Consider the following 56,379-nt stretch of genomic DNA (forward strand, 5'->3'; position numbering starts at 1 on the left):
AAGGGGCTTCGCAGCGCTGGAAGCGAAACCTGACCTCGGACGAAAGCCACATGGCCACCCTGTAGGAGCAAGCCGCGACCACGCCATAACGCCGACATCGCAACTCGACGCAGTCGTAAACTCACGGCTGGAGATCGAACAAACTTCTTCATGGGACACCTGCCCAGGCGCCAGCGCATGAGATGCCCCGGTCGCCTGATCATGGCAAGATCCACAGCGCCGCTTAAGACAAAATCGAGCACGCGGCCCGAAGCTGCGTAATCCGCCAAGCGCGCGTGTTCCGCTACCGACACCATCGCAACGACACAACGAATACCCACGTGGTCATGGAGACAACGATGCGATTTAAATCATGGATGCTCAGCGGCTGCGTGGTGATGTTGAGCGCCTGCGCCAGCGCGCCGCCGCACAGCGCGGCGCAGGACGATCCGCACACCGGCGCGGTCGGCGTGCGCTCGATCGACAAGCTACTGACCGCGCCCGAGCGCATGCAACTGGGCGACAACGAAACCTTCCAGATGCCGTTGGCCGAACGCGACAACGCCGCGCCGGCCTATCCGCGGGAATTGCTGGCGCAGCGACTGGCGCCGCAGACGGTTTGCCTCAATGTAGCGATCGGCGCGGACGGGCGGGTCAGCGGCAGCCGTCCGGTCGGGGTGGAGCAGGGTTGTCCGGCGTCGACGGCCGCGGCGCCGCAGTTCGTCGAAGCCGCGCAGGCGGCGGTGCTGCAGTGGCGGTTCGATCCGGCGTTCCGCTGCGTTTATCCGGGCGCCAAGCCGCAGGAGGAAGGCTGCGTGACCGGCAAGGAAGAAGCGGTCGCGGTGAGCCTGGCTTTCAGCTTCGTGTTCGAACAGAAGGAAGGCAAGGGCACGGTGCGTGTCGGTGGTTGAATGCACCGGCATGGCGGTCGCCGGCAACAACGATGCAGCGGCGATGGTGCGTCTGCGCGCGTGACTGCGCCGGAGCGCGCCGGCCGCCCAGGCGCTTTACCCGTGTCGGGTTTTTGCTGAAAGCACTGGATGCTGCTGGACACACGGAGGTACGAGCATGGTGGCGCGCACGACAATGGTGGCGATGACGCAGGACGAGCGCGGCAGGCTCGAGCTGATAGTGCCCAGGGCGGACGAGTTGATGGCGTCGACGGACCAATCGCCCGACCAGGTGCCCGCCCACATACGCCACTGGCGAAGGGAGTGGCTGAAGAGCTGCGCCGCGGTCACCGGTTTTTTTCTGGTCGTGCTGACGATTTCGGTGCTGAGCCTACGTAGCGGGAGCGCGCTGGCCGGCTGGGTCGCGGCCTATTGGCCGTACCTGCTCGCGGCCTGCCTGTTGCTGGGCATGGTGCATGCCTCGGTCAATGCCTGGACCTTCGCGCGACAATGGCGCGCGATCAAGCGCAGCACGCTTGGCGCCTTTCAGATCGATGCCCGGGCCGGAGTGGTGCGCGAGGAGCGCCATGCGCTGCGCGATTGCCGCGCCGTGCATGAGCCCGAACAGGGCGGGCGCATTTATCTGCTGCGCACTGAGGACTCGCGCTGCCTGGTGGTGTTCGACTCGCAAAGCTTCGATCTGGCGCAGAGCGGTGGCGATCCGGCGCAAAGCCCGCTACGGCCGGCGCGCGAGGCGATCCTGCGTTGGGCGCCGGTATCGGGAATATTGTTGAACCTGGAATTTCGCGGCCCGATATTCCCGCACGGGCCGGCCGAACGCGTGAGCGGTTCGCTGCCGGACTGGGCCTGCCATGGCCGTATCTGGGAATTGGACTGGGGCGAGGTCGAACGGCTTTTATCGAAAGGGTAAAGCGGGCTTGCCGTTGTTCCGACTCGCCGCGTCGATAGGCGAGTTCCGACTCCAGCAAGTCCCCAGCTCAGCCGCTCAAACCCGCGAATACTTCCACGACACCATCCGCCCGTCGCGGTACGGCATCACGCCGTGGAACGCGCGCGGGTCGGCGTCGAACACCAGCGGCAGGAACTCGCGGTCGCCTTCCCACATCGGCAGTTCGTGCAGGCGGTCGAGATCGACCCACTCCAGCGAACCCTCGGGATTGCTCGCGAACGGCATGCCTTCGAACGCGGTGATGGTGAACACGAACCCGAGCCAGTCCTCGCCGCGCTTGCCGAACCCCGGCCAGCTGATGGTGCCGCGCAGCTGCAGCGCGGTGCAGTCGATGCCGGCTTCCTCGAAGATCTCGCGGCGCATGCCGGCGACCACGTCCTCGTCGGCCTCGAGCTTGCCGCCCAGGCCGTTGTACTTGCCGAGCTGATGATCGTCGGGACGGGCGTTGCGATGCACCATCAACACTTGGCGGCCATCGGGCGAAAGCACGTAGCCCAGGGTGGCCACGATAGGCGTGTACGGCATCGGCGGGTCGGTGGGGCAAGGACGCGGGGCGCACAGTGTCGGCGATTCGCGCGGCGACGGCCAGCGCCGGGCCGTGCGCGCCATCCCCCTACGTGACTTTCGACCCGCATGCGCGGCCCGCCCGGGCAGGTTAAGGTGCGCGGGCCCGGGGCGCGTCGAGGGGCTCGACGCCATTCGCGATACCCGCACCAGAAGCATCATCCGACTCATCTCGACACAACATCTCGACAAAGACAGGGAGCCACCCATGCGCACGCGTCATCTGAGCGTACTGCTGGCCGGACTGACCACGATCACGACCGCCGCGTTCGCTCCTGCGTCCGCGGCCGAGAGCGATCGCTGGCAGGTGCCGGTGGCGGTCAAGAAACTCGACAACGGACTGACCGTGGTCGTGTCCGAGGATCACAGCTCGCCGACCGTCGGCGTCAGCGTGGTCTATCACGTCGGCATGCGGCTGGAGCCCAAGAACCGCACCGGCTTCGCCCATCTGTTCGAACACCTGATGTTCCAGGGCACGCCGACCGCGCCCAAGGGTGTGTTCGACCAGGTCATCAGCGGCGGCGGCGGCCGCAACAACGGTTCGACCCGCGCCGACTTCACCAACTACATCGAGGTCGCGCCGGTGTCGGCGCTCGACCGCATCCTGTGGCTCGAAGCCGATCGCATGAAGACGCTCGACTTCAATCCGACCACGCTGAAAAACCAGCAGGACGTGGTCAAGGAGGAAATCCGCGTCAACGTGAAGAACCAGCCCTACGGCGGCTTCATGTGGATCGACATCGGCCAGCACGCGTTCCAGAAGTGGGAGAACAACCACGACGGCTACGGCAGTTTCCAGGATCTGGAAAACGCCAGCCTGGCCGACGTGCAGTCGTTCCATCGCGACTACTACGGCCCCAACAACGCCGTGCTCGGCATCGCCGGCGACATTACGCCGGCCGAGGCTTTCAAACTGGCCGACAAGTACTTCGGCGCGATTCCCGGCCGTTCCACTCCGCCGCCGCCGGATTACAGCGAAGGCCTCAACACCCAGGAAAAACGCGTCAACCAGACCGACGCATTGGCGCAGGTGCCGGCGATCGCCGCGGCCTGGAAGATGCCCGCGCGCGGCAGCCGCGATCACGCGCCGATGGCGGTGCTCGGCAGCGTGCTGGCCGGCGACGAGGCTTCGCGTCTGTACCAGAGCCTGGTCAAGCGCAAGCAGCTCGCGCTCAGCGTCGAGGCGCTGTACGGCCTGACCGATCCGTGGACCTACAACGGCCCGACCCTGTACACCCTGTTCGCGCTGTACAAGCCCGACAGCAGCGCCGACGCGGTGCTCGCGGCGATCGACGAGGAAGTGGCGAAGATCGCCCAGGGCGGGGTGGATGCGGCCACGCTCAAGCGGGTCAAGACCAAGATGCTGGCCGATTGGTACAACGGCCTGGAAAGCTATATCGACCGCGCCGACACCGTCGCGCGCATGCAGACCTTGTGGGGCGACGCCAACGTGGTCAACAAGATTCCCGGCTGGATCGAAGCGGTGACCTCCGCCGATCTGCAGCGCGCGGCCAAGACCTATCTGACCCGCGCCAACCGCACCGTGATCGACCGCCGCCCGACCGCGATGGCCGCGCCCGCCGCCGCCGCGCCGTCCGGCCAGAACTGAGCGAGGAGACGACATGAACATGCATAAGAATCTGCTCGCCGTGGCGACCTCGCTGGCCATCATCGCGATCAGCGGTGCCGCGCTCGCCGGCCCGGCCGCCAAACTGCCTTCGCAACTGCCGCCGTTGGCCGCCGACAAGGCGTTGCCGGTGCCGCAGATCGCGCAGAAGACGCTCGCCAATGGTCTGGAAGTTTGGGTCGTGCCGCGCAAGGGTCTGCCGCGGGTCGACTACGTGCTGGCGGTGCGCAATGCCGGCTACGCCGCCGATGCGGCCGACGCCTCGGGTTTCGCCTCGCTGTATGCGCAATTGCTGACCCAGGGCACGCCCAAGCGCGACGCCAAGGCGATCGCCGAGGCCGCGCAGGGCTACGGCGGCACGCTCGCCGCCAATGCGCTCAACGACGGCGTGATCCTCAGCGGTTACGCGCTGCCGACCCAGTCCGAGGCGATGCTGCGGCTGCTGGCCGAAGTCGCCCAGCAGGCGAACTTCCCCGACGCCGAGGTCAAGCTCGCGCAGGCGAACGCACTGCAGGAATTGAAGGTCTCGCAGGCGCAGCCGGGCTTCAAGGCCACCCGCGCCTTGCTCGCGGCGACCTACGGCGATCATCCTTACGGCCACACCCAGCCGACCGAGGCCGCGATCAATGCGGTCAGCGCCGACAAGGTTCGCGCCGAACACGCGCGCCGGTTCCGTCCCGAACGCGCGTTGTTGATCGTCACCGGCCGGATCAGCGCCGACGAGGGCTTCAAGTACGCCGAAGCCGCGTTCGGTGGCTGGAAGGGCAGCGGCGAGCCGATCGCCGACACCGCGCCGGCGCGGCGCGAGGCCAAACCGCAACGCCTGTTCGTGCAGCGCGACGGCAGCGTGCAGTCGGCGGTGCGATTTGGCCGTCCGGCGATCGCCGCCACCGATGCCGACTACATTCCGGCGCAACTCGCCGGCATCGTGCTCGGCGGCGGTTTCAGCAGCCGGCTGATGCAGAACCTGCGCGAGGACAAGGGCTACACCTACGGCGCGCGCGGCGGACTCAACGCCTTGCGCGCCGGCGGCATCGTCCAGGCCTCGGCGGATGTGCGCAACGAAGTCACCGGCGCGGCGATCGGCGAATTCATTTACGAATTCGGCAAGCTCAACGACTACCCGGTACCGGCGCAGGAACTGGAAGACACCAAGCGCTATGTGGCCGGCGGTTATCTGATCGGCAACCAGATGCAGGCATCGGTGGCGGCGTCGCTGGCGAGCAACTGGCTGTACGGCCTGCCGCCGCAGTTCCTCGGCGAGTACGTGCCGAAGGTGCGCGCGGTCGGCGCCGAGCAGGTCCAGGCGGCGGCGAAGAAGTACTACGCGACCAAGGACCAGTCGATCATCGTGGTCGGCGACTACAAGGCCGTGCAGAGCCAGCTCAAGGAGTACGGCGAGTTCAAGCTGGAGAAGTGAGCGCCGTTTGAACTTGCGCGCGGCCGCGCAGGCCGCCGCATTGCCTGAAAACGACAACGCCCCGGCTTCGGCCGGGGCGTTTGCTTTGGGGCATGCGCTCACCCGGCTGCCGGGCGGCTCGCGCATAATCGGGCGATTCGCCACGGAGCACCGCATGTCCGCCAGCCCGATCGACCCGTCCCCGCGCCTGCTCGCCTTCGCCGGCAGCCTGCGCGCGGGGTCCTACAACCGCCGCCTGATCCCGGTGCTGGCCGAGGGCGCGCGCGCCGCCGGCGCGCAGGTGACCCTGGTCGAACTGCGCGATTACCCGCTGCCGATCTACGACGGCGACATCGAGGCCGAAGGCCTGCCCGAGAACGCGCTACGCCTGCAGGCCCTGCTCGGCGAACACGACGGCCTGTTGATCAGCACGCCCGAATACAACGGCTCGATGCCGGCGCTGGTCAAGAACACCCTCGACTGGATCTCGCGGCCGATGCCCGGCGGCCGGTCCGGCACCACGCTGTTCGCCGACAAGGTCGCCGGCATCGTTTCGGCCTCGCCCGGGCCGCTCGGCGGACTGCGTTCGCTGCTGGTGCTGCGCGACGCGCTGGCCAAGCTCGGCCTGATCGTGGTGCCGCAGCAGGTCGCGGTCGGCCAGGCCGCCGAAAAGCTGCACGACTACGGCCAACTCGACGACGAACGCGCGCGCGAAGCGGTGCATCGGGTCGGCGCGGCGGTGGTGCGGCATCTCAAGGTTTACACGCCGATCGGAGCCAGCGCATGAAAGGCCAGCAACGCGAATTGAACCTGCGCTTCCTCGCCCAGCCCACCGACGTCAACTACGGCGGCAAGGTGCACGGCGGCATGGTGATGAAATGGATCGATCAGGCCGGTTACGCCGCCGCGGTCGGCTGGAGCGGCAAGTACAGCGTGACCGTCGCGGTCGGCGGCATCCGCTTCGTCGCCCCGATCCGGATCAGCGATCTGGTCACCGTGCACACCAAGCTGATCCTGACCGGCAACAGCAGCATGCATTTCGCGGTCGACGTGAAAGCGCGCGACCCGGGCCTGGACGACGGCGAGCCGGACGAGCGGCTGTGCACGCACTGCGTGATCGTGTTCGTGGCGATGGACCAGGTCGAAGGCAAACCGACCGCGGTGCCTTCATGGACGCCGGAAACCGAGGACGACAAGCGCCTGGCCGAATACGCGCTCAAGGTGATGGAACTGAGCAAGGGCATCGAGGCGACGGTGGAGCGGTATGTGCATGAGGGCGATGCGGGGAAGTGAGTCCGCGGATTGAGGTTTGCTTGGCTCAGGCGCAGGTCATTTCCGGCGCGCGTTACTCAGACGCAGGTAGCAGGTGGCAGGTAGCAGGTAGCAGGTAGCAGGTAGCACCACCCGCGCACCCTACGTTTACTCCCGCCCCAGCTTTTGCATTTCCCCCCTTTGGAAAAGGGGGGCAGGGGGGATTCGCTTTTGATCTTGTTCTTGCACTTGCTCTTGCTTCACTCCACCTCCGGCCGCCTGAAAGCGAATCCCCCGCGCACCGACCGCCACCCAGGATCGAGCCACGCCGGGCGCTCGCCCCCTTTTCCAAAGTGGGCGCTGATTTCAGCCGCGGCTTCATGCGAAAAACGGTTGGCTTCGTTATCCATCCGGAGCGACCTGCTTTTCGGCAAACACGATCTGCTTGTTCGCAGCAGCTCATCAGCACCAGTACCGGCATCAGTAACCGCACCCGCCCCGCACCCCGTCCCCGGCACCCGCACCCGCACGAGCACCCGCATGAGCACGAGCAGGCGCACGAGCAGAGGTGCTCGCGCGGGTGTACGAGCAGACGCACGAGCAAAAGCAGGCGCAGGCATGCGTGTGCTCTCGCCTTTGCTTTTGCATTTCCCCCCTTTGGAAAAGGGGGGCAGGGGGGATTCGCTTTTGCTCTCGCTTAAACACATTGGCGACCGCCTCAAAGCGAATCCCCCGCGCACCGACCGCCACCCAGGATCGAACCAAGCCGGGCGCTCGCCCCCTTTTCCAAAGTGGGCGCCGATTTCAGCCGCGGTTTCGTGCGAAAAACGGCCGGCTTCGTAATCCATAAGGAGCGAGCTGCGTCTCGGCAACCGCAGTCTCCTTCCAGACACGCCACCCTCGACGCGCGGCAAGCCAAACCGCAAAACCCATCCCCACAACGCAACAGGCCGCCCGAAGGCGGCCTGTTGCGCTTGAATCTTGAACCGCGACCTTAGATCCCGTCGACCCGGCGCGCTTCCATGAACTTGCCGCTCCAGTAGCCGCTGTCCAGGCTGGACACGGTCACGTCCTTGCCGGTGCGCGGGGCATGCACGAAGCGGCCTTCGCCGAGGTAGATGCCGACGTGGTCGACCCGGCCGCGACGGCCGAAGAACACCAGGTCGCCTTCGGTCATCGAATCGCGGGCGATCACTTCGCCGGTCTTGGCCATCTCGCGCGAGACGCGCGGCAGTTCGATGCCCAGGGCGTTGCGGAACACGTAGCCGACCAGGCCGCTGCAATCGAAGCCCTGGTCCGGCGAGGTGCCGCCCCAGCGGTACGGCGTGCCCAGCAGGGCCAGCGCGCGCTGCAGCATGCCCTTGATGCGGCCTTGTTCGGCCACCGGCATGTCGGTCTTGCTCAGGGCCACGTCCTGGCCCTGGCCCAGCAGGCGGTTCAGGTCGGTCGCCAGCAGCAGGGCGCGATCGGACAGGGTCATCGCTTCCGGCAGCATGTTGCTGGCCGACGGTTGCGGCGCGTCGGCCGAATCGTTGCGCAGCGAGGTCGCGGACGGGAGGGCGCCGGCGGTCGCGGCCAGCGCGGAAGACTGCTGGGCGAAGGCGGGCAGAGCGCAAACCGCCAGCGAGGCGGTCAGCAGAAGTCGTTGAGTAGCCCGGGCCGAGAGGCCTTGGGCGGTAGCGCGCGGTGCTTGGGGGGTGGCAGCCTTGCGGTTGTGGCGATTGGTTTGGGTCGTCACTTAGTCATCACGAAGTCGTCACCGGTAGGGGATCATGCCCGTGAAGCGCGAGAGGTTGGTTCAAATTTCGTTAGAGGCTCGTTAACAGGTATGTGATTTTTCTCACATTTCTGACGAGTATGAGAGGCTTCCCGCATTCAGGAAGTGATCTCAGTTCTTCCTGAGAACCCGTTTGGCGCCGCTGTAGTGGTCGCGCCAGTAGGGGCCGTCGAGCCGGTCCAGGCGAACCGTGCCGCCGCTGCTGGGGGCGTGGACGAAGCGGCCTTCGCCGACATAGATGCCGACATGGCTGACGTTGCCCGAGCTGCCGAAGAACACCAGATCGCCCGAGGCCAGCCGGGTCGGCTCGATCTTCGGGCCCTGGTAGCCGGCCAGGTCGCGCGAGGTGCGCGGCAGGTTGAGCGCCAGCATGTCGCGGTAGACGTAGTTGACCAGGCCGCTGCAGTCGAAGCCGCTGTCAGGGGTGTTGCCGCCGTAGCGGTACGGCGTGCCGACCAAGCTGATCGCCCGCATCAGCACCGCGTTGGAGGCGCCAGGGTTTTCCGGCTCGACGTGCGGCCAGACCCGCGCGGGCGGCTGCGGGACCGGGCCGCGACGGACGACCTGCTTGCCGCCGCCGCAGGCCGCGAGCAGCAGGCACAGGCTCAGCCCCATGGCCAGCGCCGGCCACGGCAGTGGCCCGCGTGCTGGCGCGGGAGCGGTGTTGCCGGGATAATGCGCGGCCTTCGTCACGGCCGATAGCTTGGCGGCTAACGGCAGCGGCGACAAGACAATCGATGTCACCTTTTGTGGCGGCCCGCTCATTGCGGCACCGCCGTTCCTTTCCTGATCGCCACGGGGCGGTCTTCCCAGCCGGATTTGCCATGAAAATCGAGAAAGATCGCGTCGTTCAATTCCACTACACCGTTTCCGAGCAGGGCAGCGAACCGCTCGAGAGCTCGGAAGGCCGCGATCCGCTGGCGATCCTGATCGGCCACAACAACATCATCCCGGGCCTGGAAAAGGCGATGGAAGGCCACGAGGCCGGCGACAAGTTCGAAGTCGACGTGGTCGCGGCCGACGCCTACGGCGTGCGCCAGGACGGCCTGACCCAGCGCGTGCCGAAGAAGTATTTCAAGGACACCAAGCTGGAAGTCGGCATGCAAGCGGTGCTGCAGACCAATTTCGGCCCGCGCGCGGTGACCATCCAGAAGATCGGCATGAGCGTGGTCGACGTCGACCTCAACCACCCGATGGCCGGCAAGGACCTGCATTTCGCGGTCGAGATCGTCGAAGTGCGCGAAGCGGCCAAGGAAGAGATCGAGCACGGCCACGTCCACGGCGACGGCGGTCACGCCCACTGATCCATGCGCGGCGGTCGCTGACCACGCCCAGACCGGACGGCCCGCGCGAGCGGGCCGTTCGTTTTTTCGCGGTCGCGATGGCGCGTCGGACGGAGCGCGACCGCCGCGCGGTATCTTCTGGAGACGGGCTTCAGCCTCGATCTCTTCGATCCGCGCACGCCAGGCCCGGATTTCCTGATCGCTGGCACGATCCGAAAACAAGGCGCCGGGACTGAAGTTCCGCCCCCCAATAGCTGCCCGTTATAGAGAAGCTGTCGTTTCACAGCGCATGGGTTTGGCGGTCACCGCGCAGACCGATGCCGATCCCCGTTTACCCGAGAAGCCGCGCGAACCGATGCGTCCCGTCCCGACCGAACTCGCGCCCATCCCCGAACGCGACCGCCTGCAAGCGCTCGACGCGCTGCGCGGGATCGCGCTGCTCGGCATTCTGCTGAGCAATGTGTCGGGCTTCGCCGGGCCGTTGAACGAATTGCGCGAAGGCATCGATCCGGCCTTGCGCGGTTCGGATCGCGTGCTGTCGGCGTTCGTGTATGTGGTGGTGCGCGACAAGTTCTGGACCTTGTTCGCGCTGCTGTTCGGCATGGGCTTCGCGGTCATGCTCGAACGCGCGCGCAGCGCCGGACGCGGTTTCGGCGCGGTCTATCTGCGTCGCAGTTTCGGCCTGTTGGCGCTCGGCCTGATTCACGCCTGGCTGATCTGGGGCGGCGACATTCTGGTCACCTATGCCTTGAGCGCGTTCGCGTTGCTGGCGCTGCGTTCGTTGTCGCTGGATTTCTGGCTGAAGTTGGGCCTGACTCTGTACCTGGGCACGATCGGCTACATGCTGATCATCGCCGCGGCGCTGACCCTGCCGGGCGTGGCCGAGGGCGATGCGGCCGATCTGGCCCAGGCGCAGGCGCTGCGCGCGGCCGAGGTGGCCGCGTACGCGCATGGCGATTACGCCGCGGTCACCGCGCAGCGGCTGCAGTTCTTTTTCGAGAGCACGATCGCCGGCTGGAGCATGATGCTGCCGCTGTCGCTGGGCCTGTTCCTGATCGGCGCCTCGCTGGTGCGCGGCGGCGTGATCGCCGATCCGGCGCGGTATCGCTGGGTCCTGCGCGCATTGATCGTGCACGGCCTGCCGAGCGGCATCGTGCTGACCGCGATCAGCGTGGCGATCGACAGCGCGCCGTCGCTGGCGTTGTTCAGCGCGTCGTCGATCTTCGCCCAGGCCCTGCACATGCTCGCCGGCCTGCCGGTGGCGCTGGCGCTGATCGCGGCGGTGGTGCTGCTGTTGCACGACGGCGCGCGCTGGCCGCGCGCATTCGCGCCGGCCGGGCGGATGGCGCTGAGCAATTACTTGGGGCAGTCGTTGATCGCGACCTGGGTGTTGTATCACCACGGTTTGAATCAATGGGGACGCTGGTCGTATACGACGCTGATCGTGGCGGCGCTGGTCTTGTTCGCGGCGCAGCTCGCGGCGAGTGCGTGGTGGCTGCGGCGGTTTCGTTTCGGACCGGTGGAATGGCTGTGGCGCGCGTTCGCGTACGGCCGCTGGCCGCCGTTGCGGGTGCGCGATCAAGCTTGATGTGCGCCGATGCGGCGCCGATGCGGCGCGCGCGGATGGAGCAAAAAAACGGCCCGCAATGCGGGCCGTTTTCGTATCGCGTGACGATGGATCAGTTGACGCCGGCCGCCGACCAGGCGCGAGCCACGGTCTGGTACTCGGTCGAGTTGGCGCCGTACAGGTCGGTCGCGGCCTGCAAGGTGCCGGCACGCGCCTGCGGATAGGTGGTGCTGGAAACGAAGTAACGGGTCAGCGCGCGATACCAGATCGCGCCGGCCTTGGCCCGGCCGATGCCGACGATGGTGGTGTCGCTGTTGCAGACCAGTTGCGCCTTGGTGTAGTTGAAGCCGGTCTGCGGGGTGACGCCTTCGGCGAACAGGAAGAACGCGCGGTTGCCGACGCCGGAGGTGAAGTGCGGGTCGTACTTGCCGCCGCGGCCGGTCTGCGAGGCGGTGAAGCCGCCGGTGGGGTAGCACGAGATCGAACGGCCGTCGGCGTCCTGCTTGAACATCAGGCGCAGCGCCTTGGTCGCGCCCTGCGACGCCGGATAGACCTCCTCGCCGATCAGATAATCGCCCTTGTCGATGGCGTTGCCGACGCTGTATTCGACCAGGGTGCCGAGGATGTCGGAGTTGGCTTCGTTGATGCCGCCGGAATCCTTGATGTTGTAGTAACCCAGGTTCGCGGTGGCGCTGTTGACGCCGTGCGACATCTCATGGCCCGCCACGTCCAGCGCGACCAGCGGCGTGTTGCCGTTGCTGGAGTCGCCGTCGCCGTAGACCATGTAGCTGCCGTTCCAGCCGGCATTGAAGTAGTTGCTGCCGTAGTGGACGTAGCTCTTGACGCCCCGGCCGTCGTTGAAGATGCCGTTGCGGGCATGCACGGTCTTGAAATAATCCCAGGTCGCGGCGACGCCGTAGTGCGCGTCGGCCGCGGCGGTGGCGCGGTCGCTGATGGTGTTGTTGCCCCAGATGTTGTCGGTGTCGTTGAACGCCACGGCGCCGGAGGTGCTGGTGCCGTTGCGCGCATCCAGGGTCTGGCCGCTGCCGCGGCTGGGGTCGGTGAGCTGGAAACCGCCGCTGACCGAGTTGGAGACGATGCCGACGTTGCCCAGGGTCAGGGTCTTTCCGGTGCCGTTGGCGGCCGCGGTCTGGAAGTGGTCTTCGGCTTCCAGCAGCGCGCCGGTGCGCGCGTCGAGGAAGTACGACATCACCCCCGGCGCCTGATCGCCGTTGCGCGCGCCCTGCACACCGACCTGATAGGCCAGGGTCGGTTCGGCGCCGCCGCGTGCGTACACCACGAGCTTGGCCGGATCGAGCGAAGCGACGGTGCCGTCGAACTTGGCGCCGGCTTCGACCTGCGCCTGCTCGGCGCTGATGCCGGGCTTGAGCGACGGGCGCATGGTGGTGCGCATGTTCTCGCCCTGGGTGATCGAGGTGAGCTGACCGTTGTGCGAATGCACGACCATGTCGCCGCCGATCACCGGCAGGCCTTCATAGGTGCGTTCCATGCGCACGTGTTCGGTACCGTCGCGGTCGATCATCACGTCGCGCGCGACGAAGCCGTCGGCCGCGGCCAGGTTGACGTCCTTGGCCGCGGTGTTACGCAGCAATTGGCGGGCGCGTTCGGCCGCCGAAGTGGTATCGGCCTGTGCCGGCGAGGTGCTGGAGAACGCCAATTCGCTGCCTGCGCGCGCGCCGGTGTCGCCGAGCGCCGCCATATGCGAACTGACATGCTTCGTGCTTGTGTTGACGTGTGCGTTTTGCGCGACGACGGATGCGCTGCCGGCGACGGACGCGGCGGTCGCGAGATGGCCGGCCGGAACGTCGGAGCGAGCGGAGTGGAACGCCACGCCGGCCAGAGCGGCGGCGACGGCGGTGCTCAACAGAGCGGTCTTCAACTGCATATGTGATCCCCTTCAAGAAAGAGCGAGCAATGAGTGATGACGGACGCCGCGAGGCAGATGCAGGCGCGATGGATCGCGCTCGTTGCGCACGCAGCGGACGAATCGTCATGCGCTCTTCATGGTGGAGCGCGCGCGATGCGTCGACACAACCTTAGGTCGTCGTCCAGGCCGGAAGTCGTTCATACGAAGGCGATAGCGGGACGTTAATGCGGGGCTTATCACAGAACCGGATATTGCCGTTTCGCCCGCGCAATTCGCTGCTTTCCGGCACCGCGCGGCGTCGCGATAGAGCATCAACACAAGCGGTGCTGACACGGTGAGATGGAGGTGTCTGTCGGTGTTGTGACGAGAATCCGATTGCGTAGGGTGGCCTGGCGCGGTTGTGATAAGTGGACACCGCTGTGCGTGCAAGGCATGCAGTGCGGTGGTGTTCCGCGCGGCGGCGCGGGTGTGAGCCGAGGCGGCCAGCACGGTGAGCGAGCGACCTTGCATGGTCGCGGGGCGAGGGTGGAGTTCGAATGCGTGCGATACACCGCCAAACCGGCGAGTCCGGCGATCGCGGCGGTGCTGAGTAATGCGGTCTTCTACTGCATCGAGGCGATTCCCCCGGGACCATTGCAGACGACACTCTCGCGGTCGGCCTGGGACGCGGCGTTGAGATGTCGGTGTGACCGGCTCGGTTTTCTCGGTGGCGTCGGCGCGCCGGGATCAACGTTAGAGACCTGCGCCACCGTGGCGGTGGGAGAGGTCAATTTTTCCGAAATAGAAAATTCGGACAAAGTCACAAAACATCGGATTCGAGACAGTCTTAGGACCCATAGACCGCGGCGCAGGAACCGCCATCGTTCGCGCGCGAGACGCCGATGCCCTGATGGCTTTGCCGATTGCGGCGTCGGATTGCTGGGCTGGCGCCTGTGAGCCTCGCGCGATCGTTGCCTGGCCGCCGGTTCGCGATACGGGCCGGCGGACCGGTTTCGCTCGCCGTCGATCCGGTGGGATTGCGTTGCGGCACCGGGCGGGAGCTTCGCCGCCGCGCTCCGTCTCAGCGTAACCCCACGTCGCCGAAACCCTGTATCCGATCCACATCGCGATCACATCCGCGCATGCTCGTTACTATGTCGGCGGCGCCGCACGAAACGGCCCATGCAGTGCCGCGCCGCCGCGCGCGGATCGGTTCGAACCAGGCGACGGAGCACAATGGGCGCAGTGCAGGTGGGTGAGGATTCGGCGGCCGCCGTCGCGGGCCGCCGCGAGGACGTGATCGTGGTCGGCGCCGGCGTGATCGGGCTGACCTGCGCGCTGGCGCTGCTCGACAGCGGCCGCCCGGTGCGGGTGATCGATGCGCGCGCGGCCGGCGCCGGCAGCTCGCACGGCAACTGCGGGACCATCACCCCGAGCCACGCCACGCCGCTGGCCGCGCCCGGGGTGATCGCGCAGGCGCTGCGCTGGATGCTGACCCCCGACGCGCCGCTGTACGTGCATCCCAAGCTCGATCCGCAGCTGTGGCGCTGGCTGCTGGGCTTCGCCGCGCGCTGCAATCCGCGCGACTGGCGGGCCAGCGCGCAGGCCAAGGCGGCGTTGTTGAACGACTCGCGCGCGCGCCTGGAAGACTGGGTGACGCGGTATGGCCTGCTCTGCGAGTTCGACAGCTCCGGTGTGGACTACGTCTTCCGCGATGCCGCCGCGTTCGCCGCCGGCCAGCACGAACTCGATCTGCTGCGCGAATTCGGCGTGGGCATCGAACTGATCGACGGCGCCGCGTACAACGCCCAAGACCCGGCGTTCAGGCCCGGCCTCGCCGGTGCGATCCGCTTCGACCACGACGCGGTGCTGCGCCCGGACAAATACGTCGACGAACTCGCGCGCAGCGTGCGCGAGCGCGGCGGCGAGATCGTCGAGCAATGCGGCCTGCGCGGCGTGCAGCGCCGCGACAACGCGCTCGAACTGGACACCACCCGCGGGCCGATGCGCGCGCGCGACGCGGTGATCGCGCTGGGCGCGTGGTCGCCGCAATTGTCCGACGCGATCGGTCTGCCCTCGCTCAAGCGGGTGATGCAACCGGGCAAGGGCTATTCGATCACCTACGACCGGCCCGCGCTGACCCCGCGCCGGCCGGTGGTGCTGCGCGAGCGCAAGGTCTGCGTGACCATGTGGGACAGCGGTTTCCGCCTGGGCAGCACGATGGAATTTTCCGGCTTCGACGACAGCCTCAACCCGCGCCGGCTGGCCGCGCTGGAGCGCGGCGCGGCCGAATACTTGCATCAACCCGTCGGCCCGGTCGAGCGCGAGCGCTGGCAGGGCTGGCGGCCGATGAGTCTGGACGACGTGCCGCTGATCGGCCGCGTGCCCGGCCGCGACGGCCTGTGGCTGGCGACCGGCCACGGCATGATGGGCGTGAGCATGAGCGCCGGCACCGGCCAGCTAATCGCCGACCTGATCGCCGGGCGTACGCCAGCGATCGACCCGCATCCCTATCGACCGGAGCGTTTCGCTTGAACGCAGACCAATCACAACTCAAGGCAGACCCCGCCCACTTCGACCTGATCGTGATCGGCGGCGGCTCCGGCGGCCTGGCCGGCGCGTTCCGCGCCGCCGAATACGGCGCGCGCGTGGCCTTACTGGAACCGCATCTGCTCGGCGGCACCTGCGTCAACGTCGGCTGCGTGCCGAAGAAGGCGATGTGGCTGGCCGCCGACATCGCGGGCAAATTGCGCATGGCGCAGTCGCTGGGCTTCGCTATCGACAGCCCGCCGAACAAACCCTGCGAACTGGACTGGCCGACCTTCATCGTCCATCGCCAGCGCTATATCGCCAACATCCACGACAGTTACCGGCGGCGCCTGGATGCGGCCGGGATCGTGGTCCAGCCGATGCGCGCGCACCTGATCGACGCCAACACGATCGAATGCGAGAACGGCGTACGCCTGCAGGCCGCGCGTTTGTTGATCGCGACCGGCGGGCATGCGGTCAAACCGTCGATTCCCGGCGCCGAACTCGGCGACACCTCGGATGATTTCTTCAACTGGCGCGCCGCGCCCGAACGCGTGGCGATCGTCGGCGCGGGCTATATCGCGGTCGAACTGGCCGGGGTGTTGCAGGCGCTCGGCAGCCGGGTCGAGGTGTTCGCGCGCGGCCAGCGTTTTCTCGAAGGCTTCGATGAAGAACTGACCAAGCAACTGGCCGACGATTACACCCAAAGCGGCGTGCATCTGCATTTCGGTCATGCCGTCGCCGCGCTGGAAGCCGATGGCGGGCGAGTGCGGCTGCGCGGCGTCGACGGTTCGCTCAGCGAGGCCTTCGACAAGGTGCTGTTCGCGACCGGGCGGCGGCCGAACACGGCGAACATCGGCCTGGAACGGGTCGGCATGGCGCTCGATCCGCTCGGCCACATCCTCGTCGACGGCCTGCACGCGACCAATGTCGACGGCGTCAACGCGATAGGCGATGTCACCACCGATCTGCCGCTGACGCCGGTCGCTATCGCCGCCGCGCGCCGGTTGATGGATCGTGTCTACGGGAAGCGCGAGGGCCGGCTCGATCCCAACGATATTCCGACCGTGGTGTTCTCGCATCCGCCGATCGGCAAGGTCGGCCTGACCGAAGACGAGGCGCGGGCACGACATGGTGACAATCTGCACATCTATCACGCCGGGTTTCGGCCGATGCTGTACGCCCTGGCCGAATCGCCGCAGCGCAGCCTGTTCAAGCTGATCTGCGTCGGCGAGGAACGCCGCGTGGTCGGCATCCATCTGCTCGGCGACGCCGCCGACGAGATGCTGCAGGGCTTCGCGGTCGCGCTCAAGCGCGGCATCACCCTGGACGACCTGCGCGATACGGTCGCCATCCATCCGACCAGCGCCGAAGAAGTCGTGCTGATGCGCTGAACACACGAAGCGACAGGAGCAGGCGGCATGAAGGGTAGGGATCGCGGGAACACACGGCCGTGGCGCTTGCGCGGCGCGGTTCACGCGGCGCTGGCGTTGGCGTTGGCCTTTGCCTGCGCGGGTCTCGCGCAGGCCGCCGATACGCATGCCGCCAAGCCCGGCGCGGGCGAGTTCGATATCGCCGACCTGCTCAGCGCGCCGCAACCCGAACAGCTCGTGGGCGCCGGCGATGCGCCGGTGATCGCATGGGTGTCGAACGAACGCGGCGTGCGCAACCTGTGGTCGGCGCGCGCGCCGCAATTCGCGCCGCGTCAGTTGACCGCGTTCGATGAGGACGACGGGCAGTTGCTCAGTGCGCTGCGACTCAGCCGCGACGGCCGTTGGCTGGCCTATGTGCGCGGCGGCGGGCCCGACGCGGCCGGCAACAACAGCAATCCCACCGGCGATCCGGACGGGCAGGAGCAGGCGGTGTGGCTGGTGGCCAGCGACGGCTCGTCCAAGCCGCAGCGCATCGCCGCCGGGCGCTCGGTGCAGTTCGCGCCGCAGGGCGATGGCTTGATCGTGCAGGGCCGCGGCGTCGGCTGTTATCCGTTGCCGGGCGCGACCGCGCCGGCGTGGTGCAAGGAAGCGCTGATCAAGACCCGCGGCGCCAATGCCGCGGCCGGGTTCTCGCCCGACGGCAAACTGCTCGCGTTCGCCAGCAACCGCGGCGATCACGGCTTCATCGGCGTGCTCGACCTGGGCAAGCGCGAAGTGCGGTGGCTCGGCGCGGATTTCTACAACGACAGCAACCCGGTGTTCTCGCCCGACGGTCGCCGGGTCGCGTTCCTGCGCAGCGCCGCCAATCGCCCGGGCGAGCAGTTCGACCTGACCAAAGCCAATCCATTCGAAATCTGGACCGCCGACGTCGCCACTGGGCGTGCGCAGAAAGTTTTTCGCTCCAGCGACACCGCCGGCGGCTACGCCCAGTTCAACGGCGCCGTGCCCTTGCTGTGGAGCCGCGACAACCGCCTGATCTTCGCCTCCGAACAAAGCGGCTGGCTGCATTGGTACGCGATCGTGCCCGAAGGCGGCGAGCCCACATCGCTGAGCCGCGGCGAATGCGAGGCCGAAACCGTCGCCCTGGCCGACGACGGCGCGTTCGTGTTCAGCGGCAACTGCGCGCAGATCGATCACCGGCAGCTCTTCAGCGTCGACGCGAAGGGCGCGGGGCAGACCCTGCTCAGCGCGAAAGACGAAATTTCCACCGAACCGGTGCTGCTCGGCGGCCAGTGGATCGCGTTCCGCCACGCCGATGCGCGCCGGCCGACCGCGATCGCGGTGATGCCGCGCGGCGGTGGCGAGCCCAAGCGGATTTTTCCGGCGAGCTTGCCCGCGCAGTTCCCGATCGATCGTCTGGTCGTGCCCAAGACACTGAGCCTGCGCGCCAGCGACGGCGTGACCTCGCATGCGACCGTGTTCGAGCCGCCGGCGAGTTTCAAGGGCAAGCGCGCGGCGCTGATCTATGTGCATGGCGGCCCGATCCGGCAGATGCTGCCGGGCTGGCACTACAGCAGCTACTACTACAACGACTACGCCAGCAACCAATGGCTGGCCAGCCGCGGTTACGTGGTGCTGGCCTTGAACTACCGCGACGGCACCGGTTACGGCCAGCGCTTCCGGCTGGCCGCCAAACAAGGCCCACGCGGCGCCAGCGAATACCAGGACGTGCTCGCCGCGCAGGCCTATCTGGCCAAGCGCGACGACGTCGACGCGCGCCGCATCGGCATCTATGGCGGCTCCTACGGCGGGTTCCTGACCGCGTCGGCGCTGTCGCGCAATTCCGATCTGTTCGCGGCCGGGGTCGATCGCCACGGCGTCCACGACTGGCGCGAGAGCGCCAAGGGCGGCGACAACAGCGGCCTGTGGGGGCTGGGGCCGGACGAGTTGGACCTGGCGTTCAAATCCTCGCCGGTCGCCTTCGTCGACGGCTGGCGCTCGCCGGTGCTGTTCGTGCATGGCGACGACGACCGCGCGGTCAAGTTCTCGCAGAGCATCGATCTGGTCGAACGCCTGCGCGCGCGCAAGGCGCCGGTGGAAACCCTGGTGATTCCGGACGAAGACCACTTCTTCCTGCGCCACGCGACCTGGCTTGCGGTGCATCGCAGTACCATGGACTTCTTCCGCCGGCACTTGCAGTCCGGCGCCGACTGAGTCGCCTTCATGACCATTGCGCACCCGACCGAGCCCGTATTCCAGTTGCATCGCGGCATCGCGCCGCTGCTGATCAGCCTGCCGCACGACGGCGAGTTGATTCCCGAGGCGCTCAAGGCGCGCATGGTTGAGTCGGCGCGACGCGCGCCCGATACCGACTGGCACGTCTCGCGCTTGTACGATTTCGCGCGCGAACTCGGCGCATCGATCCTGGTGCCGCGCTACTCGCGTTACGTGGTCGATCTGAACCGGCCGCCCGACGACACCTCGCTGTATCCCGGCCAGAACACCACCGGCCTGTGTCCGGCGGTGCAGTTCAGCGGCGAGGCGGTGTATCTGGACGGCCAGTCGCCGGATGAGGCCGAAGTCGCCGAACGCGTCGAGCTGTATTGGCGCCCGTACCACCAGACCCTGGTCGCCGAACTCGACCGCATCCGCGGCGAACACGGTCGCGCGGTGTTGTGGGAAGGCCATTCGATCCGCGGCGAAGTGCCGTTCCTGTTCGACGGCCGCTTGCCTGATCTTAACCTCGGCACCTCCGGCGGCAAGACCTGCCTGCCCGAGTTGCAGGCCGCGCTGGAAGGCCTGCTGGCCGCGCAGACCGACTACGACTGGATCGCCAACGGCCGCTTCAAGGGCGGTTACATCACCCGTCATTACGGCGACCCGGAGATCGGCGTGCAGGCGGTGCAGTTGGAGCTGAGCCAGCGCAACTACATGGACGAAGACTCCTTCGCCTACGACGAAGCCAAGGCCGCGCGTCTGCAGCCGTTGCTGCGCAAGCTGCTGAGCGCGACCCTGGCCTCGCAGGACGCATGAGCCTGAAGCGCGTGGCCGCTGCCGGCGTCGCGCGCGCAACCGCGGACGCTGCGGTGGACGCGACGGCGTCCGGCGATCCGGCGTCGCAAACGATCGCGCCGGCTTCGCCCATTTCACCGCTCTCGCTGACCCAGGCGCGCGCCCTGCACCTGCACGCGCAGGGCCTGCTGACGCGGCCGCGCAAGCGCGCGACCCGCGCCGACGCGCTGGCCGCGATCGCGCGCATGCAGTTGCTGCAGATCGACACCATCCACGTCGTCGCGCGCAGCCCGTATCTGGTGCTGTTCTCGCGACTGGGCGACTACCCGGCGCCGTGGCTGGAGGAGTTGCTGGCGCAGCGCGCGATCTTCGAGATCTGGGCGCACGAAGCCTGCTTCGCGCCGATGGACGATTACCTGTTGCATCGCAACGCGCTGGAGCAGCGCGCGCACCACTGGGCGATCCGCAACGCACGCCAGCATCGTCAGGACAACGGCGAGCAGATCGATCGCCTGCTGGCGCATATCCGCGACCTGGGTCCGGTCAAGTCATCGGACTTCGAACGCGAAGAGCGCGGCGGCGGCGGTGGCTGGTGGGGCTGGAAAGACGAAAAACGCTGGCTGGAAACCGGGTTCGCGCTCGGCGAGCTGATGGTCGCGCGGCGCGAGAATTTCCATCGCGTCTACGACCTGAGCGAACGCGTGGCCGGCGTCGCCGTGCCGGGCTGGGACACGGATGTGCTTGACGCCACACAGGTGCGGCGCGAAACCGTGCTCAAGTCGGTCAAGGCGCTGGGCATCACTCAGGCGCGCTGGGTCGCGGACTACTACCGCACCAAGCCGCGCCTGCGCGATGCCGACCTAGATGGCTTGGTCGACGAAGGCGTGTTGCTGCGAGTCGCGGTCAAAGGCTGGAACGCGCCCGGTTACGTGCATGTCGATCATGCCGCCGCGCTGGCCCAGGCCGCCGCCGGCCGTTTGCGCGCCAGTCATTCGACTCTGCTGTCGCCATTCGACCCGGTGGTCTGGGATCGCGAACGCGCCAGCGAATTGTTCGACTTCGATTACACCCTGGAGTGCTACACGCCCGAGCCCAAGCGCCGCTACGGCTATTTCGTGTTGCCGATCCTGGTGCGCGGCCGGCTGGTCGGACGCCTGGACGCGAAAGCGCATCGCGCTCAGGGCGTGTTCGAGGTCAAGGCGCTGTATCTGCAAGAAGGCCTCGACGGCGACGAAGCGCTGGCCGCCGACATCGCCCGCGCGATCGACGACTGCGCGCGCTGGCATCAGACCCCAACGGTAAAGCTGACGCGTTGCCGGCCGGCGGCGTTCGCCAGGCCGCTGCGAGCGGCGTTGGCGGCGCTGGGCTGAGCGATCGGCGCGCAAGCTGCGTCGCGGCGGGCGACGATCAGCGCGGCCGCGGCCCGCGGACCGGCGTCATGCGCGACTCAACACGCCATGAAGGCCATCAGCACGACCACATCGTCGTCCTGCAGCGGCAGGTCGCGATCCTGGCGCGCGCAGAATTCGTCGTCGCCGCGCCGCACGTGGATGTCGATCAGATGCTCGTTGCCGCTGTCGAGTTCGAGATAGAGAAAATAACGTCCGTCGTAACCGACCGCCGGAGCGATCCGCGTCCGGAACGCATGTTGATACGCGTCCAGCGCTTCGCCCAAGCTCGCGGCTCGTACCCGTAGGCTCTGATCGGGTGAGCCGAGGAATTCATCCAGATGATAGGGGCCGTGTACGACGGGCATGGCGATCGTCTTGGAAAGTGGCGCTGGCGCCGACTCGCGGCGGTCGTCGGCGCGTTGGGATGCGCGGTAAGCCCCAAGAAACCTGGCTTATATGCCCTTGGCGATCAGCACATACGCAGCGACCAGCCCCATCAGCGGAATCATGTTGAGCACCAGCGCCGGCACCGCGATGCCGCGCTGCTCGCCGCGGAACAGCGCGGTGATCGCCAACAAGCTGCCGAACAGCCAACTGGCCGCGCTGTACATGATCGCCTTGCCGCTGCAGTGCAGACTCCAGTCGCCGCACTGGTTCTGCGGGGTCAACCCGAACACGATCGCCCACGCCAGCAACGGCCCGAGCAGCAGGGCGAACCAGGCGAGCACGCCGAACAGGCGGCCGGCGGTGTCGACCGGCGGTTTGCGTCGGATCGCGTCGCTGTCAGTGACCATGGCGGCGGACCTCGCGAGGGGCTGGGCTTGCGGCCCACGAGTGGGCGGGGTGGCGTCCTGTCATGTCGATCTCCTTTGAAGCCGAATCGATGCGGGAACATTGCCGCATCGCCACGCTGGGCCGCGTGATTATGCGCCGCGCGGCGCGACGGCGCGAATCGCGGCGGCGCGGGTCGATACAAGGTCGATCCATGCGCCGCGAATCGAGGCGAAAACGCCGCCCGGAGGCGGCGCTTCGTGAGCCGAGGCGGCGATGCCCGAGATCAGACTTCCAACGTCGCCAGATCGCCCTTGGTTTCCAGCCAGGCCTTGCGGTCGCTGGCGCGCTTCTTGGCCAGCAGCATGTCCATCAGCGAGTGGGTCTGGGCGTTGTCGTCGATGGTCAGCTGGACCAGGCGGCGGGTGTCGGGGTGGATGGTCGACTCGCGTAGCTGCGAGGCGTTCATCTCGCCCAGGCCCTTGAAGCGGGTGACGTTGACCGCGCCGCTCAGGCCCTTCTTGCGATCGCCTTTCTCGCGCTCGATCTTTTCCAGCAGGATGCGCTTTTCCTCTTCGTCGAGCGCGTAGAACACGGTCTTGCCCACGTCGACGCGGAACAGCGGCGGCATCGCCACGAAGATGTGGCCGGCCGCGACCAGCGCCGGGAAGTGGCGCAGGAACAAGGCGCTGAGCAAGGTCGCGATGTGCAGACCGTCGGAGTCGGCGTCGGCCAGGATCACCACCTTGCCGTAGCGCAGGCCGCCGATGTCTTCCTTGCCCGGATCGCAGCCGATCGCGACCGCGAGGTCGTGCACTTCCTGCGAACCCAGCACGCTGCCCGAGGCGACTTCCCAAGTGTTGAGGATCTTGCCGCGCAGCGGCAGGATCGCCTGGAAGTCCTTGTCGCGCGCCTGCCGCGCGCTGCCGCCGGCCGAGTCGCCCTCGACCAGGAACAGCTCGGTGCGCGACAGGTCCTGCGAGGAACAGTCGGCGAGCTTGCCGGGCAGGGCCGGGCCCTGGGTGATCTTCTTGCGGGTGATCTGCTTTTCGGTCTTCAGGCGCGCGGCGGCGCGCTCGATCGCGAGCTGGGCGATTTTTTCGCCGAGTTCGGTGTGCTGGTTGAGCCACAGCGAGAACGCATCGTGCGCGGCGCCTTCGACGAAGCCGGCGGCTTGGCGCGAGGACAGGCGTTCCTTGGTCTGACCGCTGAACTGCGGGTCGGTCATCTTGATGCTGAGCACGAACGCGACCCGGTCCCACACGTCTTCCGGCGCCAGCTTGACCCCGCGCGGCAGCAGGTTGCGGAAGTCGCAGAACTCGCGCAGCGCGTCGGTGAAACCGGTGCGCAGGCCGTTGACGTGGGTGCCGTGCTGCGCGGTCGGGATCAGGTTGACGTAGCTTTCCTGGGTCAGCTCGCCGTCCGGCGCCCAGGCCACGGCCCAGTCGGCGACTTCGTTTTCTTTCTTGAGCTGACCGACGAACAGGTCCGGCGGCAGCAGCTCGCGCTGCGGCTGGCCGTCGCGCAGTTCGCTGGACAGGTAATCGCGCAGGCCGTCCTCGTAATACCACTCGGTGCGTTCGCCAGTGGCTTCGTCGAACAGCTTGACGTTGAGGCCCGGGCAGAGCACCGCCTTGGCGCGCAGGATGTGCTTGATCGAGCGCAGGTTGAACTTGGGCGTGTCGAAGTACTTGGCGTCGGGCCAGAAGCGCACGCGGGTGCCGGTGTTCTTCTTGCCGACATTGCCGACCACTTCCAACGGGGTGGCGCGGTCGCCGTTGTTGAAGGTCATGCGGTATTCGTTGCCGTCGCGCTTGATGTGCACTTCGACCAGCTTGGACAGCGCGTTGACCACGCTGACGCCGACGCCATGCAGGCCGCCGGAGAAGGTGTAGTTCTTGTTGCTGAACTTACCACCGGCGTGCAGGCGGGTCAGGATCAGCTCCACGCCGGGGACTTTCTCCTCCGGGTGGATGTCGACCGGCATGCCGCGGCCGTCGTCGGAGACCTCGCAACTGCCGTCGGCGTGCAGGACCACCTCGATGCTGCGGGCGTGGCCGGCCAGGGCCTCGTCGACCGAGTTGTCGATGACTTCCTGGGCCAAGTGGTTCGGCCGGCTGGTGTCGGTGTACATGCCCGGGCGGCGTTTGACCGGGTCCAGGCCGGAAAGGACTTCGATGTCGGCGGCGTTATAGCGACTGCTCATTAACTGTTGGGTCTGGCCGTGGGGTTCGGAGCGGCGAGGATGAAGACGGCGGGCGGGGTGGTCAAGCCGGCCGGGGCGATGGGCGAATGAAAAGCTTGGCGGGCCGGCGTCTCGCCGGCTGCGACGCTCGCGCTGGCGGGTGTCGGCGGTGGCGCGGCGCGCGGTGGCGGGTCGCGCTGAGGGCCGCTCAGCGGCCTGGGCGGACTGCGTCCGATCGTCGCAGCGGTGGCGGCGACGCGGCCGGGTTCGCGTGGCGATCGTCGGTCATGCACACCGAAATCGGCGGTCTAGGCCGCGAACGTGGCGCCAACGCGCCGCCGAACCGGCCGCGCGGCAACCCGCGCGCGCAATTCAACGGCGGTTTTCGGCACGCCCGGAACTGATCTGGCGCTAGGTGGGCCGGGTCGGACGCTGCCATCCTGCGCGCCGTTTTCACCCATGCAGGAGGCACCGTGTCGGTCCAGAATTCCTACGACGATTTGCAGCAAAGCTACGGACGCTGTCTGGTCCGCAAGGGCTTCATCGAACGGTTCTACGAGATTTTCATGGCCAGCCACCCGGACGTGGCGCCGCTGTTCGAACGCACCGATTTCCAGAAACAGCGGCTGGCGCTGCGTCGCGGCATCAGCGTGGCGATCTGCCACGCCGCCGGCAGCGCTGTGGTGCGGCGGACCTGCGAGGAAATGGCCGACGCGCACTGCCGGCGTGGCCGCACCCCGGTCGCGCCGGGTCTGTATCCGTACTGGATCAACAGCCTGCTGCTGGCGGTGCGCGAATACGACGAGCAGGCCGACGACGCCCTGCTGGGGCGCTGGCGCACGGCGATGCAGTCGGTCACGGGGATGTTCAGCGCGCGCTATTGATGCCTGGCCCGTTGCGATGTCGGTATCGTTGAAGTCGCGCGCATCCAGCCTTATATCCATACAGGTCCGCGACGCCCCGGCCGACCGGACCCCTCATTCAGGCCGCAGCGAGGGTAGCGGGGCTAGGGTTCGCGGCGTCGACGCATGCGTTGCACGCCCCGACCGCCCCGCAACGGGCCAGGCGCGTCCCGCGCCGGCCCGGCGCCGGTTTCACTTGTCAGGAGTCCACCATGAAGATCCGCTCGCTGTTGCTGCCCGCCGTCATCGCCGCCGCCCTGACCGTACTGATCGCGCCCGCCGCGTTCGCCCAGCAGGACCCGCAGGCCGACAAGAAGGCCGAAGACGCCAAGAAGGCCGAGGACGCGAAGAAGGCCGAGGCTAAGAAGAAGGCCGACGCCGAGAAGAAGAAGTCCGGCGACCGCGGCGTGGAGCCGGAGGAAGAGGGCGACAAGTAAGTCGGCTGCGCCGGTTTATCATTCGTGTGCCAAAAGCCCCGGTCCGCCGGGGCTTTTTTGTGCCTATCGATCAAAGTCTCGCCAGGATGCATTTAGATCATCAGCTGGTAAGGCCGCGGAAAGCGGAGGCCAGGTAGCCGATAACACCGCTTCGGGTGGATTCATGCGCTACTTTGCGCGCGTAGTCTCGATCCTTGGTCCACGGCAATGGGGCCGGACTAATATCGTCGCTGCCGGTGCCTGAGCCGGACATCGATTCAAGGGGCGATGAATGAAACGGATATTGTTCGCGGCGATGCGCGTCGTTGGCGGTTTGTGCCTGCAGATGGTTGGACTGCTGTGCGCGTTTCAGGTTTTGACGTTGGGTGGAGAGTTCGATCAGGTTGAGTTTGGCTTTGTGCTGCTGTTTTTCGTGATCGTAAGTCTGGCCGGCGTAATCGGTGGAGTCATCGGTCGCTTATACGTCCTGCCGCCGACGCTGCTGCTGTTCTGGTTAGTCTGGGCCGCTTTCATCAGTCTCGATCAATGGCCTGAAATAAAGCTGGGTGAAGAAACCTACATGGATGGCGTGGTCGAACGTCTGCTGCAAATCGTGATTTCCAGCGCCGCCCTGGTTGGCGGCATCTTCGCTGGCGAGCGATGGGCGCGGCGCTTGTGGCCCGCCTCTCGCGTCGAAGCAAAGCTTGAGTGAGGGGCATCGTGGGGCAGACAGGTCGCGGGTGTGCCGATCGATCGGTTTCGCCACGCCGGCCAGTCGCGACGGTTGATGGAAATCGCGATGGCGCCGAATTCTCCGGTCAGCGCTCTTCCTGCGGCCTAATGATCGTATGCGGCGACGGTTGATACTGGAGTTATCAAGACAGACGTAATGTCCTTCGGCGCTGCGCAAACCGAACATCTCATCGTGATTGGAGCGGGCGCGATCGAAGCCGTTTTCGCGACGAGCTGCAATCCCGCGACGCCTTGTACCTGGACGGCACGGTGTCAGTCTGTATGCGCCGCAGTTGCGCAGGGAGGACGCGCGCGCCAGGCTGGGTCCGATGTTCGGCGTGATCGAATAGCGCGATCGGGTAGATAATCGCTTCAGTCGATTCCGAAGCGAATGGAGGCGTCATGGATCCGTACAACGCGAACGCAGTGAGGAACGCGGCGAAATCAGCCGTGGTATTGGACAGAACCATGGTGACCACGGCGATGGAACTGCCCGGATACCGGGTCGTGCGCAGTCTCGGCATGGTCCGCGGCATCGTCGTGCGTTCGCGCTCGATCGTGGGCAATTTTCTCGGCGGCATCCAGACCCTGTTCGGCGGCAACATCACCATTTATACCGAGCTGTGCGAACAGGCTCGGTCCGACACCTATCGCGACATGGTCAAGCACGCCGGCGAGATGGGCGCCAATGCCATCGTCTGCGTTCGTTACGACGCCACCGAGCTGATGGCCGGGCTCACCGAGGTGCTGTGCTACGGCACGGCGGTGGTCGTCGAGCGCGGTGGCGGCGATTGAGCCGATGCGCGCCATCGCTGGTTTCGATGGCGATCCCGGGTTGCCGCTTTGGGCGCAGGGCAATGCGCCTGCGCATCGTTATATTCGGTAACCCGTGCGGCACTTAGCGCCAGACTTGTCCGAGGGCAGCGGTCGATGAGAAGCCAGATCCGCTTCGTGATGAACGCCGAGGACGAGCGCGCGTTCGCCGCGCAGATATTGTCCGATCCAGGCATCGAGTTGATCGACGGGCCGCGTTGGTCCTCGTCCGAGCCTGTCGCGCATCGGACGTTCGAGTCGCTGACCGACTACTACTGCATCGTCTGGCCACGCTCGCAGGTCCCCACCTTGAGCGCCCGTCCGCTCGACAACGGCGAGTGGTATTGCGATTCGCAGGCGCAGACCCTGCAGTGGCTGCGTTCGCGTTCGCTGCCGGGGCTGCTGACCGAAGGCAGGCTGGCGATTGGGTCTTCGCCGGAACTGGCGGGCGCGGCGCAATTGGAGCGGCGTTACCGGGCCTGGTCGCGCTGGCTCAAGGCGGCTTATCGCAATCGCCAGTTGTGTTGGCGAAACCCGACGCTGCCGATGCTGCCGGCCGCTCCCGGGCGTTCGGCCAATCCCGGCGAGCCCGACCCGCAGATCTGGGTAGGCCCCGGAGCGCTGGATTGGCTGCGGGCGGACCTCAGCCGCCGGGTCAAGGCGTTTCCCGCGGCCGCGGTCGAAGGGGTGCTGGTCGAATAAGCCGCCGTTCCCGCGAGCGGTTTTCGCCGCGCTCGGGCCAAATTCGCGCAAATCCTCGCCGTTGAAGGCTTTGCCGGGGTCTTGGGGTTGAAGCGCCGCTGTCAAGCAGTCGCGGCTTCACGAGCGAGCCTGTAAACTACGGCTTTCCAGCGGCAGCAAAATCCATGACTCCCCTGATTTTCGTCACCGGCGGCGTGGTGTCCTCCTTGGGCAAGGGCATCGCAGCGGCCTCGTTGGCGGCCATCCTCGAAGCGCGCGGCCTGCGCGTGACGATGATGAAGCTCGACCCCTACATCAACGTCGATCCGGGCACCATGAGCCCGTTCCAGCACGGCGAGGTCTACGTCACCGACGACGGCGCCGAGACCGACCTGGACCTGGGCCACTACGAGCGCTACCTGCGCACGCGCCTGAGCCGCAAGAATTCGATCACCACCGGCCGGATCTACGAGAACGTGATCCGCAAGGAGCGCCGCGGCGATTACCTCGGCGGCACCGTGCAGGTGATTCCGCACATCACCGACGAGATCAAGCGTCTGATCGTCGAGGCCACCGAAGGCTTCGACGTGGCCCTGGTCGAGGTCGGCGGCACGGTCGGCGACATCGAGTCGCTGCCGTTCCTCGAAGCGATCCGCCAGCTGCGCACCGAGCGCGGCCCCGAGTTCGCCTTGTTCATGCACCTCACCCTGGTGCCGTACATCGCCGCGGCCGGCGAGCTCAAGACCAAGCCGACCCAGCACTCGGTCAAGGAACTGCGCTCCATCGGTATCCAACCCGATGTGCTGCTGTGCCGCAGCGAGCAACCGCTGCCCGACAGCGACCGCCGCAAGATCGCCTTGTTCACCAACGTGCCGGAAAAAGCCGTCATTTCGGCGGTCGATCTGGACAATATCTACAAGCTGCCGCAGTGGTTCCACGAGCAGGGCCTCGACGCCATCGTGCTCGACCGCCTGCGTATCCAGTGCGGCCCGGCCGAACTGTCGGAGTGGAACGAAGTCGTCGACGCCAGCGAGCATCCGGTCGACGAAGTCACCATCGCCGTGGTCGGCAAGTACATCGACCATCAGGACGCGTATAAGTCGCTGTCCGAGGCGCTCAAGCACGGCGGCCTGCGCCAGCGCACCAAGGTCAAGCTTAAGTGGCTCGAATCCAGCGAGATCGAGCGCGACGGCGTGGAATCGCTCAAGGGCGTCGACGGCATCCTGGTGCCGGGCGGCTTCGGCGATCGCGGCTTCGAAGGCAAGGTCAGCACGGCGAAATACGCGCGCGAAAACAAGATCCCGTACTTCGGCATCTGCTACGGCATGCAGGCGGCGGTGGTCGATTACGCGCGCCATGTGGTCGGGCTGGACAACGCCAACAGCTCCGAGAACGACAAGCACAGCCCGCACCCGGTGATCGGCCTGATCACCGAATGGCGCACCGCCACCGGCGAAGTCGAGCGCCGCACCGAAACCAGCGACCTCGGCGGCACCATGCGCCTGGGCCTGCAGGACCAGCGGATCAAGCCCGGCACCCTGGCCCGCGAGCTGTACGGCAAGGACGTGGTCGGCGAGCGTCATCGTCACCGCTACGAATTCAACAACCGCTACCGCACCCAGCTGGAAGACGCCGGCCTGATCATCTCGGCCAAGTCGATGGACGATCTGCTGGTGGAAATGGTCGAACTGCCGCGCACCGCGCATCCGTGGTACCTGGCCTGCCAGGCGCATCCGGAATTCCTGTCGACCCCGCGCGATGGCCACCCGTTGTTCATCGGCTTCGTGCGCGCCGCGCGCGAGGCCAAGGCCGGCGGCAAGCTGCTCAAGGAAGTCCGGGGATGACCCCGGCCGCGCAGGCCGCGCCCGCCCGCTCCACGGCGCTGAAGCTCGGCGCCTGGCTGGCGGCGGCCTGCCTGGCGCTGCCGCTGTTGAGCGCGGTGCTGTATCACCAGTGGCAGCAAACCACCGGAGCGGGCGATGCCTACGCGATGATGGCGATGTGGTTCCTGATCGGCACTGTGGTGATCGAAGTGCCTCTGTTGCTGATCACCGTGGTCGTGCTGGTGATCGCAGCGGTAAACCATCGACGCAGTCGCCGCAGCGCCATGTTGGCGCCCGGATCGGCAGCGTGATCCAGCCCCCTGAGCGGCCCCCTGTTCAATTGGAAACACACCATGAAACTCTGCGGTTTTGACGTCGGCCTGGATCAACCGTTCTTCCTGATCGCCGGCCCGTGCGTGATCGAATCGATGCAGTTGCAGCTCGATGTCGCCGGCCAGCTCAAGGAGATCACCTCCGCGCTCGGCATCCCTTTCATCTTCAAGTCCAGCTTCGACAAGGCCAACCGCACCTCGGCGACGAGTTTTCGCGGTCCCGGCGTGGAGGAGGGGCTCAAGGTGCTGGCCGAGGTCAAGCGCCAGATCGGCGTGCCGGTGCTGACCGACGTGCATGAATACACGCCGCTGGCCGAGGTTGCCTCGGTGGTGGATGTGCTGCAGACCCCGGCGTTCCTGTGCCGGCAGACCGATTTCATCCAGAACGTGGCGCGCGCCGGCAAGCCGGTCAACATCAAGAAGGGCCAGTTCCTGTCGCCCTGGGAGATGAAGCACGTCACCGCTAAGGCGCAAGCCGTCGGCAACGAGCAGATCATGGCCTGCGAACGCGGCGCCAGCTTCGGCTACAACAATCTGGTTTCCGACATGCGTTCGCTGTCGGTGATGCGCGACACCGGCTGCCCGGTGGTGTTCGACGCGACCCATTCGGTGCAGTTGCCCGGCGGCATGGACGGCAAGTCCGGCGGCCAGCGCGAGTTCGTGCCGGTGCTGGCGCGCGCGGCGATCGCGGTCGGCGTCTCGGGCGTGTTCATGGAAACCCATCCGCGCCCCGAGGAAGCCCTGTCCGACGGCCCTAACGCGGTGCCGCTGCCGAAGATGCGCGGCCTGCTGGAGACCCTGGTCGAACTGGACCGGATCACCAAGAAGAACGGGTTCCTGGAACAGGATTTCTGATGACGCGCGGCTGGGGAGTCGGGGTGTCGCGGGCACTCGCGCTTTTTGCGGGCCTGAGTCTGAGCTGCGGCGCGGCCATGGCCTGCAGTACGACGTATCGGCAGCCGGCTGCGGTCGAGGTGGCCAATACCGCCGCATGGATCCTCATCGCCCATGTCGAAACGGTCCACCCGCTGACCCAGGAGCAGGACGAGTTGGCGTTGCGCATCATGACCGGCAACGTGCCCATGAACGTGAGCTTCGCCTTGCCGACGCAATTGGCCGATGCCACCTTGACGCGCGCCCTCAAGGGCGCGGGATCCGGCGCGAACGCGGCCGCCGCGCCTCTCGTATTGCACAGCGGCGTCAGCAACTGCGACTTCCCGCTCAGCGCCGGCGCCGACTACCTGATCCTGGCCAACCCGCCGAAAACTGCGAACGACGGCATACGCCCCTTGGCCGGTTCGTTCAAACTCGACGACACTGCGGCCAGCCGGGCCAAGCTCGCCGACCTGCAAACCCATCTTTCCACTCAGACCTCCTCGACCCCATGACCTCGATCACCCAGATCCACGCCCGCGAAATCCTCGACAGCCGAGGCAACCCGACCCTGGAAGCCGAGGTCACCCTGGCCGACGGCAGCTTCGGCCGGGCCCTGGTCCCGTCCGGCGCGTCCACCGGCAGCAAGGAAGCCGTGGAACTGCGCGACGGCGACAAGACCCGCTACCTCGGCAAGGGCGTGCGCAAGGCGGTGGAGAACGTCAACACCACCATCGCCCAGGCGCTCAAGGGCCTGGACGCGACCGATCAGGCCGGCCTCGACCGCCGCATGATCGATCTGGACGGCACCGAGAACAAAGGCCGCCTGGGCGCGAACGCGCTGCTGGGGGTTTCGCTGGCCAACGCCCACGCCGTGGCCGCGTCGAAGAAGCTGCCGCTGTGGAAGTACCTGGCCGGCGACCGCCAGGCAGTGCTGCCGGTGCCGATGATGAACATCATCAACGGCGGCGCGCATGCCGATAACAATGTCGACCTGCAGGAATTCATGATCCTGCCGGTCGGCGTGCCGAACTTCGCCGAAGCGCTGCGCGCCGGCGCCGAGGTGTTCCACGCGCTCAAGTCGGTGCTCAAGGGCCGCGGCCTGAGCACCGCGGTCGGCGACGAGGGCGGCTTCGCGCCGGACTTGCGCAGTAATGAAGAAGCGCTGGAAACCATTCTCGAGGCGATCGGCAAGGCCGGTTACAAGGCCGGCGAAGACATCCTGCTGGGCCTGGACGTGGCCTCCACCGAGTTCTTCGATAACGGCAAGTACCACCTGGTCGGCGAAGGCAAGCGTCTGACCAGCGAGCAGTTCGTCGACTTCCTCGCCGGCTGGGCCGCGCAGTACCCGATCATCACCATCGAAGACGGCATGGCCGAGGACGATTGGAGCGGCTGGAAGCTGCTGACCGACAAGCTCGGCAACAAGGTGCAGCTGGTCGGCGACGACCTGTTCGTGACCAACCCGAAGATCTTCGCCGAGGGCATCGACAAGGGCGTGGCCAATGCGATCCTGATCAAGGTCAACCAGATCGGCACCCTGACCGAAACCCTGGAAGCCATCGCCATGGCCGACCGCGCCAAGTACGCGGCGGTGATCTCGCATCGCTCCGGCGAAACCGAGGACACCACCATCGCCGACCTCTCGGTCGCGACCACCGCGACCCAGATCAAGACCGGCTCGCTGTGCCGCAGCGATCGCGTGGCCAAGTACAACCAGTTGCTGCGCATCGAGGAAGCGCTCGGCGCGGGCGCGCGCTACGCCGGCCGCGACGCGTTCGTGTCGTTGCGTCGCTGAGCGCGGCCGGGTCCGCCACGATGAGCGAGAAGACGGGTAGGGGCTGGCTCGGCGTGCTGGTACTGGCGCTGCTGGGCCTGCTCGCCTTCCTGCAGTACCGCTTGTGGTGGGCCAGCGGCAACGGCGGCGGCGTGTCGGCGTTGCAGGCCCAGGTCGACGGGCAGGTCCGCGAAAACCAGGGATTGCAGCAGCGCAACGATGCGCTCGCGGCCGAAGTCGAGGACCTCAAGTCCGGCGAAGCCGCGGTCGAGGAACGCGCGCGCAGCGAGCTGGGCATGATCAGGCCGGGCGAGACCTTCTATCGCGTGGTCGAAGCGCGGCCGTCGGCGCCCGGTCCCAACGCGGCGGCGGCGGTCAGCGCGGTCCAGAACGGTCCGGTGCAGGACGTGCCCGATGCGGACGCCGAGCCGGGCCTGGAAGAGCAGGTCGATGAACCGCCGACCGAACTGCCGCCGGCCGCGCCCGAACCTCACCCCGCGCCGGCTCCCGCGCATTGATCCGATCGATGCCGCCCGCGCTCGGGCGGTTCGATCCGATCAAGGCGGACCGAGCATGATCTTCTGGAGCGCCGCATGATCTGGGCCGTGATTCCCGCCGCCGGCAGCGGCCGGCGCTTCGGCGGGCCAACCCCGAAGCAATACCTGCAGGCGGCCGGCAAGCCGCTGATCGAACACGCCCTGAGCGCGTTGCTGTCGCATCCGCGCATCGCCGGGGCGATGGTCGCGTTGTCGGCCGACGACGAACGCTGGCCGGGCTGGACCCAGTTGTGCGGCAAACCGGTGCTGCGTTGCGTCGGCGGCGGCGAACGCGCCGATTCGGTGCTGGCCGCCTTGCGCGCCTTGCCGGCGCAGGTCGACGAGCACGCGCTGGTGCTGGTGCATGACGCGGCGCGGCCCAACCTGCGCGGCGAGGATATCGACCGGCTGATCGCCGCGGCCGAGTCGGGCGCCGACGGCGCGGACGGTGCGGTTCTGGGCGCACCGCTGCGCGACACCCTCAAGCGCGCCGAGTCCGGCCGCATCGCGAGGACCGAACCGCGCGACGGCCTATGGCGCGCGTTCACCCCGCAGGCGTTCGCGCGCGGCGCGCTGACCGCGGCGCTGAACGACGCGGCGGCGCAAGGCGTGATCGTGACCGACGAAGCTTCGGCGATGGAGCGTGTCGGCGCGAAGCCGGTGCTGGTCGAGGGGCGCGAGGATAATTTGAAGGTGACGACGCCGGCGGATCTGGTGTTGGCGGAGTTTTTGTTGAGGGCTGGGCGGGGGTGATTGGTGGGGTGTTGAGAGAAGTGATGCTTGGTTTGCTGGTTTGCTTGTTTGATGATCGAACGCCGAACGCCAACGTTGAATGTTGAATGTTGAATGTTGAATGTTGAATGTTGAATGTCGAATGTCGAATGTCGAATGTCGAATGTCGAATGCTCGACAAGTCGACAGTTTGAAAAACCGATAGATCGGCACTTTGCTTTGCCGATGGATCATTTGGGTGTTGCGCCGTTGGCATTTCCGTCTCAGAGACTTCAGCGCGTTCCAACCAGCCCGTCATTCCCGCGAAGGCGGGAATCCAGAGACTTCAGCACCATGCCTCCAGGTCGTCATTCCCGCGAACGCGGGAATCCAGCGACTTTCGTGCGAGAACGTTTGAAGTCACTGGATTCCCGCCTTCGCGGGAATGACGATAGGTGAGTACGCTGTTCCCAATCCCCAATCCCCAATCCCACCCCAGAGACCCCAACCATGCGCATAGGCCAAGGCTACGACGTCCACGCATTCGGCGACGGCGACCACGTCATGCTCGGCGGCGTGCGGGTGCCGCACGATCGCGGCGTGCTGGCGCATTCCGACGGCGACGTGGTCCTGCACGCGCTGTGCGATGCGATGCTCGGCGCGCTCGCGCTCGGCGACATCGGCCAGCACTTTCCGCCCAGCGACGAACGCTGGCGCGGCGCCGACAGCCGTACGTTCCTGCGTCACTGCAACAGCTTGATCGGCGAACGCGGCTATCGCCTCGGCAATGCCGACATCACCGTGGTCTGCGAGCGGCCGAAGGTCGGCCCGCATGCGCTGGCGATGCGCGAGGCGATCGCGGCCGATCTGGGCGTCGAGGTCGATGCGATCAGCGTCAAGGCCACCACCTCGGAACAATTGGGATTCACCGGCCGCCGCGAAGGCATCGCGGCGATGGCGGTATGTCTGCTGCTGCGCGCCTGAGCGCGCCGCGTCGCGAATAACGCCGCGCGATTACGCTACTTCACTGCAATACGCTTCCACGGATCAGCACGACTTGAATTTCCCCGACCAAACCTCGCACGACCCCTCGCACGACGCGTCGACCATCAACATCGAAGCGACGTCCGCGCCCGAGCACAGCCTGCCGCGCGCCCACGGCGCGCCCGCGCTGCGCGCGCGCATCCGCAACGCGCCCGAGGATTTCCGGGTCGAGGAACTGCCCGGTTTCGCCGCCAGCGGCAGCGGCGAGCATCTGCTGCTGACCATCGAAAAGCGCGGCATGAACACCGCGTTCGCGGCCAAGCGGCTGGCGGCCTGGGCCGGCATCGGCGAGGTCGGCATCGGCTATGCCGGGATGAAGGACCGCCACGCGGTCACCGTGCAGCGTTTCAGCGTGCATCTGCCCAAGCGCGTCGCGCCCGATCTGGCCTTGCTGGAAAGCGACGACCTGCGCGTGCTCGAACACCAGTGGCATGCGAAGAAACTGCCGCGCGGCGCGCTGGCCGGCAATCGCTTCGTGTTGACCCTGCGCAACGTCGAAGGCGAGCGCGAGGCGATCGAAGCGCGACTGGCGCAGATCGCCGCGCACGGTGTGCCCAACTATTTCGGCGAACAACGTTTCGGCCGCGGCGGCGACAACGTCGCCAATGCGCTGGCGATGTTCGCCGGCCGCCGCATGGGCCGCGAGCAGCGCAGCATGCTGCTGTCGGCGGCGCGTTCGGAATTGTTCAATCGGGTGCTGGCCGCGCGCGTCAACGACCGCAGTTGGAGCGGTCTGCGCGAGGGCGCGCCGCTGGCCGGCGAGGTCTGGGCGCTGGCTGGCAGCCGCAGCGTGTTCGGTCCGGAGCCGTGGAACGACACCTTGGCCCAGCGTCTGGCCGAATTCGACCTGCACCCCAGCGGCCCGTTGTGGGGCCGCGGTGAACTGCGCAGCCAGGACGAAGTGCGCGAACTGGAGCTGTCGGCCCTGCACGGCGAACAGGCGGTGGCCCTGCGCACCGGCCTGGAACTGGCCGGTCTGGATCAGGAGCGCCGCGCGCTGCGGCTGCGCCCGGACGCACCGGCGTGGCGCTGGCTCGAGGACGATGTGCTGGAAGTCGGCTTCGCCTTGCCGGCCGGCGCCTACGCGACCGTGGTCCTGGCCGAACTGGGCGAGATCGAATCCGGCGCCCACGCCTAGCCAAAGCGCAAATCCCGAACCACGAATTCCTGATCCCGGCCTCAAACCCGACCGCTCGTCGGGTGGTATCGGCCGGCACTGGATCACGGTTTCAGCGGGCGTATAAGCCAAGTAACAGTCGGCAGGGGCCGGCTGCCGCCCGGCTCCGGTTTCGGGACCGGGTTCCATGCACGTCAGGGAGCCCAGGTCATGAACGCTCTATCGCGTATTGCCGTCCTGTCGTTGTCCGTTCTGGGGTTGGCCGCTTGCGCCGGCACCCAGGCCCGCAGCAGCTATGTCGAACCCGCCAGCGTCGCCCCGCAGGCCTCTTCGGAAATGAGCCGCGACGATCGCTACATCGCCACGGTCGAGCGCATCGCCCGGCGCCGCGGCATCGGCGTGGTGTGGATCAATCCGCCCAATCGCGAACGCGCCGTGGCGCAGCAGGTCGAATAAGCGCGATCGCCGCGCCGCTCAGCGCCGCCGCTGCGGCGGCGCGAGCAACACCAGCACCGCGCCGGTGCCGCCCTGCGCGGGCGGCGCGGAGTGGAAGGCGAGGATGTCCGCGCGCTGGCGCAGCATCCGGTCGACCAGATTCTTGAGCACCGGCAAACCGCGGCTGTCCACATAGTCGCTGCCGCCGTTGCGGCCCTTGCCGTGGATCACCCGCACGCAGCCCAGACCGTGTTCGCGCGCGTCGTTGAGGAAGGCGCGCAGCAGCGCTTCGGCTTCGCGCGCCGGGCTGCCGTGCAGGTCGAGTTCCTCTTGCGCCGAGATCTCGCCGCGGCGCAGGCGCGCGAACACCCGCGGCGGCAATTCGTCGCGGCGATAACTCAGCGCGTCGCCGGCCTCGAGCAGACTCTCGTCGAGGGCGTGACGGAATTCCTCGCGCGCCAGGGCTTCGTCGCGTTCGGCCATGCGCGCGCGCGGCCGCGGCTTGGGCGCGGTCGGCGGCAGGACCGCATCGGGCAGGCGGCGGACCTCGCCGATCGCGGCGCGGAACAGGGCCGCGTCGTCGCTGTCGTCGTCGGGGCGGTCGGGCGGGGGCGTCATGGCCACAGGATAGTCGGCGCGGGGCCGTGGTGCAGGCAACGGGCGGGTCATCGGGCCGCGTCGTCGAAACCGGGCCATCGAACCCAGCGCGATCAGACGCCGCGCCATTAAAAGCCCCGGCCCTTCCTTGGGACTTGCGGACCGTCGGTATCGGGCCGGCACCGGGGAAAACTGCTGCCGCGGAGTCGGTCGGCAAGTCCCCTCGCGCAAGCGCGCATGCCTCGACGTGTACCGCGGTGCGAAGTTGAACATGGCGCACGCGGCACCGATGCGGCGCCTGTAAGAACTGACAGGCGCATGCACGAGCGGGCAGGGCAGTGCGAACGCGCCGCATCGCCGATGAGGCCAACGCGCCGCGAGTACGCAGGCTTAAGGCGAAAGCTTGATGTGCTTTGGATAACGCATCGGCCGAGCGATCCTTCTGGATACGGCTCGGACCGGTCAGTCCTGACGCAGGCCATCGTCAGTTATCGACGAAACGGCAGATTCGGCAAAGTGTCGATTGATCGTGTAACCCGGACATCAAGCGCGGCGCGGAGCGCGCCGTCACCGCCTCACAGCAGGATCAACCCCAGCGCCACCGCGCGCGCGCAGGCCGCGCGCCGGCCCTTGACGCCCAATTTGCGCGAGACCTGCTGCAGATGGAAATTCACCGTGCGCTCGCTGATGCGCAGGATCATCGAGATCTCCCACGAGGTCTTGCCGACCGCCGACCAGCGCAGCACTTCGCACTCGCGCTCGCTCAGGCGCGGTGCGCTGCGCGGCCGCCGCAGCAGGCGATCGATCGCGGCGTGCATGCAGCTGACGAAATACACCGACTCGCCGATCAGCGGGATCAGCTCGCGCGGATCGAGCACGGCCTTGTGGGTGAAGGTGGTGAAAGCCCAATGGGTCGACGGCGACCAGCTCGGCACGGTGATGCCGCCGTGCAGGCCGAATTCGCCGGCCTGGATCAGGGTCTTGCGGGTGCGCTGGGCCAGCGAGGCGCCGGGCGGTTCGTAGTTGGTGCGGCCGCGCGAATTCCAGGCCGCCGCCGGAAAACCTTCGCGCGACATCACGATGCGAGGATCGGTCTGCTCGGCCTGCGGCGTGAACAGGCGCGGATAGGTCTTGGACCAGTCGCTGTCGAAATCCTCGAAGAACAGGAAGTCCGCGCCGCCGCTCAGCGGTTCGCGCAGTTTCGTCGCATAGCCGTGATGCTCGAAGCCGATGGCCTTGGTATACGCCGCGGTGAACGACTTCACCTCGTCCATCGTGTTGGCGCGCATCACGCGATCGATATGATCCCAATACTCCATGCCGTGCTGTGTACCTGCGTCCCGGCGGTCGTGGGCTCATCATAACGCCGCTCGGCCGCCGCGTGCGGCGCGGGGGCGCCGGCCATATCGGGTATCATCTGGGGCTGGTTTGCCAGCTTTTTACTTGCGGAGTCTCATGCGCGTATTGGTCTCCAACGACGACGGTGTCGACGCCCCCGGCATTCGCATCCTCGCCCAGGGCCTGCGCGACGCCGGTCACGAAGTGCTGGTGGTCGCGCCCGACCGCGACCGCTCCGGCGCGAGCAATTCGCTGACCCTGGACATGCCGGTGCGCGTGAGCAAGCTCGACGACAGCACCTGGCGCGTCTACGGCACGCCGACCGACTGCGTGCATGTGGCGATCACCGGCATGCTCGAGATCGAGCCCGACATCGTCGTGTCCGGCATCAACAACACCGCCAACATGGGCGACGACGTGATCTATTCGGGCACCGTCGCCGCGGCGATGGAAGGCCGCTTCCTCGGCCTGCCCGCGGTCGCGGTGTCGCTGGCGACCGCCGATCACGTCGGCCATCACTACGAAAGCGCCGCGCGCGCGGCGGTCGAGATCATCGCCCGCCTGCGCACCGACCCGTTGCCGGCCGACACCATCCTCAACGTCAACGTGCCCGATCTGCCGTGGAGCGAGATCGCCGGGTTCGAAGTCAGCCGCCTGGGCAATCGCCATCGCGCCGAAGCCTGCGTGCAGCAACAAGATCCGCGTGGCCGCCAGTGGTGGTGGATCGGCGCGGCCGGCGCCGAGGCCGACGCCGGCCCGGGCACCGATTTCAACGCGGTGCGCACCGGCAATATCTCGATCACCCCGATCCATGTCGATCTGACCCGTTATCAGGCCCTGGAGCAGGTCGCCAGTTGGGTCGGCGGCCTGGCCAGCGCGCTCGATGACGCGGTGGCTGTTGTAACTCCGGACGCGGAGCGCTCGCAATGATCCAGCGCATGCGTCTGCAGCCCGAGGCGATCGGCAGCGGGCTGACCTCGCAGCGGGTCCGCGACCGCCTGGTCGAGCGCCTGCGCGAATCGGGCCTGCGCGACGAGCGCGTGCTCAACGCGATCCGCACCGTGCCGCGGCATCTGTTCGTCGACGAAGCGTTGGCGATGCGCGCCTACGAAGACACCGCGCTGCCGATCGGCCACGGCCAGACCATTTCGCAGCCGTGGGTGGTGGCCAAGATGACCGAGGCCCTGCTTGAGGACGGCATTCCCGGCAAGGTGCTGGAAATCGGCACCGGTTCGGGTTATCAGGCCGCGATCCTGGCCGCGCTGGGCCTGGAAGTGCATACCGTCGAACGCATCGGCGAACTGCTGCGTACCGCGCGCAAGCGCTTTCGCCAATTGGGCTTGAACGTGCGCAGCAAGCACGACGACGGCCGCATCGGCTGGCCCGAGAACGGCCCGTTCGACGCGATCATCGTCACCGCCGCGGCGCCGGCGCTGGTCGACGCGCTCACCGACCAGCTCGCGCCCAACGGCACCCTGATCGCGCCGGTCGGCGCGGCTTCGTCGCAGTCGCTGCTCAAGCTGCGCAAGGACGCCGACGGCACCATCAGCCAACACACGCTCGCGCCGGTGGTCTTCGTGCCGCTGCTGTCGGGCATGATCGACTGAACACGATTCGCGACAGAGGCACGATTTGAAGATCTTCGGACCGCTCTACGAGCGCACCATCACCTGGGCCCGGCACAAGCACGCGCCGGCCTACCTCACCGGCCTGAGCTTCATCGAGGCGATCATCTTCCCGGTGATGCCGGAGGTGATGCTCGCGCCGATGAGCGTCGCTCAGCCGCGGCGTGCGTTCTGGTTCGCGACCTTGAGCCTGATCGGCTCGATGGCCGGCGCGCTGGTCGGTTATGCGCTGGGCCATTACGCGTTCGAAGCGCTCAAGCCGGTGTTCGCCTCGCTGGGCATGCTGACCAGCATCGAAGCGGGCATCGCCACGGTCCAGGCCAAGATGGTCGAGTCGCCGTGGGCGGTGTTCACCTTCCTGGTGCTCGGCGGCTTCATGCCGATTCCGATGAAGGTGTTCACCTGGGCGTCGGGCATCGTCGGCGTGCCTATGCTGCAATACATCCCGAGCATGTTGATCGGCCGCGGCAAGCGTGTGTACCTGCTGGCGCTGGCGATCCGCATCGGCGGCGAACGCGCCGAGCAGGCGTTGCGGCGCTACATCGAGCCGATCGGCTGGATCGCCACCTTGATCGTGGCCGGCGCGATCGCCTGGCTGGTGTGGCGTTCACAGCAATAAGCCGCGCCTGCCGCCAGACTGTTCGCGACGGCTGCATCTAATTCAGGATTTAACCCGAGGCGATCGGCGCGACGATCGACGCGGCACGAGGACAGGCATGACCCATACGACCCGAACCCCGACCCTGGCGATGGCCGCTTGCGTGCTGGCCGCGCTCGCCCTGATCGGTTGTTCGAGCACGGTCGTGCGCGAGCCCTCGCGCGGCGGCCACAGCCGTCCGGGCTCGTCGGCGCGTCCCGGCGGCTCGCGTCCGTCCACCCCGTCGCAGCCGGCGTCCAAGCCCAAGTACGGCGCCACCTACACCGTGCAGCGCGGCGAAGGCCTGTATCGCATCGCCGCCAACAACGGCATCCAGCTGGCCGACCTGGCCGCCTGGAACAACCTGTCGCCGCCGTACAATCTGTACCCGGGGCAGCGCCTGCGCCTGTATCCGTCCAACGGCAGCCGCCCACCATCGTCTTCGGGTTCGTCCTCGGCCGGCACCACACCGCCGCGCACCAGTACGCCCGCGCCGACGCCGGCCGCGCCGATCAACAGCGGCATCCGCTGGCGCTGGCCCGCCGACGGCCCGCTGCTGGGTCGCTACGTCGCCAACGAACCGACCAAGCAGGGCGTCGACATCGGCGGCGCCAGCGGCACCCCGGTGCGCGCCGCGGCCGATGGCGTGGTCGTGTATTCGGGCACCGGCCTGGTCGGCTACGGCGAACTGATCATCGTCAAGCACAACGAACAATGGCTGTCGGCCTACGGCCACAACCGCAAGCGCCTGGTAAACGAAGGCCAGTTGGTCAAGTCCGGCGAGCAGATCGCCGAGATGGGCCGCAGCGGCGCCGCGCGCGACATGCTGCACTTCGAAGTGCGCTACAACGCCAAGCCGGTCGATCCGTTGTTGTACCTGCCGGCGAAGTGACCGATCGCACCCGCCGTCGCGGCGGGGCGCCGGGCGAGCCGATGGATTTCGCGACTTTGAAAGCGGCCTGGCCATGGACCGACATCGTCGACTGTCCGGGCCGGTTCGTGCTCAAGCATGCCGATCCCGCGCTGATGCCCGCGGACCTGCTCGGTTCCGATATCCCCGTGTCCGAACACCGCAGCGCCTTGGCGCGCGACGTGGTCCTCGTCGCGTGGCTGACCGATGGCGGCCTGATTTCCTATCGACGGGCCGATGGCGGCTGGCTGCATACGCTCAATACGCCCGAAGGCATGGCGCGAAAACTGTCGCAGTTGGGTCTAGCGCCGCCTCAAGCGCCGACGCGGATCGTTGCCGCGTCGGTTCTTTGACGGTACGCCGCGGCGCGATGTTGGAGTGCGGAAGCATCCGCCAGCGTGCGGTGAGCCGGATCGGTGCAGAATAAGCCGGCGAAACAGCCTGAAGGATCAGCATGTCGACATCGCCGCGTGAAGCCCAGATCGAGCCACTGCCGGATTCGCTCGAAGATGGCGATGAGCTTCAATGGGACGTCGCGGACGGCAGCGATGCCATATCGGGGCAAATTCAGAGCCGGCCACTCAACCCGCACGACCGGGTGGTGTTGGCGTCCATGCGCGAAGGCTGCGATGGAATTATCGGCTTTCTGGGCGCGATGGCTCTGATCATCGCGATCTGCTTAGGTCTGAGCGGGATTTACACCCTCGATGTGGGTGCGATCGCGGCCGTCGCGTCGGTCGTCGTCTGCCTTCTGGCCGCGGTGGGTTTCCTGCTGTCGAAAGAGGACGGCAAGCTGCAGTCCGATCTGAATGCCGGCATCAAATTGATCGTCTCCGGCCGCATCGTCCGCATGGACTCCGAAGAGACCAGCGGTCCAGGCTTCCTCACCGTGGCCGTCGACGAGACGCCCGCCCGACAGATCAAGTTCTTCGTGGAAAAACGCTTGTACCTGCAGGTCAAGCCGGACGACCTCGTGCGCATCGCCTATGTCCCGCTCAGCAAGACGATCCTTCAGTTGAGGACCGGGCATTGCCGCTATGGCCGGCGTCCAGATCCAGACAAGGTCCGGGCGGGCACCTCGGCATGACGGCATCGTCCGACGAAAGCAAGACGCAGCCGCTGAGCCAGGACGAGATCGCTCGCCTGGATGCCCTCAAATCCAACGGAGCGTTGGGTGCGATAGCGATCGTCGTGATCACGCTGTTGATGGTGTGGATGACATGGGAGCGTTACGGCGCTTTCTTGAGCGCGGTGGCCGTAGTCCTTGGCTTGGCACTGGCGGCGTTGACGGCGCTGGGCAGCTGGGCCACCAACGCGAACCTTCAGGCCGATATGGACGGCGGCATCAAGCGGCTCGCCGTGGCGACGGTGGCGAAAGTAACTCACGACGGCGAGCGATCGCGCTACCGCATCGAGCTGCGAACCGAGGAAACGCCGCCGTGCTCGCTCGAATTCGACCCACCGGCCCTCGTGTTTTTCGAGGTTGAATACGGCGAGCAAGTCCGGGTCGCCTATGCGCCGGCCAGCAAGACCGTCATCAGCGTCGTCGCGGTGGGATGCGAGTACGATTTCGCCGCGCCGGACGTGGCTCTGCAGGCCGCGTTGGCGCCCGCGAGCTCGGCCGATTCGCGTTTGCAACAACGCAGGGCGCAGCGTGATGCGGCGCGTGCACTGCGTCGGAAAACCTTGTCCGCGCCCTCGGATCCCGATCTCCAGCAGGCGTCTGCAGCGCTTCGCGCGGAAGAGCCCGCGGCGAGCAGCGAAGACACGCCGCGGCGCCAGACCGGATCGCTCAACGAACACGAGCGGAAGATCTTGACCGCGAGGCGGACGAGTGGCTGCGGAATGATCGCTTCGTTGGGCGTCGTGGGCCTGGTTTTCGCGGCGGTGCTGATGTTGGCCGGCGTGAAGGACATGGGCGCAGGCGCGATCTCGGTCGTTGCGGTCGCCGCTCTAGTGGCGGTGGCCCTGATGGTGTTCATCACATCGAACGAGGACGACAAGATGCAATCCGATCTCGACACGGGGATCAAGCTCAGCGTCCGCGGCCGCATCAGCCACATGCGGACCGAGAGTTCCGAAGGCGGCAGTCCTTATTGCTTCATCACGGTGACGGTCGATGAGTCGCCGCCGCGGACGATCGTGTTCCTGGTGGAAAGTCGCTTGTTTCATGCGTTGCTGCCGGAGGATGCGGTGCGCATCGTCTACGCGCCAGTCAGCAAGACCATTCTGCATCTGCGGACCGACTCGTACAGCTACTCGTTGCGCCAGAAATCGGATTGACCGCGGTCGGCGGTGCTTGCTTGTTCGCGACGATGGGTGCGTGCGTCGACTGGATGCTTCCACCGCACATCGGCGTCGGCGCGCGGCCCGGATGCCGAGGTCGTGGATACCCGAGTGGCTTACGCCGACTGCGAGGTGGTTAAGTGTAGTCGTGGCCCCAGATGCGGAACCTGGCGGTGTCGATGTGCAGATGGTGCGCATCGTAAAACCCGAGGTCGACGTCGCTCGCCGGGCCGTAGCGATGTCAGAACACGCACAGCGACAAAAGCCGCGTCGGGACGAATCGAATGTTCAGGGCCTTATCGCCGAGATGGGCCGCAGCGGCGCGGCGCGCGACATGCTGCATTTCGAAGTGCGCTACAACGCCAAGCCGGTCGATCCGTTGCTGTATTTGCCAGCGAAATGAGCCGTTCGGGCGATGAGCGGTGGGCGAAGCCTGTGCGCGATGGTGTGCGCCCAGGCTGGCTTCAATCCGCCTTCGATTGTCGGCCCGATGTTTCGGCTACGGTATTGGATGACGGCTAGGTGGATGCGCCGTGCCTTTCGGCGGCGATGTATCGGTAATCGCCGTCGATCAAGTCGAGCAGGTGGCGGCCGTGCGGCGAGTAGGCGATGCGGACCCGGTCGCCTTTCTCGATGGCCTCGTAACAAGTCGAGGAAATCGTGGAAACGATCAGTCTTGCCGGATCGGGATCGATCGCGATTTCGACATGATAGATCGATCGCCCGGAGTCGGGGTCCTCGCGTATCCGCATCGCATGCACGCGGCCGTCGCGCCAAAGCTTGATGCCGTCGGCTACATCTGCGCGCAGTGTCCGTTGATCGCGATTGATCCACCGTGCCACCCATAGCCCAATCAGCGACAGCATGCCGAAGCAGAGCAGCCACCCTCCACGGTCCAAGTCCGGCGCAGCCATCACGATGACAGTTACGCCGAGGGTGATCGCCGCCAAGCCGCCGATCAGGGGCGCTGCAGTCGATGTTTTCGAACGCAGATAATCCAGCTCGCGCGAGTCCAGCGGCGCACTATCGATTTCGTAGGCACTGCAGGTTGCGGTCAAGTCGAGCCCTCGATGCAATTCACGGTCGTCCACTGCGATGTGATCGTAGCGCTATCGGCGCGCAGTCGCATTCTCGTAATTTACGGTCAGCGCCAAACGGGCCGCTTAAATGCTCACCCGCCCAGCACGAACCCCGCGACCACTTTGCGGCCTTCGCCGGCCAGCACGTTGAAAGTGCGCGCGGCGGCCGAATTGGTCATGGTTTCCAGGCCGACCCCGCGGCGCAGGCAGGCGGCCAGGGTCGCGGCGGGCGGGAATGCCTGGGTGGCGCCGCCGCCGAGCACGATCAACTCCGGCTCCAGCGCGAACAGCGGTTCCAGGTCGTCGATCGTCAGGGTGCGCACGTCGCTCACCGCCCAATCCTCGATCAACTGGTTCGGGGCGAGGACGAAACTGCGCTGCAGCCGCCGGTCGTTGACCAGCGCGACCTGGCCGTCGGCCCCGCGCAGGAAGAATTCGTGGTCGGGGCGTTCCAGGGTCAGTTGCATGGGGCGGAGATTCGGGATTTGGGATTCGGGATTGGGAAAAGCAGGGCGGAAGCCGGTTTTAGCTGGCTGTACGGAGTTCAGGCTTTTGCCAAATCCCGAATCCCTGATTCCGAATCCCGGCCGTCAGGACCGCGGTAACACGATCTGGCGCTTTTCCTTGCTCGGGCGGTACAGCACGGCGGTGTGGCCGATCCGCTGGACCAGGGCCGAGCCGGTCCGTTCAGCTATGTCGGCGATCATGGCGTCGCGGACCTCGCGGTCGTCGGCGCCGACCTTGACCTTGATCAGCTCGTGGTGCTCGAGCGCATGGTCGATTTCGGCCAGCAGCGCATCGGTAATGCCCTTGCCGCCGACCTGCAGCATGGCCTTGAGGTCGTGGGCCTGTCCGCGCAGGAAACGGGTCTGGGCGGAGGTCAACAGGGTGGGCATCGGGTCACACGTACTAAGCGTAAAGGGCGCTCAGGGTATCATGGCGTCCCTAACCCCCACCGGGACGGCCGCCCGCTCATGGCGACCCGAAGCAAATCCAGCCAGCGCTGGCTCAAGGAACACCACTCCGACCCCTTCGTGAAGAAGGCCAAGGCCGAAGGTCTGCGCTCGCGCGCGGCCTACAAACTCGAGGAACTGGTCGAACGCGACCGCCTGCTCAAGCCCGGGATGATCGTGGTCGACCTGGGCGCCGCCCCGGGCGGCTGGTCGCAATGGCTGCGCAGCGAGCTGGACCGGCTGAACGCGCGCCAGCCCGGGCGGGTCATCGCCCTGGACATCCTCGACATGCCCAGCCTGGCCGGGGTCGAGTTCATCCTCGGCGATTTCCGCGAAGACGAGGTCCTGGCCCAACTGGAGGCCAGCGTGGGCGGGCAGCCGGTGGACCTTGTTCTGTCCGACATGGCCCCCAATATGAGCGGTGTGGACGCGGTGGACCTGCCGCGAGCGATGCACCTTTCGGAGCTGGCGATGGATTTCGCCGACCGGCACCTGAAGGTCGAGGGCACGTTCCTGATCAAGCTGTTCCAGGGCGTGGGCTTCGACGATTTCGTGCGCGAACTGCGCCGTCGCTACGCCAAGGTCTCGATCCGCAAGCCGGCGGCGTCGCGCAAGCGCTCGCCGGAGGTGTACGCGCTGGCGCAGGGCAAGAAGGCGGCGATGACCTGATCCATGACGATCGGGTGATTGCGCCGAGGGTCTGACCGGCCGAATCTCGGCAGGTGCGCGGCGTGGCTGTATGGCAATCTGGGCGTTACCGCCGGCGCACAAGGCGCCGGAGGACACGAGACTTCCCACTTCGGGTGGGGTCGCAGGGTAGGAAATACATGAACGATTTGGCCAAGAATCTGCTGCTCTGGGTGATCGTCGCCGTCGTATTGATGGTGGTGTTCCAGGCGTTCGGTCCGCGTACCGCGGGCTCGGAAGTGCTCGCCTACGACCAGTTCATCAACCAGGTCCAGACCGACCGCATCAAGGAGGTCAAGATCTCCGATGACGGCACGACGATCACCGGCAAGCGCAAGGACGACAGCACGTTCACGACCTACAGCACGCGCGACCCGTACCTGATCAACGACCTGATCAACCATAAGGTCGTCACCGAGCAGACCCCGCCGTCGAGCAGCCCCTCGCTGATCATGATCCTGATCAACGTGCTGCCGTGGCTGCTGTTCATCGGTATCTGGGTCTATTTCATGCGCCAGATGCAGCAGGGCGGCAGCAAGGGCGCGATGAGCTTCGGCCGTTCGCGGGCCAAGCTGCAGGGCGAGGACCAGGTCAAGGTGACCCTGGCCGACGTCGCCGGCTGCGACGAGGCGAAGGAAGAAGTCGGCGAGCTCGTCGAGTTCCTGCGCGACCCGTCCAAGTTCCAGAAGCTCGGCGGCAAGATTCCGCGCGGCGTGCTGATGGTCGGCCCGCCCGGCACCGGCAAGACCCTGCTGGCCCGCGCCATCGCCGGCGAGGCCAAGGTGCCGTTCTTCTCGATCTCCGGTTCGGACTTCGTCGAAATGTTCGTCGGCGTCGGCGCCAGCCGCGTGCGCGACATGTTCGAGCAGGCCAAGAAGCACGCGCCGTGCATCATCTTCATCGACGAAATCGACGCGGTCGGCCGTCATCGCGGCGCCGGCCTGGGCGGCGGTCACGACGAGCGCGAGCAGACCCTCAACCAGTTGCTGGTCGAGATGGACGGTTTCGAAGGCGGCGAAGGCGTGATCGTGATCGCCGCGACCAACCGTCCCGACGTGCTCGACCCGGCGCTGCTGCGTCCGGGCCGTTTCGACCGCCAGGTCGTGGTCGGCCTGCCCGACGTGAAGGGCCGCGAGCAGATCCTGCGCGTGCACATGCGCAAGCTGCCGCTGGCCGACGACGTCGAGCCGATGACCATCGCCCGCGGCACCCCGGGTTTCTCCGGCGCCGACCTGGCCAACTTGTGCAACGAGGCGGCCTTGTTCGCCGCGCGCGAGAACGGCAAGGAAGTGCGCATGGAGCACTTCGACAAGGCCCGCGACAAGATCCTGATGGGCGCCGAGCGCCGTTCGATGGCGATGAGCGAGGACGAGAAGAAGCTCACCGCGTATCACGAAGCCGGCCATGCCATCGTCGGCCGCGTCGTGCCCGAGCACGACCCGGTCTACAAGGTCACCATCATTCCGCGCGGCCGCGCCCTGGGTGTCACGATGTACCTGCCGGAAGGCGACAAGTACTCGATGAACCGCGTGGCGATCGAATCGCAGCTGTGCTCGCTGTACGGCGGCCGGGTCGCCGAGGAGCTGATCTTCGGCGTCGACAAGGTCACCACCGGCGCGTCCAACGACATCGAGCGCGCGACCAAGATGGCCCGCAACATGGTCACCAAGTGGGGCCTGAGCGACGAGATGGGGCCGATCGCTTACGGCGAAGAAGAAGACGAAGTCTTCCTCGGCCGTTCGGTCACCCAGCACAAGAACGTGTCCAACGAGACCGCGCGCAAGATTGACGAAGTGGTGCGCGGCATTCTCGACAAGGCCTACGGCCGCACCTCGGAAATCCTCAAGGACAACCTGGACAAGCTGCACGTGATGGCCGAGGCGCTGCTGCAGTACGAGACCATCGACGCGACCCAGATCGACGCGATCATGGCCGGCCGCGAGCCGGGTCCGCCGGCCGACTGGGCCAAGTCGGGCCGGGTGTCCAAGGACGATAACCGTCCGGGCGCGATCGGCGGGCCCGCGGCGCAGACCTAACCGAAGTTGCGTTCAACGCGTTCCAACAAAACGCCGGGCACCCCCCGGCGTTTTTGTTTTTCCACGCCGCCGTTTCCCCATTCCCCCCTGTAGGAGCGGCGCAAGCCGCGACCACGCCACACACTCAACGACGCGGGCGCGAAGTCCGCCTGTAGAACGAGAGCTTCCGCCGCACATGGCCGGCTGGCACCCCGCGACTTGCGCCGCTGCCACAAGAGCCCAGCCCGCCCCACGCCAAGCGGTTAGCATTCGGGATCTCCACGTCCCCCGGAACCGCCCATGTTCGACCTAGCCCCGACCCTGGACTGCAACGGCCGCCGCCTGCTGCTCGATCGCCCGCGCGTGCTCGGCATCGTCAACGTCACGCCCGATTCGTTCTCCGACGGCGGCGCGCACGACACCACCGACGCCGCGGTCGCGCACGGCCTCAGGCTGGCCGAAGAGGGCGCCGATGCGCTCGACATCGGCGGCGAATCCACCCGTCCCGGCGCCGACGAGGTGCCGCTCGAAGAAGAACTGCGCCGCACCATCCCGGTGATCGAACGCCTCGCGCGCGAAACCGCGCTGCCGATCAGCATCGACACCTCCAAGCCCGAGGTCATGCGCGCCGCGGTCGACGCCGGCGCCAGCATGATCAACGACGTCTACGCCCTGCGCCGCGACGGCGCGCTCGACATGGCCGCGTCGCTGCGCGTCCCGGTGGTGCTCATGCACATGCAGGGCGAGCCGCGTTCGATGCAGCACGAGCCGAGCTACGACGACGTGGTGTCCGAAGTGCACCGCTTCCTGGCCGAGCGCATCTTCGCCGCCGAGATGGCCGGCATCGACAAGAAGCGCATCGTGGTCGATCCCGGATTCGGTTTCGGCAAGACCCTGCAGCACAACCTGACTTTGCTCGCGCAGCTCGAACGCTACGCCGAACTCGGCGTGCCGGTGCTGGCCGGGCTCTCGCGCAAACGCAGCATCGGCCAGATCACCGGCCGCGACGATCCGCGCGACCGCGTAGCGGGCTCGGTGGCCGCGCACCTGATCGCGGCCCAGCGCGGCGCCAGGCTGCTGCGCGTGCACGACGTCGCCGCGACCGTCGACGCGCTCAAGGTGTGGGCCGCCGTGGCCGAACAACAAACGCCCAAGCGCGCCGCAACGCCTTCGATGCCGAAGTGGCCGGACGACGAATAAGCCGGCGTCGGGAATGCTCGGGCTTGTCGCCGATGAGGTAGGCCACGGTGGTCGCTCCACGCGTGGAGGCGCGCGTCGATGCGCGTGGCTAAAAATTAGCCAATATTGCGCATGCCTTGCGGCGTAACGCGTGGAACCCGATTCGAGGCGTATGTCCGCAGGCTTGTCCACAGGCGTTGTGGACATAGCGTCGGCCCGACGAGCGTTGCCCGTCGGATTCGAACATCGCCTTGCTTGCATGCAGCCGCGAAACTTTGAGTGACCCCTGTAGGAGCGGCGCGAGCCGCGACCGCGACATCGCACCTGCGTCGCGGGCATAGTTCGCGGCCGTGGCTTTTGCCGCTCCTGCAGGGATATACGAAACGCTTGACTGTCTTGACGGAATTTGGGTTGCGACCCGATATCTGCGAGTGATCAAAATTTAGCCAAACTTGTCCGGCCCTTGCCCCGCAAGGCGTGAAACCCGATTGCAAGGTGTGTATCCGCAGGTTTGCCCACANAGTAGTTGTCGGACGAGATGCGCTCATCCTTTGCCTCACGCGTATCCGCGAAAACCCGAGTGCTCCCTGTAGTAGCGGCGCAAGCCGCGACCTCGCATCTACCTCGCGGGCATGGTTCGCGGCCGCGGCTTGCGCCGCTCCTACAGGGAGGTACGAAACGCTTGACTGTGCTGACGAAATTTGGACTACGGCCCGATATCGGCGAGTGATCAAAATTTAGCCAAACTTATTCGACCCTTGCCCTGCAAGGCGTGAAACCCGATTGCAAGGTGTGTATCCGCAGGTTTGCCCACAGGCAATGTGGACATTGCGATGCCCTGACGCCGGTAGCTGTCGGACGAGACGCGCCCAGCCTTTGCCTCACACCTATCCGCGAAAACCCGAGTGCTCCCTGTAGGGGCGGCGTAAGCCGCGACCGCGACCTCGCATCTACGTCGCGGGCATGGTTCGCGGCTGCGGCTTGCGCCGCTCCTACAGGGATGTACGAAACGCTTGACTGTGCTGACGAAATTTGGGTTGCGGCCCGATATTGGCGAGTGATTAAAATTTAGCCAAACTTATTCAGCCCTTGCCCCGCAAGGCGTGAAACCCGATTGCAAGGTGTGTATCCGCAGGTTTGCCCACANATTGTGGACATTGCGATGGGCTGACGGTCGTTGCCAGGGGAACGTTCGAGCAGCGACTGCCTTGCACACATCAGCGGAAACCCGAGCGCCCCTGTAGGAGCGACGCAAGCCGCGACCTCGACCTCGCACCGACGTCGCGACCATGGTTCGCGGTCGCGGCTTGCGTCGCTCCTACAGGGAGATACGAAACGCTTGACTGTCTGGCGGAATTTGGATTGCGACCCGATATCGGCGAGTGATCAAAATTTCGCCAAACTTGTTCGGCCCTTGCCCCGCAAGGCGTGAAACCCGATTGCAAGGTGTGTATCCGCAGGTTTGCCCACANGCTGACGACGGTAGTTGCCAGACGAGCTTCGACCAGCGCTTGCCCCGCGCATTCGTGAAACTCGAGTGCCCCTGTAGGAGCGGCGCAAGCCGCGACCGCGACCTCGCACCTGCGTCGATGCCATGGTTCGCGGTCGCGGCTTGCGTCGCTCCTACAGGAAGATACGAAACGCTTGACTGTCTTGGCGGAATTTGGATTGCGACCCGATATCGGCGAGTGATCAAAATTTCGCCAAACTTATCCAGCCCTTGCCCCGCAAGGCGTGAAACCCGATTGCAAGGTGTGTATCCGCAGGTTTGCCCACANGGTAGTCGCCAGACGAGCTTCGACCAGCCCTTGCCCCGCGCATCCGTGAAACTCGAGTGCCCCTGTAGGAGCGACGTATGCCGCGACCTCGACCTCGCATCTACGTCGCGAGCGGGGTTCGCGGTCGCGGCTTGCGCCGCTCCTACAGGGAGGTACGAAACGCTTGACTGTCTTAGCGGAATTTGGATTGCGGCCCGATACCGGCGAGTGATCAAAATTTCGCCAAACTTATCCGGCCCTTGCCCCGCAAGGCGTGAAACCCGATTGCAACGCGTGTATCCGCAGATTTACCCACAGGCAATGTGGACATTGCGATGCCCTGACGACAGTGATCGCCAGAACAGACACGCGCAGCTTTTGACTCACTCGTTTCCGCGAAAGCCCGAGTGCTCCCTGTAGGAGCGGCGCAAGCCGCGACCGCGACATCGCACCTACGTCGCGGGCATGGCTCGTGGTCGCGGCTTGCGCCGCTCCTACAGGGAGATACGAAACGCTTGACTGTGCTGACGGAATTTGGGTCGCGGTTCGAGATTGGCGAGTGATCAAAATTTCGCCAAACTTGCCCAGCCCTTGCCACGCAAGGCGTGAAACCCGATTGCAATGCGTGTGTCCGCAGGTTTGTCCACAGGCATTGTGGACAGGCGTCCGCGGCCGCAGGCGTCGGCGAATCGCCGGCTCGGGAACGTTCGAAATGCTTGCATTCCCCACGGGCTTCTGCATCGCAGGCCGCCACCGCGGCGATGCCGATCAGCGCGCTTACGTCAAGCGAAAATCGCTGGCGAAATTTTCGCCAAACCTCTTGCAATGCTTGTGCCGCAACGCTTGGAAGGGGGTGATCTGGAAACTGTCCGCAGGCTTGTCCACAGGCTGTGTGGACAACCGTAACGGCGCGGTCAAAAAAACCGACAAACAGTCGCCGGGCGTTGCGCCGCAAGGGCTCGATGGGCTTATCAACAGCCTTGCACCGGTGGTTCTCCACAGCTTTTGTGGGCAAGCGCGGCGGTCGCCCGCCGCGGTTGTCCACCGCTCGCGCCGATCGATGCGGCGCTTTCGCCATCAACCGGGCTGTGCGAGTCTGCCGGCTGATTCCGCCGCCGCCCGCCAGCACCGCGCATGACCCCGCACCGCGAATGAACGTTTCCGCCGATCCACGCCCGCTCGCTATCGCCCTGATGGGGCCGACCGCCTCGGGTAAGACCGCGCTCGCGCTGGAGTGGGCGCAACGGCTCGATGCGGAGATCGTCAGCGTCGATTCGGCCCTGGTCTACCGCGGGCTCGACATCGGCGCGGCCAAGCCGTCGGTGCAGGAACAGGCGGCGGTGCCGCATCACCTGATCGACGTGCGCGAGCCGTGGCAGCCGTATTCGGCCGCCGAGTTCGCGCTCGACGCGCGCCGCGCCATGGACGCGATCGCCGCGCGCGGGCGGATGCCGATCCTGGCAGGCGGCACCGGGTTGTACTTTCATGCCTTGCTGCAGGGGCTGTCGGAGATGCCGCAGGCCGATCCGGCGATGCGCGCCCAGCTCGGCATCGAGGCCGAGCAACGCGGCTGGGCCGCGCTGCACGCGGAACTGGCCCAAATCGACCCGCGCGCCGCCGCGCGCATTCACGCCACCGATGCTCAGCGTATCCAGCGCGCACTCGAGGTCTATCGCCTGTCCGGCCGCGGCATCAGCCACTGGCGCGAGCAGGCGCCACCGCCGCGATTGCCGTATCGGGTGCTCAAGCTGGTGCTGGCACCGGCCGAGCGCGCGGTGCTGCACGGCCGCATCGAGCAGCGTTTCGAGCGGATGATCGAGCAAGGCTTCCTCGATGAGGTCCGCCGTCTGCGCGCGTTGCCGCAGTTGCAGGCCCATCCGCAGCCGCTGGACCTGCCGGCGATCCGCGCGGTCGGCTATCGCCAGGCCTGGGAGCATCTGGACGGCGCGTACCCGGCGGCCGAGTTCCGCGATCGCGGCATCTACGCCACCCGCCAGCTGGCCAAGCGTCAGTTGACCTGGCTGCGCGGCGAACTTGACGCGCGCTGGTTCGATCCTTTGCGCGACGCGGCCGGACTGGAGCATGCGTTGAGGCTGTTCGCCGGCGCCCGGCTGCGCGGGGCGGGGCACGCCGCTTAGAATGGAGCGCGCAAACCCGGAACCGGGTCGCAATGTTTGCTTGGACTTGCGTTAACATCGGGCGGTCGCCCCTGTGGGGACAACAGCCGGCGATACGGGAGTACCTGCCTTCGGGGCACCGCAAGGGCAGGGCGCCGTTCCTAATAACTAGAACATGCTGGGGAACTAGAAGATGTCTAAGGGGCAATCCCTACAGGATCCTTTCCTGAATGCGCTGCGTCGCGAACGCGTACCGGTGTCGGTCTACCTGGTCAACGGCATCAAGCTGCAGGGCACGATCGAATCGTTCGACCAGTTCGTGGTGCTATTGCGCAACACCGTCAGTCAGATGGTCTACAAACACGCCATTTCCACCGTCGTCCCCGCGCGCAACGTTCGCGTCGGTCCGGGCGGCGGCTATGTCCAGTCGGCCGACGGCAGCGACGGCGGCGACGAAGCGGAATGATGCGAGCCGCGGGCGGGGAGAATTGAGAAACCGGTGCGTCGCCTCCATCTGCATTAGTTCTCACTCTCCACTCGTTGCCCATACCCGATGTTCGAGCGTTCCAAGAAGGGCGAACACGCCCTGCTGATCCAGCCTCATGCCGGCGGTGCGCCGGATGAGGACCTTCTGGAAGAATTCGCCGATCTGGCGCGATCGGCGGGCGCCACGGTGGCCGCGGTCATCACCGCGCGCATCGACAAGCCCAATGCGGCGATCCTGATCGGCAGCGGCAAGCTCGACGAGGTCAAGGCCGCGGCCGACGCCAGCGGCGCCGACCTGATCCTGGTCAACCACCGGCTGTCGCCGGGCCAGGAACGCAACCTGGAGAAGCTGCTGGAGCGGCGGGTGGTCGACCGCACCGGCCTGATCCTCGACATTTTCTCCCAGCGCGCGCACAGCGCCGAGGGCAAGCTGCAGGTCGAGCTGGCCCAGCTCAAGCACATGTCGACCCGGCTGATCCGCGGCTGGACCCACCTGGAGCGCCAGCGCGGCGGTTCGATCGGCCTGCGCGGCCCGGGTGAAACCCAGCTCGAAACCGATCGCCGGCTGCTGCAAAAGCGCCTGGAACAACTGCAAAAGCGCCTCGACAAGGTCGAAGTGCAGCGCACCCAGATGCGTCGCGCGCGCATGCGCAGCGAGCTGCCGCGGGTGGCGCTGGTCGGTTACACCAACGCCGGTAAGTCGACTCTGTTCAATGCCATGACCGGCGCCGACGCATACGCCGCCGACCAGTTGTTCGCGACCTTGGACCCGACCGTGCGCCGGATCGATCTGCCCGGTGGCGGCGCGGTTCTGGCCGATACCGTGGGGTTCGTGCGCGATCTGCCGCACGACTTGGTCGCCGCGTTCCGCTCGACCCTGTCGGAGGCGCGCGAGGCCGATCTGCTGCTGCACGTGATCGACGCCGCCGACGCGCTGCGCGACGAGCGCATCGCCCAGGTCGACGAGGTGCTGGCCGATATCGGCGCCGGCGATTTGCCGCAATTGCTGGTATTCAACAAGATCGACCGGCTCGACGATGTCGCCCCGCGCATCGACCGGCCGGGCGAGGGCAAGAACCGGGTCTGGGTGTCGGCCCGCGACGGCAAGGGCCTGGACCTGCTGCGCGAAGCGCTGGGCGAAGCCCTGCAACTGCGCCACGTCACCGGCAGCGTGCGGATCGCCTCGCAGGACGCGCGTCTGCGCGCGCGCCTGCACGAGCTGGGCGCGGTGCGCTCCGAACAGGCCGACGAGCATGGCTGGGTGGTCGAAGTCGACCTCGCGGTGACCGACGCCGAGCGCCTGTTCGCCCAGCCTAATGGCGAGGCATTGCGCCCCTTGCTTGAGACCGTTCAGGCCCCCACCTAGAATCGACAGGTTCGCGCGCGCTCAACCGCGCGCGTATCTCCGTGGCGCCCCACGCCACGGTCCGGTGCCGGCCCCGCCGCGGGCCGGTGCAGCAGGCGGAACATCGGATGTTCCGCCTGGCGTCCACTTCTTTAGGAGCAGGCATGGCCTGGAACACCCCCGGCAGTGACAATTCCGGCGACAACCGACCGTCGCGGCAACGCAAACCCCAAGGCCGCGGCCTCGACGCGCTGATCGATCCGCTGCGCGGGCTGTTCGGCGGCGGAGGCGGCGGCATCCTGCGCTGGGTCGCGTTGCTGGTCGGCCTGTGGCTGGTGTTCAACTGCTTCGTGCTGGTGACCGAGCAGGAACGCGGCGTGGTTCTGCGCTTCGGCGTGTTCTCGCGTGTGCTGCAACCCGGCCCGCACTTCAAGGCGCCGTGGCCGATCGAGAGCGTGCGCAAGGTCAATGCGACCCAGAGCAAGGCCTACAGCGAGACCGTGCCGGTGCTGACCCGCGACGGCAACATGGTCAACGTCGAGATCAACGTCCAGTACCGGATCGAGTCGCCGTACCAGTACCTGTTCGGTTCGCGCGAACCCGAGGAAGTGCTCAAGCAGGCCGCGCAGAGCGCGGTGCGCGAGCAGATCGGCCGCTCGGATCTGGACACTGTGCTCGGCGCGCGCAGCGTGCTGACCACCCAGGTGCGCCAGCGTCTGCAGGGTTCGCTCAAGGATTACG

General features: G+C 66.7%; 55 protein-coding genes and 1 pseudogene (1 of these 56 cut by a window edge). 44 read left to right on the plus strand and 12 right to left on the minus strand.

The genetic code is table 11. The annotated features are described in order from the left end of the window. Positions 1-338 precede the first annotated feature (338 nt). Positions 339-890, plus strand: coding sequence for a hypothetical protein (locus tag ASD86_RS12950; RefSeq protein ID WP_157476579.1), 552 nt, complete (start codon positions 339-341; stop codon positions 888-890). A gap of 157 nt (positions 891-1,047) precedes the next feature. Further along, positions 1,048-1,800 (plus strand): hypothetical protein, encoded by a 753-nt coding sequence (locus ASD86_RS12955; protein WP_157476581.1) that lies wholly within the window; start codon positions 1,048-1,050, stop codon positions 1,798-1,800. A gap of 75 nt (positions 1,801-1,875) precedes the next feature. Here ASD86_RS12955 and ASD86_RS12960 read toward each other — a convergent pair whose 3' ends face one another. Next, positions 1,876-2,364 carry an 8-oxo-dGTP diphosphatase gene (locus tag ASD86_RS12960; protein WP_056112673.1) on the minus strand — a complete coding sequence of 163 codons (489 nt, stop codon included), beginning with the start codon at positions 2,362-2,364 and terminating at the stop codon, positions 1,876-1,878. Positions 2,365-2,611: 247 nt separating this feature from the next. Between ASD86_RS12960 and ASD86_RS12965 the strand changes: the two genes are divergently transcribed. The 4 genes from ASD86_RS12965 (at position 2,612) to ASD86_RS12980 (ending at position 6,722) form a co-directional block, all read left to right on the plus strand. Beyond that, entirely contained in the window at positions 2,612-4,012 is a 1,401-nt protein-coding gene (locus tag ASD86_RS12965) for a pitrilysin family protein (protein ID WP_056111052.1), read from the plus strand. A 13-nt stretch (positions 4,013-4,025) separates the two neighbouring features. After that, positions 4,026-5,450: a pitrilysin family protein gene (locus tag ASD86_RS12970; protein ID WP_235567746.1), complete on the plus strand. Its 1,425-nt coding sequence runs from the start codon at positions 4,026-4,028 to the stop codon at positions 5,448-5,450. A 154-nt stretch (positions 5,451-5,604) separates the two neighbouring features. After that, positions 5,605-6,216: an NAD(P)H-dependent oxidoreductase gene (locus ASD86_RS12975; RefSeq protein WP_056111056.1), complete on the plus strand. Its 612-nt coding sequence runs from the start codon at positions 5,605-5,607 to the stop codon at positions 6,214-6,216. Continuing rightward, on the plus strand, positions 6,213-6,722 hold the full coding sequence (locus ASD86_RS12980) for an acyl-CoA thioesterase (RefSeq protein ID WP_056111058.1): 510 nt from the start codon (positions 6,213-6,215) through the stop codon (positions 6,720-6,722). Before ASD86_RS12975 ends, ASD86_RS12980 begins: the two co-directional genes overlap by 4 nt. 952 nt (positions 6,723-7,674) lie before the next feature. Here ASD86_RS12980 and ASD86_RS12985 read toward each other — a convergent pair. Then, positions 7,675-8,418, minus strand: coding sequence for a C40 family peptidase (locus ASD86_RS12985; RefSeq protein WP_082578320.1), 744 nt, complete (start codon positions 8,416-8,418; stop codon positions 7,675-7,677). A 150-nt stretch (positions 8,419-8,568) separates the two neighbouring features. Next, positions 8,569-9,072 carry a C40 family peptidase gene (locus ASD86_RS12990; protein ID WP_056112676.1) on the minus strand — a complete coding sequence of 168 codons (504 nt, stop codon included), beginning with the start codon at positions 9,070-9,072 and terminating at the stop codon, positions 8,569-8,571. A 209-nt stretch (positions 9,073-9,281) separates the two neighbouring features. Here ASD86_RS12990 and ASD86_RS12995 point away from each other — a divergent pair, with 209 nt between their 5' ends. Continuing rightward, positions 9,282-9,761 (plus strand): peptidylprolyl isomerase, encoded by a 480-nt coding sequence (locus tag ASD86_RS12995; protein WP_036114005.1) that lies wholly within the window; start codon positions 9,282-9,284, stop codon positions 9,759-9,761. A gap of 268 nt (positions 9,762-10,029) precedes the next feature. Continuing rightward, on the plus strand, positions 10,030-11,328 hold the full coding sequence (locus tag ASD86_RS13000) for a DUF418 domain-containing protein (protein WP_082578322.1): 1,299 nt from the start codon (positions 10,030-10,032) through the stop codon (positions 11,326-11,328). Positions 11,329-11,419: 91 nt separating this feature from the next. Here the strand turns inward: ASD86_RS13000 and ASD86_RS13005 are convergent, their stop codons facing one another. Continuing rightward, positions 11,420-13,213, minus strand: a complete 1,794-nt coding sequence (locus ASD86_RS13005) for a M4 family metallopeptidase (RefSeq protein WP_235567747.1) — start codon at positions 13,211-13,213, stop codon at positions 11,420-11,422. Between the two features lie 1,197 nt (positions 13,214-14,410). Here ASD86_RS13005 and ASD86_RS26740 point away from each other — a divergent pair. The 5 genes from ASD86_RS26740 to ASD86_RS13030 are packed head-to-tail and all read left to right on the plus strand — an operon-like array spanning position 14,411 to position 21,458. Further along, positions 14,411-15,709, plus strand: a complete 1,299-nt coding sequence (locus ASD86_RS26740; RefSeq protein WP_056111059.1) for an FAD-dependent oxidoreductase — start codon at positions 14,411-14,413, stop codon at positions 15,707-15,709. Continuing rightward, a complete protein-coding gene (gorA, locus tag ASD86_RS13015) occupies positions 15,706-17,097 on the plus strand; it encodes a glutathione-disulfide reductase (protein ID WP_056111061.1) in 1,392 nt (463 codons plus the stop codon). Before ASD86_RS26740 ends, gorA begins: the two co-directional genes overlap by 4 nt. A 27-nt stretch (positions 17,098-17,124) precedes the next feature. Then, complete coding sequence (locus ASD86_RS13020) at positions 17,125-19,290, plus strand: prolyl oligopeptidase family serine peptidase (RefSeq protein WP_082578323.1); 2,166 nt, start codon at positions 17,125-17,127, stop codon at positions 19,288-19,290. A gap of 9 nt (positions 19,291-19,299) precedes the next feature. After that, on the plus strand, positions 19,300-20,109 hold the full coding sequence (gene hutG, locus ASD86_RS13025) for an N-formylglutamate deformylase (RefSeq protein ID WP_056111065.1): 810 nt from the start codon (positions 19,300-19,302) through the stop codon (positions 20,107-20,109). Next, on the plus strand, positions 20,106-21,458 hold the full coding sequence (locus tag ASD86_RS13030; protein WP_082578324.1) for a crosslink repair DNA glycosylase YcaQ family protein: 1,353 nt from the start codon (positions 20,106-20,108) through the stop codon (positions 21,456-21,458). The genes hutG and ASD86_RS13030 overlap by 4 nt, the downstream gene beginning before the upstream one ends. Before the next feature lie 77 nt (positions 21,459-21,535). Here ASD86_RS13030 and ASD86_RS13035 read toward each other — a convergent pair whose 3' ends face one another. The 3 genes from ASD86_RS13035 to parE all read right to left on the minus strand — a co-directional run bounded on the left by ASD86_RS13035 (position 21,536) and on the right by parE (position 24,456). After that, a complete protein-coding gene (locus tag ASD86_RS13035; protein WP_157476583.1) occupies positions 21,536-21,844 on the minus strand; it encodes a hypothetical protein in 309 nt (102 codons plus the stop codon). 87 nt (positions 21,845-21,931) lie between these two features. Then, the gene (locus ASD86_RS13040) at positions 21,932-22,273 is read right to left on the minus strand and encodes a hypothetical protein (RefSeq protein WP_056111069.1); all 342 of its coding nucleotides are present in this window, start codon (positions 22,271-22,273) and stop codon (positions 21,932-21,934) included. A 263-nt stretch (positions 22,274-22,536) separates the two neighbouring features. Further along, positions 22,537-24,456: a DNA topoisomerase IV subunit B gene (gene parE / locus ASD86_RS13045; protein ID WP_056111071.1), complete on the minus strand. Its 1,920-nt coding sequence runs from the start codon at positions 24,454-24,456 to the stop codon at positions 22,537-22,539. A 452-nt stretch (positions 24,457-24,908) separates the two neighbouring features. Between parE and ASD86_RS13050 the strand changes: the two genes are divergently transcribed. The 15 genes and pseudogenes from ASD86_RS13050 (at position 24,909) to ASD86_RS13120 (ending at position 36,648) form a co-directional block, all read left to right on the plus strand. Further along, entirely contained in the window at positions 24,909-25,319 is a 411-nt protein-coding gene (locus ASD86_RS13050; protein WP_056111073.1) for a globin, read from the plus strand. A 230-nt stretch (positions 25,320-25,549) separates the two neighbouring features. Then, positions 25,550-25,774 carry a hypothetical protein gene (locus ASD86_RS13055; protein WP_046657466.1) on the plus strand — a complete coding sequence of 75 codons (225 nt, stop codon included), beginning with the start codon at positions 25,550-25,552 and terminating at the stop codon, positions 25,772-25,774. Between the two features lie 271 nt (positions 25,775-26,045). Next, positions 26,046-26,465, plus strand: coding sequence for a hypothetical protein (locus ASD86_RS13060; protein WP_056111075.1), 420 nt, complete (start codon positions 26,046-26,048; stop codon positions 26,463-26,465). Positions 26,466-26,953: 488 nt separating this feature from the next. Next, a complete protein-coding gene (locus ASD86_RS13065; RefSeq protein WP_255357289.1) occupies positions 26,954-27,280 on the plus strand; it encodes a YbjQ family protein in 327 nt (108 codons plus the stop codon). 135 nt (positions 27,281-27,415) lie between these two features. Next, on the plus strand, positions 27,416-28,000 hold the full coding sequence (locus tag ASD86_RS13070; RefSeq protein ID WP_157476585.1) for a hypothetical protein: 585 nt from the start codon (positions 27,416-27,418) through the stop codon (positions 27,998-28,000). A 164-nt stretch (positions 28,001-28,164) separates the two neighbouring features. Further along, complete coding sequence (locus ASD86_RS13075; protein ID WP_056111081.1) at positions 28,165-29,823, plus strand: CTP synthase; 1,659 nt, start codon at positions 28,165-28,167, stop codon at positions 29,821-29,823. After that, positions 29,820-30,113, plus strand: coding sequence for a hypothetical protein (locus ASD86_RS13080; RefSeq protein WP_056111082.1), 294 nt, complete (start codon positions 29,820-29,822; stop codon positions 30,111-30,113). The genes ASD86_RS13075 and ASD86_RS13080 overlap by 4 nt, the downstream gene beginning before the upstream one ends. 42 nt (positions 30,114-30,155) lie before the next feature. Next, on the plus strand, positions 30,156-30,989 hold the full coding sequence (gene kdsA, locus ASD86_RS13085) for a 3-deoxy-8-phosphooctulonate synthase (RefSeq protein ID WP_046657456.1): 834 nt from the start codon (positions 30,156-30,158) through the stop codon (positions 30,987-30,989). Beyond that, positions 30,989-31,522: a hypothetical protein gene (locus tag ASD86_RS13090; protein WP_056111086.1), complete on the plus strand. Its 534-nt coding sequence runs from the start codon at positions 30,989-30,991 to the stop codon at positions 31,520-31,522. Before kdsA ends, ASD86_RS13090 begins: the two co-directional genes overlap by 1 nt. After that, the gene (gene eno / locus ASD86_RS13095) at positions 31,519-32,805 is read left to right on the plus strand and encodes a phosphopyruvate hydratase (RefSeq protein ID WP_056111088.1); all 1,287 of its coding nucleotides are present in this window, start codon (positions 31,519-31,521) and stop codon (positions 32,803-32,805) included. The genes ASD86_RS13090 and eno overlap by 4 nt, the downstream gene beginning before the upstream one ends. 20 nt (positions 32,806-32,825) lie before the next feature. Next, positions 32,826-33,158: pseudogene (ftsB, locus tag ASD86_RS27825) on the plus strand (cell division protein FtsB); the annotation flags it as partial. A 219-nt stretch (positions 33,159-33,377) separates the two neighbouring features. Next, positions 33,378-34,073 carry a 2-C-methyl-D-erythritol 4-phosphate cytidylyltransferase gene (gene ispD, locus ASD86_RS13105; protein WP_056111090.1) on the plus strand — a complete coding sequence of 232 codons (696 nt, stop codon included), beginning with the start codon at positions 33,378-33,380 and terminating at the stop codon, positions 34,071-34,073. A 468-nt stretch (positions 34,074-34,541) separates the two neighbouring features. After that, the gene (ispF, locus tag ASD86_RS13110; RefSeq protein ID WP_036114063.1) at positions 34,542-35,015 is read left to right on the plus strand and encodes a 2-C-methyl-D-erythritol 2,4-cyclodiphosphate synthase; all 474 of its coding nucleotides are present in this window, start codon (positions 34,542-34,544) and stop codon (positions 35,013-35,015) included. A gap of 160 nt (positions 35,016-35,175) precedes the next feature. Next, positions 35,176-36,213, plus strand: a complete 1,038-nt coding sequence (gene truD / locus ASD86_RS13115) for a tRNA pseudouridine(13) synthase TruD (RefSeq protein ID WP_056112688.1) — start codon at positions 35,176-35,178, stop codon at positions 36,211-36,213. Positions 36,214-36,402: 189 nt separating this feature from the next. Then, positions 36,403-36,648 carry a hypothetical protein gene (locus ASD86_RS13120; RefSeq protein ID WP_148650462.1) on the plus strand — a complete coding sequence of 82 codons (246 nt, stop codon included), beginning with the start codon at positions 36,403-36,405 and terminating at the stop codon, positions 36,646-36,648. Between the two features lie 18 nt (positions 36,649-36,666). Here ASD86_RS13120 and ASD86_RS13125 read toward each other — a convergent pair whose 3' ends face one another. Together ASD86_RS13125 and ASD86_RS28265 are read right to left on the minus strand one after the other, a co-directional pair. Next, positions 36,667-37,245 (minus strand): Smr/MutS family protein, encoded by a 579-nt coding sequence (locus ASD86_RS13125; RefSeq protein ID WP_056111095.1) that lies wholly within the window; start codon positions 37,243-37,245, stop codon positions 36,667-36,669. Between the two features lie 554 nt (positions 37,246-37,799). Beyond that, positions 37,800-38,513 carry a LuxR C-terminal-related transcriptional regulator gene (locus tag ASD86_RS28265; protein WP_162253663.1) on the minus strand — a complete coding sequence of 238 codons (714 nt, stop codon included), beginning with the start codon at positions 38,511-38,513 and terminating at the stop codon, positions 37,800-37,802. A 166-nt stretch (positions 38,514-38,679) separates the two neighbouring features. Here ASD86_RS28265 and surE point away from each other — a divergent pair, with 166 nt between their 5' ends. From surE to ASD86_RS26745, 8 genes are all read left to right on the plus strand, one after another. Beyond that, on the plus strand, positions 38,680-39,492 hold the full coding sequence (gene surE / locus ASD86_RS13135; protein ID WP_056111099.1) for a 5'/3'-nucleotidase SurE: 813 nt from the start codon (positions 38,680-38,682) through the stop codon (positions 39,490-39,492). Further along, on the plus strand, positions 39,489-40,169 hold the full coding sequence (locus ASD86_RS13140) for a protein-L-isoaspartate(D-aspartate) O-methyltransferase (protein ID WP_036114076.1): 681 nt from the start codon (positions 39,489-39,491) through the stop codon (positions 40,167-40,169). Before surE ends, ASD86_RS13140 begins: the two co-directional genes overlap by 4 nt. 25 nt (positions 40,170-40,194) lie before the next feature. After that, positions 40,195-40,806, plus strand: a complete 612-nt coding sequence (locus tag ASD86_RS13145; RefSeq protein WP_056111100.1) for a YqaA family protein — start codon at positions 40,195-40,197, stop codon at positions 40,804-40,806. A gap of 97 nt (positions 40,807-40,903) precedes the next feature. After that, entirely contained in the window at positions 40,904-41,716 is an 813-nt protein-coding gene (locus ASD86_RS13150) for a peptidoglycan DD-metalloendopeptidase family protein (protein WP_056111102.1), read from the plus strand. Then, positions 41,713-42,087 carry a hypothetical protein gene (locus tag ASD86_RS13155; protein WP_056111104.1) on the plus strand — a complete coding sequence of 125 codons (375 nt, stop codon included), beginning with the start codon at positions 41,713-41,715 and terminating at the stop codon, positions 42,085-42,087. The genes ASD86_RS13150 and ASD86_RS13155 overlap by 4 nt, the downstream gene beginning before the upstream one ends. 101 nt (positions 42,088-42,188) lie before the next feature. Beyond that, the gene (locus ASD86_RS13160; protein WP_056111106.1) at positions 42,189-42,821 is read left to right on the plus strand and encodes a hypothetical protein; all 633 of its coding nucleotides are present in this window, start codon (positions 42,189-42,191) and stop codon (positions 42,819-42,821) included. Continuing rightward, positions 42,818-44,017: a hypothetical protein gene (locus ASD86_RS13165; RefSeq protein WP_056111108.1), complete on the plus strand. Its 1,200-nt coding sequence runs from the start codon at positions 42,818-42,820 to the stop codon at positions 44,015-44,017. The genes ASD86_RS13160 and ASD86_RS13165 overlap by 4 nt, the downstream gene beginning before the upstream one ends. 190 nt (positions 44,018-44,207) lie before the next feature. Continuing rightward, the gene (locus tag ASD86_RS26745) at positions 44,208-44,423 is read left to right on the plus strand and encodes a hypothetical protein (RefSeq protein WP_157476587.1); all 216 of its coding nucleotides are present in this window, start codon (positions 44,208-44,210) and stop codon (positions 44,421-44,423) included. Positions 44,424-44,538: 115 nt separating this feature from the next. On the opposite strand, the gene ASD86_RS13170 is transcribed toward ASD86_RS26745, so the two are convergent. The 3 genes from ASD86_RS13170 to yhbY all read right to left on the minus strand — a co-directional run bounded on the left by ASD86_RS13170 (position 44,539) and on the right by yhbY (position 45,995). Then, on the minus strand, positions 44,539-45,111 hold the full coding sequence (locus ASD86_RS13170; protein WP_157476589.1) for a hypothetical protein: 573 nt from the start codon (positions 45,109-45,111) through the stop codon (positions 44,539-44,541). Between the two features lie 80 nt (positions 45,112-45,191). Continuing rightward, entirely contained in the window at positions 45,192-45,566 is a 375-nt protein-coding gene (locus ASD86_RS13175) for an Mth938-like domain-containing protein (RefSeq protein WP_056111111.1), read from the minus strand. Positions 45,567-45,689: 123 nt separating this feature from the next. Next, positions 45,690-45,995 carry a ribosome assembly RNA-binding protein YhbY gene (gene yhbY, locus ASD86_RS13180; protein ID WP_036114097.1) on the minus strand — a complete coding sequence of 102 codons (306 nt, stop codon included), beginning with the start codon at positions 45,993-45,995 and terminating at the stop codon, positions 45,690-45,692. Positions 45,996-46,073: 78 nt separating this feature from the next. Between yhbY and ASD86_RS13185 the strand changes: the two genes are divergently transcribed. From ASD86_RS13185 to hflK, 8 genes are all read left to right on the plus strand, one after another. Continuing rightward, positions 46,074-46,721, plus strand: a complete 648-nt coding sequence (locus tag ASD86_RS13185) for an SAM-dependent methyltransferase (RefSeq protein ID WP_056111114.1) — start codon at positions 46,074-46,076, stop codon at positions 46,719-46,721. 158 nt (positions 46,722-46,879) lie between these two features. Next, positions 46,880-48,775 (plus strand): ATP-dependent zinc metalloprotease FtsH, encoded by a 1,896-nt coding sequence (gene ftsH / locus ASD86_RS13190; protein WP_036114102.1) that lies wholly within the window; start codon positions 46,880-46,882, stop codon positions 48,773-48,775. A gap of 279 nt (positions 48,776-49,054) precedes the next feature. Then, positions 49,055-49,954, plus strand: a complete 900-nt coding sequence (gene folP / locus ASD86_RS13195) for a dihydropteroate synthase (RefSeq protein WP_056111115.1) — start codon at positions 49,055-49,057, stop codon at positions 49,952-49,954. A 2,448-nt stretch (positions 49,955-52,402) separates the two neighbouring features. Further along, the gene (locus ASD86_RS26750) at positions 52,403-52,828 is read left to right on the plus strand and encodes a hypothetical protein (RefSeq protein WP_157476591.1); all 426 of its coding nucleotides are present in this window, start codon (positions 52,403-52,405) and stop codon (positions 52,826-52,828) included. Between the two features lie 13 nt (positions 52,829-52,841). After that, positions 52,842-53,828, plus strand: coding sequence for a tRNA (adenosine(37)-N6)-dimethylallyltransferase MiaA (gene miaA / locus ASD86_RS13200; RefSeq protein ID WP_056111118.1), 987 nt, complete (start codon positions 52,842-52,844; stop codon positions 53,826-53,828). Between the two features lie 172 nt (positions 53,829-54,000). After that, positions 54,001-54,273, plus strand: a complete 273-nt coding sequence (gene hfq / locus ASD86_RS13205; RefSeq protein ID WP_036114113.1) for an RNA chaperone Hfq — start codon at positions 54,001-54,003, stop codon at positions 54,271-54,273. 87 nt (positions 54,274-54,360) lie between these two features. Then, positions 54,361-55,659 (plus strand): ribosome rescue GTPase HflX, encoded by a 1,299-nt coding sequence (gene hflX, locus ASD86_RS13210; RefSeq protein WP_056111120.1) that lies wholly within the window; start codon positions 54,361-54,363, stop codon positions 55,657-55,659. 143 nt (positions 55,660-55,802) lie between these two features. Further along, a protein-coding gene (hflK, locus tag ASD86_RS13215) for an FtsH protease activity modulator HflK (RefSeq protein WP_056111122.1) crosses the window boundary here: on the plus strand, positions 55,803-56,379 show its 5' portion. Its footprint extends 533 nt past the window's final position; the window shows 577 of its 1,110 coding nt (coding positions 1-577); the start codon lies at positions 55,803-55,805; its stop codon lies off the right edge, out of view.

Origin of the sequence: Lysobacter sp. Root690, from assembly GCF_001427785.1 — a bacterium.
In the GTDB taxonomy this organism is placed as follows: domain Bacteria; phylum Pseudomonadota; class Gammaproteobacteria; order Xanthomonadales; family Xanthomonadaceae; genus Lysobacter.

Bases quoted from the DNA above. Each gene is read 5' to 3' on its own strand.
- ispD (WP_056111090.1), top strand. From the start codon at position 33,378: ATGATCTGGGCCGTGATTCCCGCCGCCGGCAGCGGCCGGCGCTTCGGC.
- ASD86_RS12970 (WP_235567746.1), top strand. From the start codon at position 4,026: ATGAACATGCATAAGAATCTGCTCGCCGTGGCGACCTCGCTGGCCATC.
- ASD86_RS13125 (WP_056111095.1), bottom strand. From the start codon at position 37,245: ATGACGCCCCCGCCCGACCGCCCCGACGACGACAGCGACGACGCGGCC.
- hutG (WP_056111065.1), top strand. From the start codon at position 19,300: ATGACCATTGCGCACCCGACCGAGCCCGTATTCCAGTTGCATCGCGGC.
- ASD86_RS12960 (WP_056112673.1), bottom strand. From the start codon at position 2,364: ATGCCGTACACGCCTATCGTGGCCACCCTGGGCTACGTGCTTTCGCCC.
- ASD86_RS12995 (WP_036114005.1), top strand. From the start codon at position 9,282: ATGAAAATCGAGAAAGATCGCGTCGTTCAATTCCACTACACCGTTTCC.
- ASD86_RS13055 (WP_046657466.1), top strand. From the start codon at position 25,550: ATGAAGATCCGCTCGCTGTTGCTGCCCGCCGTCATCGCCGCCGCCCTG.
- ASD86_RS13160 (WP_056111106.1), top strand. From the start codon at position 42,189: ATGTCGACATCGCCGCGTGAAGCCCAGATCGAGCCACTGCCGGATTCG.
- ASD86_RS26750 (WP_157476591.1), top strand. From the start codon at position 52,403: ATGCTTGCATTCCCCACGGGCTTCTGCATCGCAGGCCGCCACCGCGGC.
- ASD86_RS13165 (WP_056111108.1), top strand. From the start codon at position 42,818: ATGACGGCATCGTCCGACGAAAGCAAGACGCAGCCGCTGAGCCAGGAC.
- yhbY (WP_036114097.1), bottom strand. From the start codon at position 45,995: ATGCCCACCCTGTTGACCTCCGCCCAGACCCGTTTCCTGCGCGGACAG.
- ASD86_RS13185 (WP_056111114.1), top strand. From the start codon at position 46,074: ATGGCGACCCGAAGCAAATCCAGCCAGCGCTGGCTCAAGGAACACCAC.
- kdsA (WP_046657456.1), top strand. From the start codon at position 30,156: ATGAAACTCTGCGGTTTTGACGTCGGCCTGGATCAACCGTTCTTCCTG.
- ASD86_RS13175 (WP_056111111.1), bottom strand. From the start codon at position 45,566: ATGCAACTGACCCTGGAACGCCCCGACCACGAATTCTTCCTGCGCGGG.
- ASD86_RS12965 (WP_056111052.1), top strand. From the start codon at position 2,612: ATGCGCACGCGTCATCTGAGCGTACTGCTGGCCGGACTGACCACGATC.
- ASD86_RS13075 (WP_056111081.1), top strand. From the start codon at position 28,165: ATGACTCCCCTGATTTTCGTCACCGGCGGCGTGGTGTCCTCCTTGGGC.
- ASD86_RS13150 (WP_056111102.1), top strand. From the start codon at position 40,904: ATGACCCATACGACCCGAACCCCGACCCTGGCGATGGCCGCTTGCGTG.
- hflX (WP_056111120.1), top strand. From the start codon at position 54,361: ATGTTCGAGCGTTCCAAGAAGGGCGAACACGCCCTGCTGATCCAGCCT.
- ASD86_RS13000 (WP_082578322.1), top strand. From the start codon at position 10,030: ATGGGTTTGGCGGTCACCGCGCAGACCGATGCCGATCCCCGTTTACCC.
- ASD86_RS13020 (WP_082578323.1), top strand. From the start codon at position 17,125: ATGAAGGGTAGGGATCGCGGGAACACACGGCCGTGGCGCTTGCGCGGC.
- ftsH (WP_036114102.1), top strand. From the start codon at position 46,880: ATGAACGATTTGGCCAAGAATCTGCTGCTCTGGGTGATCGTCGCCGTC.
- ASD86_RS12980 (WP_056111058.1), top strand. From the start codon at position 6,213: ATGAAAGGCCAGCAACGCGAATTGAACCTGCGCTTCCTCGCCCAGCCC.
- ASD86_RS13040 (WP_056111069.1), bottom strand. From the start codon at position 22,273: ATGGTCACTGACAGCGACGCGATCCGACGCAAACCGCCGGTCGACACC.
- folP (WP_056111115.1), top strand. From the start codon at position 49,055: ATGTTCGACCTAGCCCCGACCCTGGACTGCAACGGCCGCCGCCTGCTG.
- eno (WP_056111088.1), top strand. From the start codon at position 31,519: ATGACCTCGATCACCCAGATCCACGCCCGCGAAATCCTCGACAGCCGA.
- ASD86_RS13035 (WP_157476583.1), bottom strand. From the start codon at position 21,844: ATGCCCGTCGTACACGGCCCCTATCATCTGGATGAATTCCTCGGCTCA.
- ASD86_RS26740 (WP_056111059.1), top strand. From the start codon at position 14,411: ATGGGCGCAGTGCAGGTGGGTGAGGATTCGGCGGCCGCCGTCGCGGGC.
- parE (WP_056111071.1), bottom strand. From the start codon at position 24,456: ATGAGCAGTCGCTATAACGCCGCCGACATCGAAGTCCTTTCCGGCCTG.
- ASD86_RS28265 (WP_162253663.1), bottom strand. From the start codon at position 38,513: ATGCGCGCCAACACGATGGACGAGGTGAAGTCGTTCACCGCGGCGTAT.
- ASD86_RS12990 (WP_056112676.1), bottom strand. From the start codon at position 9,072: ATGGGGCTGAGCCTGTGCCTGCTGCTCGCGGCCTGCGGCGGCGGCAAG.
- miaA (WP_056111118.1), top strand. From the start codon at position 52,842: ATGAACGTTTCCGCCGATCCACGCCCGCTCGCTATCGCCCTGATGGGG.
- ASD86_RS13090 (WP_056111086.1), top strand. From the start codon at position 30,989: ATGACGCGCGGCTGGGGAGTCGGGGTGTCGCGGGCACTCGCGCTTTTT.
- ASD86_RS13080 (WP_056111082.1), top strand. From the start codon at position 29,820: ATGACCCCGGCCGCGCAGGCCGCGCCCGCCCGCTCCACGGCGCTGAAG.
- ASD86_RS13070 (WP_157476585.1), top strand. From the start codon at position 27,416: ATGAGAAGCCAGATCCGCTTCGTGATGAACGCCGAGGACGAGCGCGCG.
- ispF (WP_036114063.1), top strand. From the start codon at position 34,542: ATGCGCATAGGCCAAGGCTACGACGTCCACGCATTCGGCGACGGCGAC.
- ASD86_RS12975 (WP_056111056.1), top strand. From the start codon at position 5,605: ATGTCCGCCAGCCCGATCGACCCGTCCCCGCGCCTGCTCGCCTTCGCC.
- hfq (WP_036114113.1), top strand. From the start codon at position 54,001: ATGTCTAAGGGGCAATCCCTACAGGATCCTTTCCTGAATGCGCTGCGT.
- ASD86_RS13060 (WP_056111075.1), top strand. From the start codon at position 26,046: ATGAAACGGATATTGTTCGCGGCGATGCGCGTCGTTGGCGGTTTGTGC.
- ASD86_RS13005 (WP_235567747.1), bottom strand. From the start codon at position 13,213: ATGCAGTTGAAGACCGCTCTGTTGAGCACCGCCGTCGCCGCCGCTCTG.
- ASD86_RS26745 (WP_157476587.1), top strand. From the start codon at position 44,208: ATGGTGCGCATCGTAAAACCCGAGGTCGACGTCGCTCGCCGGGCCGTA.
- ASD86_RS12950 (WP_157476579.1), top strand. From the start codon at position 339: ATGCGATTTAAATCATGGATGCTCAGCGGCTGCGTGGTGATGTTGAGC.
- ASD86_RS13140 (WP_036114076.1), top strand. From the start codon at position 39,489: ATGATCCAGCGCATGCGTCTGCAGCCCGAGGCGATCGGCAGCGGGCTG.
- ASD86_RS13065 (WP_255357289.1), top strand. From the start codon at position 26,954: ATGGTGACCACGGCGATGGAACTGCCCGGATACCGGGTCGTGCGCAGT.
- ASD86_RS12955 (WP_157476581.1), top strand. From the start codon at position 1,048: ATGGTGGCGCGCACGACAATGGTGGCGATGACGCAGGACGAGCGCGGC.
- ASD86_RS13120 (WP_148650462.1), top strand. From the start codon at position 36,403: ATGAACGCTCTATCGCGTATTGCCGTCCTGTCGTTGTCCGTTCTGGGG.
- ASD86_RS13030 (WP_082578324.1), top strand. From the start codon at position 20,106: ATGAGCCTGAAGCGCGTGGCCGCTGCCGGCGTCGCGCGCGCAACCGCG.
- surE (WP_056111099.1), top strand. From the start codon at position 38,680: ATGCGCGTATTGGTCTCCAACGACGACGGTGTCGACGCCCCCGGCATT.